This window comes from Propionivibrio soli (genome assembly GCF_025770765.1).
GTDB lineage: Bacteria > Pseudomonadota > Gammaproteobacteria > Burkholderiales > Rhodocyclaceae > Propionivibrio > Propionivibrio soli.
In genome coordinates, this window is the sequence record NZ_JANZKY010000009.1 from 1 (window position 1) to 57,671 (window position 57,671).

At 58.9% G+C, this 57,671-nt stretch carries 54 protein-coding genes (1 of these 54 running past the window's edge); 22 read left to right on the forward strand and 32 right to left on the reverse strand.

Going from position 1 to position 57,671, the window contains the following annotated elements; genetic code table 11:
* The 9 genes from NZ453_RS11635 to NZ453_RS11675 all read left to right on the forward strand — a co-directional run.
* Positions 1-932: DUF2345 domain-containing protein (locus tag NZ453_RS11635; RefSeq protein WP_263770764.1), on the forward strand; the 932-nt coding region annotated here is incomplete at its 5' end.
* 5 nt (positions 933-937) lie between these two features.
* On the forward strand, positions 938-3,274 hold the full coding sequence (locus NZ453_RS11640; RefSeq protein ID WP_263770765.1) for a M23 family metallopeptidase: 2,337 nt from the start codon (positions 938-940) through the stop codon (positions 3,272-3,274).
* On the forward strand, positions 3,271-3,705 hold the full coding sequence (locus tag NZ453_RS11645) for a hypothetical protein (protein WP_263770766.1): 435 nt from the start codon (positions 3,271-3,273) through the stop codon (positions 3,703-3,705). Before NZ453_RS11640 ends, NZ453_RS11645 begins: the two co-directional genes overlap by 4 nt.
* An 80-nt stretch (positions 3,706-3,785) precedes the next feature.
* Positions 3,786-4,247, forward strand: a complete 462-nt coding sequence (locus NZ453_RS11650) for a hypothetical protein (protein WP_263770767.1) — start codon at positions 3,786-3,788, stop codon at positions 4,245-4,247.
* Between the two features lie 410 nt (positions 4,248-4,657).
* Complete coding sequence (locus NZ453_RS11655; RefSeq protein ID WP_263770768.1) at positions 4,658-5,677, forward strand: TRAP transporter substrate-binding protein; 1,020 nt, start codon at positions 4,658-4,660, stop codon at positions 5,675-5,677.
* A 15-nt stretch (positions 5,678-5,692) separates the two neighbouring features.
* Positions 5,693-7,576, forward strand: a complete 1,884-nt coding sequence (locus NZ453_RS11660; RefSeq protein ID WP_263770769.1) for a TRAP transporter large permease — start codon at positions 5,693-5,695, stop codon at positions 7,574-7,576.
* A gap of 76 nt (positions 7,577-7,652) precedes the next feature.
* A complete protein-coding gene (locus NZ453_RS11665) occupies positions 7,653-8,462 on the forward strand; it encodes a beta-keto acid cleavage family enzyme (RefSeq protein ID WP_263770770.1) in 810 nt (269 codons plus the stop codon).
* 12 nt (positions 8,463-8,474) lie between these two features.
* Positions 8,475-8,912 carry a GlcG/HbpS family heme-binding protein gene (locus tag NZ453_RS11670; RefSeq protein ID WP_263770771.1) on the forward strand — a complete coding sequence of 146 codons (438 nt, stop codon included), beginning with the start codon at positions 8,475-8,477 and terminating at the stop codon, positions 8,910-8,912.
* Between the two features lie 9 nt (positions 8,913-8,921).
* Positions 8,922-9,578 carry an aspartate/glutamate racemase family protein gene (locus tag NZ453_RS11675; protein WP_263770772.1) on the forward strand — a complete coding sequence of 219 codons (657 nt, stop codon included), beginning with the start codon at positions 8,922-8,924 and terminating at the stop codon, positions 9,576-9,578.
* Between the two features lie 163 nt (positions 9,579-9,741).
* Here NZ453_RS11675 and NZ453_RS11680 read toward each other — a convergent pair whose 3' ends face one another.
* The 18 genes from NZ453_RS11680 to rsmB form a co-directional block, all read right to left on the reverse strand.
* On the reverse strand, positions 9,742-10,443 hold the full coding sequence (locus tag NZ453_RS11680; protein ID WP_263770773.1) for a FadR/GntR family transcriptional regulator: 702 nt from the start codon (positions 10,441-10,443) through the stop codon (positions 9,742-9,744).
* A 250-nt stretch (positions 10,444-10,693) separates the two neighbouring features.
* The gene (locus tag NZ453_RS11685) at positions 10,694-11,479 is read right to left on the reverse strand and encodes a MetQ/NlpA family ABC transporter substrate-binding protein (RefSeq protein WP_263770775.1); all 786 of its coding nucleotides are present in this window, start codon (positions 11,477-11,479) and stop codon (positions 10,694-10,696) included.
* A gap of 139 nt (positions 11,480-11,618) precedes the next feature.
* Positions 11,619-12,293 (reverse strand): methionine ABC transporter permease, encoded by a 675-nt coding sequence (locus NZ453_RS11690; protein ID WP_263770776.1) that lies wholly within the window; start codon positions 12,291-12,293, stop codon positions 11,619-11,621.
* The gene (locus NZ453_RS11695) at positions 12,290-13,306 is read right to left on the reverse strand and encodes a methionine ABC transporter ATP-binding protein (protein WP_263770777.1); all 1,017 of its coding nucleotides are present in this window, start codon (positions 13,304-13,306) and stop codon (positions 12,290-12,292) included. Before NZ453_RS11695 ends, NZ453_RS11690 begins: the two co-directional genes overlap by 4 nt.
* 612 nt (positions 13,307-13,918) lie before the next feature.
* Positions 13,919-14,044 (reverse strand): hypothetical protein, encoded by a 126-nt coding sequence (locus tag NZ453_RS11700; protein WP_263770778.1) that lies wholly within the window; start codon positions 14,042-14,044, stop codon positions 13,919-13,921.
* Between the two features lie 219 nt (positions 14,045-14,263).
* A complete protein-coding gene (locus NZ453_RS11705) occupies positions 14,264-15,688 on the reverse strand; it encodes a hypothetical protein (RefSeq protein ID WP_263770779.1) in 1,425 nt (474 codons plus the stop codon).
* A 92-nt stretch (positions 15,689-15,780) separates the two neighbouring features.
* Entirely contained in the window at positions 15,781-16,482 is a 702-nt protein-coding gene (locus NZ453_RS11710; protein ID WP_263770780.1) for a DUF2726 domain-containing protein, read from the reverse strand.
* A gap of 211 nt (positions 16,483-16,693) precedes the next feature.
* Positions 16,694-17,581 (reverse strand): MBL fold metallo-hydrolase, encoded by an 888-nt coding sequence (locus NZ453_RS11715; protein WP_263770781.1) that lies wholly within the window; start codon positions 17,579-17,581, stop codon positions 16,694-16,696.
* Entirely contained in the window at positions 17,578-18,036 is a 459-nt protein-coding gene (locus NZ453_RS11720; RefSeq protein WP_263770782.1) for a YeeE/YedE family protein, read from the reverse strand. The genes NZ453_RS11715 and NZ453_RS11720 overlap by 4 nt, the downstream gene beginning before the upstream one ends.
* 7 nt (positions 18,037-18,043) lie before the next feature.
* Entirely contained in the window at positions 18,044-18,475 is a 432-nt protein-coding gene (locus tag NZ453_RS11725) for a YeeE/YedE family protein (RefSeq protein WP_263770783.1), read from the reverse strand.
* Positions 18,472-18,792: an ArsR/SmtB family transcription factor gene (locus tag NZ453_RS11730; protein ID WP_263770784.1), complete on the reverse strand. Its 321-nt coding sequence runs from the start codon at positions 18,790-18,792 to the stop codon at positions 18,472-18,474. The genes NZ453_RS11725 and NZ453_RS11730 overlap by 4 nt, the downstream gene beginning before the upstream one ends.
* A 196-nt stretch (positions 18,793-18,988) precedes the next feature.
* Positions 18,989-19,240 carry a hypothetical protein gene (locus NZ453_RS11735; RefSeq protein WP_263770785.1) on the reverse strand — a complete coding sequence of 84 codons (252 nt, stop codon included), beginning with the start codon at positions 19,238-19,240 and terminating at the stop codon, positions 18,989-18,991.
* A gap of 360 nt (positions 19,241-19,600) precedes the next feature.
* Positions 19,601-21,640, reverse strand: coding sequence for a primosomal protein N' (locus tag NZ453_RS11740; protein ID WP_263770786.1), 2,040 nt, complete (start codon positions 21,638-21,640; stop codon positions 19,601-19,603).
* 333 nt (positions 21,641-21,973) lie between these two features.
* The gene (gene hemE, locus NZ453_RS11745) at positions 21,974-23,035 is read right to left on the reverse strand and encodes a uroporphyrinogen decarboxylase (RefSeq protein WP_263770787.1); all 1,062 of its coding nucleotides are present in this window, start codon (positions 23,033-23,035) and stop codon (positions 21,974-21,976) included.
* Between the two features lie 56 nt (positions 23,036-23,091).
* Positions 23,092-24,369, reverse strand: a complete 1,278-nt coding sequence (locus tag NZ453_RS11750; RefSeq protein ID WP_263770788.1) for a sigma-54-dependent transcriptional regulator — start codon at positions 24,367-24,369, stop codon at positions 23,092-23,094.
* A 2-nt stretch (positions 24,370-24,371) separates the two neighbouring features.
* Entirely contained in the window at positions 24,372-26,519 is a 2,148-nt protein-coding gene (locus tag NZ453_RS11755) for a sensor histidine kinase (protein ID WP_263770789.1), read from the reverse strand.
* Entirely contained in the window at positions 26,516-27,190 is a 675-nt protein-coding gene (locus tag NZ453_RS11760; protein ID WP_263770790.1) for a DUF4390 domain-containing protein, read from the reverse strand. Before NZ453_RS11760 ends, NZ453_RS11755 begins: the two co-directional genes overlap by 4 nt.
* 13 nt (positions 27,191-27,203) lie before the next feature.
* A complete protein-coding gene (gene rsmB / locus NZ453_RS11765; RefSeq protein WP_263770791.1) occupies positions 27,204-28,490 on the reverse strand; it encodes a 16S rRNA (cytosine(967)-C(5))-methyltransferase RsmB in 1,287 nt (428 codons plus the stop codon).
* A gap of 198 nt (positions 28,491-28,688) precedes the next feature.
* On the opposite strand from rsmB, the gene NZ453_RS11770 reads away from it, so the two are divergent.
* Both NZ453_RS11770 and NZ453_RS11775 read left to right on the forward strand, forming a co-directional pair.
* Positions 28,689-29,588: a cation diffusion facilitator family transporter gene (locus tag NZ453_RS11770; protein WP_263770792.1), complete on the forward strand. Its 900-nt coding sequence runs from the start codon at positions 28,689-28,691 to the stop codon at positions 29,586-29,588.
* Positions 29,589-29,613: 25 nt separating this feature from the next.
* The gene (locus NZ453_RS11775) at positions 29,614-30,570 is read left to right on the forward strand and encodes a S1/P1 nuclease (RefSeq protein WP_263770793.1); all 957 of its coding nucleotides are present in this window, start codon (positions 29,614-29,616) and stop codon (positions 30,568-30,570) included.
* On the opposite strand, the gene htpX is transcribed toward NZ453_RS11775, so the two are convergent.
* The 3 genes from htpX to def are packed head-to-tail and all read right to left on the reverse strand — an operon-like array spanning position 30,567 to position 32,905.
* Positions 30,567-31,421, reverse strand: a complete 855-nt coding sequence (htpX, locus tag NZ453_RS11780) for a zinc metalloprotease HtpX (protein WP_263770794.1) — start codon at positions 31,419-31,421, stop codon at positions 30,567-30,569. The genes NZ453_RS11775 and htpX overlap by 4 nt on opposite strands.
* Positions 31,422-31,481: 60 nt before the next feature.
* Entirely contained in the window at positions 31,482-32,405 is a 924-nt protein-coding gene (gene fmt / locus NZ453_RS11785; protein WP_263770796.1) for a methionyl-tRNA formyltransferase, read from the reverse strand.
* Positions 32,402-32,905, reverse strand: a complete 504-nt coding sequence (gene def, locus NZ453_RS11790; RefSeq protein ID WP_263770797.1) for a peptide deformylase — start codon at positions 32,903-32,905, stop codon at positions 32,402-32,404. Before def ends, fmt begins: the two co-directional genes overlap by 4 nt.
* A gap of 204 nt (positions 32,906-33,109) precedes the next feature.
* Between def and NZ453_RS11795 the strand changes: the two genes are divergently transcribed.
* The 3 genes from NZ453_RS11795 (at position 33,110) to NZ453_RS11805 (ending at position 38,091) form a co-directional block, all read left to right on the forward strand.
* Positions 33,110-34,129 (forward strand): LysM peptidoglycan-binding domain-containing protein, encoded by a 1,020-nt coding sequence (locus NZ453_RS11795; protein ID WP_263770798.1) that lies wholly within the window; start codon positions 33,110-33,112, stop codon positions 34,127-34,129.
* A gap of 3 nt (positions 34,130-34,132) precedes the next feature.
* Positions 34,133-35,221: a DNA-processing protein DprA gene (gene dprA, locus NZ453_RS11800; protein WP_263770799.1), complete on the forward strand. Its 1,089-nt coding sequence runs from the start codon at positions 34,133-34,135 to the stop codon at positions 35,219-35,221.
* A 281-nt stretch (positions 35,222-35,502) separates the two neighbouring features.
* Complete coding sequence (locus NZ453_RS11805; protein WP_263770800.1) at positions 35,503-38,091, forward strand: DNA topoisomerase III; 2,589 nt, start codon at positions 35,503-35,505, stop codon at positions 38,089-38,091.
* Positions 38,092-39,277: 1,186 nt separating this feature from the next.
* On the opposite strand, the gene gyrB is transcribed toward NZ453_RS11805, so the two are convergent.
* From gyrB to dnaA, 3 genes are all read right to left on the reverse strand, one after another.
* The gene (gene gyrB / locus NZ453_RS11810; protein WP_263770801.1) at positions 39,278-41,749 is read right to left on the reverse strand and encodes a DNA topoisomerase (ATP-hydrolyzing) subunit B; all 2,472 of its coding nucleotides are present in this window, start codon (positions 41,747-41,749) and stop codon (positions 39,278-39,280) included.
* Positions 41,750-41,806: 57 nt separating this feature from the next.
* On the reverse strand, positions 41,807-42,919 hold the full coding sequence (dnaN, locus tag NZ453_RS11815; protein ID WP_263770802.1) for a DNA polymerase III subunit beta: 1,113 nt from the start codon (positions 42,917-42,919) through the stop codon (positions 41,807-41,809).
* A gap of 215 nt (positions 42,920-43,134) precedes the next feature.
* Positions 43,135-44,544, reverse strand: a complete 1,410-nt coding sequence (gene dnaA, locus NZ453_RS11820; RefSeq protein ID WP_263770977.1) for a chromosomal replication initiator protein DnaA — start codon at positions 44,542-44,544, stop codon at positions 43,135-43,137.
* A gap of 284 nt (positions 44,545-44,828) precedes the next feature.
* Between dnaA and rpmH the strand changes: the two genes are divergently transcribed.
* From rpmH to NZ453_RS11850, 6 genes are read left to right on the forward strand one after another with little or no spacing between them, the layout of a single operon-like run.
* Positions 44,829-44,963 (forward strand): 50S ribosomal protein L34, encoded by a 135-nt coding sequence (gene rpmH / locus NZ453_RS11825; protein ID WP_091932639.1) that lies wholly within the window; start codon positions 44,829-44,831, stop codon positions 44,961-44,963.
* Positions 44,960-45,358: a ribonuclease P protein component gene (gene rnpA, locus NZ453_RS11830; protein ID WP_263770804.1), complete on the forward strand. Its 399-nt coding sequence runs from the start codon at positions 44,960-44,962 to the stop codon at positions 45,356-45,358. Before rpmH ends, rnpA begins: the two co-directional genes overlap by 4 nt.
* A gap of 4 nt (positions 45,359-45,362) precedes the next feature.
* On the forward strand, positions 45,363-45,572 hold the full coding sequence (gene yidD, locus NZ453_RS11835) for a membrane protein insertion efficiency factor YidD (protein WP_263770805.1): 210 nt from the start codon (positions 45,363-45,365) through the stop codon (positions 45,570-45,572).
* Between the two features lie 26 nt (positions 45,573-45,598).
* Positions 45,599-47,293 (forward strand): membrane protein insertase YidC, encoded by a 1,695-nt coding sequence (gene yidC, locus NZ453_RS11840; protein WP_263770806.1) that lies wholly within the window; start codon positions 45,599-45,601, stop codon positions 47,291-47,293.
* A 1-nt stretch (position 47,294) separates the two neighbouring features.
* Positions 47,295-48,647, forward strand: a complete 1,353-nt coding sequence (mnmE, locus tag NZ453_RS11845; protein WP_275983165.1) for a tRNA uridine-5-carboxymethylaminomethyl(34) synthesis GTPase MnmE — start codon at positions 47,295-47,297, stop codon at positions 48,645-48,647.
* Positions 48,648-48,676: 29 nt separating this feature from the next.
* Positions 48,677-49,444 carry a sulfite exporter TauE/SafE family protein gene (locus tag NZ453_RS11850; RefSeq protein ID WP_263770808.1) on the forward strand — a complete coding sequence of 256 codons (768 nt, stop codon included), beginning with the start codon at positions 48,677-48,679 and terminating at the stop codon, positions 49,442-49,444.
* 19 nt (positions 49,445-49,463) lie between these two features.
* Here the strand turns inward: NZ453_RS11850 and NZ453_RS11855 are convergent, their stop codons facing one another.
* The 6 genes from NZ453_RS11855 to rapZ all read right to left on the reverse strand — a co-directional run bounded on the left by NZ453_RS11855 (position 49,464) and on the right by rapZ (position 54,290).
* Complete coding sequence (locus NZ453_RS11855; RefSeq protein WP_263770809.1) at positions 49,464-51,074, reverse strand: methyl-accepting chemotaxis protein; 1,611 nt, start codon at positions 51,072-51,074, stop codon at positions 49,464-49,466.
* Positions 51,075-51,268: 194 nt separating this feature from the next.
* The gene (locus NZ453_RS11860) at positions 51,269-51,910 is read right to left on the reverse strand and encodes an LON peptidase substrate-binding domain-containing protein (protein WP_263770810.1); all 642 of its coding nucleotides are present in this window, start codon (positions 51,908-51,910) and stop codon (positions 51,269-51,271) included.
* The gene (locus tag NZ453_RS11865) at positions 51,907-52,524 is read right to left on the reverse strand and encodes a flavin prenyltransferase UbiX (protein WP_263770811.1); all 618 of its coding nucleotides are present in this window, start codon (positions 52,522-52,524) and stop codon (positions 51,907-51,909) included. The genes NZ453_RS11860 and NZ453_RS11865 overlap by 4 nt, the downstream gene beginning before the upstream one ends.
* Entirely contained in the window at positions 52,524-53,072 is a 549-nt protein-coding gene (locus tag NZ453_RS11870; protein WP_263770812.1) for a Gx transporter family protein, read from the reverse strand. Before NZ453_RS11870 ends, NZ453_RS11865 begins: the two co-directional genes overlap by 1 nt.
* The gene (locus tag NZ453_RS11875) at positions 53,053-53,427 is read right to left on the reverse strand and encodes a NusG domain II-containing protein (RefSeq protein WP_263770813.1); all 375 of its coding nucleotides are present in this window, start codon (positions 53,425-53,427) and stop codon (positions 53,053-53,055) included. Before NZ453_RS11875 ends, NZ453_RS11870 begins: the two co-directional genes overlap by 20 nt.
* Positions 53,427-54,290: an RNase adapter RapZ gene (rapZ, locus tag NZ453_RS11880; RefSeq protein WP_263770978.1), complete on the reverse strand. Its 864-nt coding sequence runs from the start codon at positions 54,288-54,290 to the stop codon at positions 53,427-53,429. Before rapZ ends, NZ453_RS11875 begins: the two co-directional genes overlap by 1 nt.
* Positions 54,291-54,370: 80 nt before the next feature.
* Between rapZ and NZ453_RS11885 the strand changes: the two genes are divergently transcribed.
* Together NZ453_RS11885 and NZ453_RS11890 are read left to right on the forward strand one after the other, a co-directional pair.
* Positions 54,371-55,543: a M20 aminoacylase family protein gene (locus NZ453_RS11885; protein ID WP_263770814.1), complete on the forward strand. Its 1,173-nt coding sequence runs from the start codon at positions 54,371-54,373 to the stop codon at positions 55,541-55,543.
* A 182-nt stretch (positions 55,544-55,725) separates the two neighbouring features.
* Positions 55,726-56,925: a diguanylate cyclase gene (locus tag NZ453_RS11890; RefSeq protein ID WP_263770815.1), complete on the forward strand. Its 1,200-nt coding sequence runs from the start codon at positions 55,726-55,728 to the stop codon at positions 56,923-56,925.
* Between the two features lie 263 nt (positions 56,926-57,188).
* Here NZ453_RS11890 and NZ453_RS11895 read toward each other — a convergent pair whose 3' ends face one another.
* Both NZ453_RS11895 and NZ453_RS11900 read right to left on the reverse strand, forming a co-directional pair.
* Entirely contained in the window at positions 57,189-57,398 is a 210-nt protein-coding gene (locus NZ453_RS11895; protein WP_263770816.1) for a DUF1289 domain-containing protein, read from the reverse strand.
* Positions 57,399-57,447: 49 nt separating this feature from the next.
* On the reverse strand, positions 57,448-57,671 hold the end of the coding sequence (locus NZ453_RS11900; protein WP_263770817.1) for an enoyl-CoA hydratase/isomerase family protein. Its footprint extends 571 nt past the window's final position; 224 of the gene's 795 nt are visible here — the last part of the coding sequence; its start codon lies off the right edge, out of view; it ends in the stop codon at positions 57,448-57,450.

A 57,671-nucleotide genomic window follows, 5' to 3' on the forward strand; every position in this document is an offset into this window, starting at 1 on the left:
AACACGGCAAGACGCAGCTCAACCAGGGGTACCTCATTCACCCGCGCACCGACGGCCAAGGCGCACCGCGCGGCGAAGGCTTTGAACTGCGGACCGACCACCACGGGGCGATCCGGGCCAAGGACGGACTCTTCCTGACCACCGAGGCGCAGACCGGCGCCACCGGTAAGCAGCTCGCGCGCGCGCACGCGCAGAGCCAGCTCGACGCGGCGTACGAACTCACGAAGAGTTTGGCCGACGTTGCCACGAAACAACTCGCGGATACGCTCGAACACGGTCCCGAGACCGTCAGCCCGGACAATGCCCGGGAAGGGAAAACCACCGCCGGGCACTTGAAACACCACGTCGAGGCCCTCAAGGCCTGGGAGGCGGGGAGCAATACCGATAAGGAAGGCAAGACGGCGCACGACGAAGCCGGACGGCAACCGCTGCTGGTGCTCTCGGCGCCGGCGGGGATCGCGGCGCTCACGGGGCAGAACCTCTCGCTCGCCACGGGCACGAACCTTGACTTCACCGCCCAGCGCGATACGAACCAGACGAGCGGCCGGCGTTGGCTCTCCAACGTCGGCCAGCACATGAGTCTCTTTGTGAATGGGGTGAAGGACACCATCGCGATGAAACTCATCGCGGCGCAGGGCAAGGTCCAGGTGCAGGCGCAGCACGGGGAGGTCGAGGTCACGGCGGACAAGGATGTGACGGTCACGTCGTGCAAGGGAAAGATCACGATCGCCGGCAAACAGGAAATCCTGCTCACCTCAGGCGGCGGCTACATCCGGATCAAGGATGGGAACATCGAGATTCATTGCCCCGATACGGTGAGTATGCGAGCGGCCAAGCATCCGTGGACGGGGCCGGCACGGATGGATGTGCCTTATCCGCAGTTTCCGCAATCCGAATTTTCCCGCAAGAAACGCTTCAATTTCTCCGCCTGAAGAACATGCTGATCAGCCCTCCTTTTTTGCCCCCACGCAATGCAGATCAAACGGATGAGGCATGGCTTGAGACGGCCATGACCAGCGTGGCGACGGGCCATATCCCGGGTTGGGGTGACGAGACCATCGCAGGCAGCTACCCGGTCAGCCTCGAGCTTGGTTGGCATGGCGGTAGTCATCTTGTTGCTCCATCTATCGGCAATAACCTCGCCCTTCCTGTACGTGCCATTGCAGATGGTCGAATAGCCTATGTACGCCGCCCGACGGCTCGCACCACAGACGCTTCACCGCTCAACTATGGCGCAACAGCTCAGGGCAATTGCTGGACGAGTGACGGAGTGATACTAATCCGCCACGAAACCGATATTGGCGCCAACGCGCAAGGGCAAGCAACTACGGTCGTCTTCTATTCCCTATACATGCATCTCGAAAGCATTGCCGAAGGAGTGCGTAACAACCGGCCAATCTATCGCAAAGACGAAATCGGCGCGGCTGGGTTTATCTACGGGCAACCCCATCGCATCCATTTTGAAATCTTTTGCGACCACGAGAATCTTCGTCTGCTCACGGGACGTACCGAAGGAGATTTGGCGGTAGACCGGGATGGACGCTGTGATGCGGTATTCGGCGAGTTGTATTTCCGTCTTCCGGCGGGAACGTCGATCTATCCATCCCAGCCGCTTGATAACGATCCAGTTGCACACCACCGTCCGCCCAATCAACCGGTTACCCAGCCTGCCGTACCGCTAGTCGCCACAAGCAGGACGACGGAAGCGCTGATCGTCGGTCTACGCTATGCCTCTGGCGATGGTGTAGCCAACCAGCGGGGCAGCGCTTATCTGACGACCTACCGTGAAGATGGAACGCCTATAGGCGAACCACTCTGCGAGCAAGACGCCGAGTACAACCTCTATACCCGAGCCACGGCAATCAGCACGTCCTATCCGGTGGGCGCCCGTCCGGCGCCGAGCGCGGTGTATGAACTTTTGCGCTTCGGACGTATCCTCGACACGGCGCACGAAACGCTCACTCCGGCTAATGTGCCCCACTGGCGTCGGGTCCGCCACTCGGGGGGCGAGGGCTGGGCGAACCTAAACGCTCCCGATGTCCGCAAATTCAGTGATGCGGATTTCCCGCACTGGAAAGGCTGGCGCTTCGTCGACGATAGTGCCGATCAAGACAGCCGCTGTGATTCACCGACGATCCGGTCGTGGTTTGACAAGAACAAGGATGGCATCGTCGACGCCGCTGAGCCCAGGGAAAGCCTGTGCGACCAAACGATACTGCGCAAACTCGACCACTCCATCTGCCGTTTCCCGACCGAATGGCGCTCCTCAACACTGGACCAGCGCTGGGGTTGGCTCAAGAGCAAATCTCTGGAATGCTCTAACCCATTGAGCGAAGACGATTTCACCGCTTTTAAGGCGCACGCCGAAGCATTGTGCTTCTGGGAACGGGTTCCTGCCCAAAGCCCCCCGTTACCCGACAATCCGTGGCGCTTTCATCCACGCAGATTCATTCAGTTGTTCAGGAGATGCGGATGGCTAAGCCAAAGCGAGTTCGCCCAGTGCTTTCCAAGAAGAACGTTACATCTGGCAAACACGTCATTCCACCCTCAGTCTGTTGGATGGCAAACAGCGAACACTAGGGCAGATAGATGGAAATTGGCCTTTAATAGGACAACAAGAAAATACGGAATCGGAGCAGCGAGAAATCGGCTGACCCATTTTTTTGCTCACGTCATACCAGAGACGGGCTATTTAAGCCAGGTTAAGGAAGGCGCGGGTGAAAACCAACCTTATAGCCCATATTACGGTAGAGGGCTAATACAGCTTACGCGCCTAGACAATTACAGAAAGTACGGGAAGTTCCGCAAGTTTTCAATGGAACCCCCTCCCCCTCAATATCCCAACCTAGGGTGGGATCCAGATGAGCTAATAGCCAGGAGCAATACAGACTATAACGTTGAAAACTGTGCTGACAGTGCAGGGTTTTATGTTGCACAACGAGAAAATATGCTAAGCCACCTAGATGCTGGAGTTGAACAGGAAAATGCAATCATTGCAAGCAAAGACGTCAATGGCTATGTGGCAATAGAAAATCTGAATAGTTTGGATTCAAGGCTTCAATCGGTGATGTATCTAAAAAGTATCTTACTCGACCAACCTTTTCCGGCAACTCCCGAATTATTGAACTTTACATGGAGACGGAATAGCCAAAAAGAGGTAGTAATCGGTTCTAATGGACAACCAGAAATGACGGGAAATCCGCCACACGTCAAAAAGAAGTTTTATCCCACAGAGCATCATTTGAGCATTAACTTTGAACACCAAAAGCCATGATTATAAAAAACAAATATTTTCTTTTTTGTTTGTTGGTTCTCTTCTATGGAAGCACCCGTGCTGACGTTGGCATCGACGTATTGTGTCTTTCGTCAACCGACCCAAAACCTGTCAATATGGAGATGCGCTTCTATTTTGACAAAGATGCTAAATGGATGACGGGATTTGTCAGATATAATTCAAAGAAAGCCATTCCCATTGTTCTTAAAAGCAGTGTGCGCGACGTGACGTCTCCGGATGCACCCATTGAGCACACAGATCTATGGTTAGAGATCGTAGATGGGAAGATCACAGGCGCTTACGAGATCACTATGCAGGGCACACAAATTCCTTCGGCCACCTATGAAAACTACACGAGCAGAAGGAAGTTTTTCTTTCTTCTAAATAACGACATCGAAAGAGCTCCGGCAACCGGGTGCCAGTGGAAATAGTGGACTAAGGGCCACGCCCCAAAGCATAGCTTCACAAAAAAATTGCCAAAGCCAAAAGGGAAAATCGCCCCACCAACATAGTGAACAGTGACTATGAAGGCAATCTGCATATTTTTTTCTTCTTGTCCATCACGGCATATGCCTGTGGTGGCCATGATGTAAAGGAGAAAATGGCTCGCCAACTAATGAAAGATGACGAATTCACAACCTTTGTTTGTGGTGATGAAAAACAGTGTCGTGATAACGTCGAAATCTTTACATCGGCACTAAATTTTAGAGAAAGACCAGCGAACAAAACCAACTCGCTTAAGATATGCCTGGTGGAATCTATCGTGAAGGCCAGAAATGGATATACCGGCATATTCATTAAAGGAGAATCTGGCGCGATCACTTATGAGTTCTCTTTTTTCGGTTCTGGTATCGGCCCGACAAAGAGGTTAATTAATGGATATTTCACATTGGAAGGTCGCGAAATTATTGAAAGTGGCGTTGTGGAAAAAACGACGTTCGAATGGAACGGAAAGCACTACACAAGTAAGTAGCTAATCCGATCGAGGATACTTCGGACCACGAGTCCGAGATGCATAAGCTGAAGACTGCCGCTCAAAGCGAGAGCACGAGGGTCAAAAGAGCGCTCCTTTTATACATGTAGTAGCCCCCGACACGGGGTGTGGTAAGCCTGCCTTCCCCGGCGCTTACTAATGAGTAGATTGCGTTCATTCACGCTTCCCCCACGCCACGCACTCGATAGCTCCGCAAGTAGCTTCACGGAGCCCACTCACAGTCAGTTAACCGACCAAGAAGGCGATCTCCTCAACGCTCCAGGGGTTGACAAGCCGCGCTCAAAGAGCATCTAATTCGATACCACATGTCCGATATGTGACTAATAACAACCGGTCTTATCGGGTGTGCCGCGTGTACGAGAGAATATTCGCAACTTAAAGGGGGGAACATGGCTAGTCTGGCTAGACGGGGCGTGCTGCGCGCGCTCGTTTCAGTTTCGTTGTTGACCGGGATCGGCGCCGCGCCGGTCGCTTCTTACGCCGCACCGGAGTTCGTGTTCAAGTACGGCAACAATCTGCCGGTTACGCATCCGCTCAACGTCCGCGCGAAAGAGGCGGCGGACCGCGTGTTCAAGGAGTCGAACGGACGGCTCCAGATCCAGATTTTCCCGAACAATCAGTTGGGCGGCGATACCGACATGCTGGCGCAAGTGCGCAATGGCGGCATCGACATGTTCACGCCGTCTGCCCTGGTTATTGCGACACTCGTGCCCTCGGCGGCGATCAATGCGGTCGGCTTCGCTTTTGCCGACTACAAGCAGGTCTGGGCAGCGATGGACGGCAAGGTCGGCGAGCACGTTCGTGAGAAGTTCGAGAAGGCGGGGCTGCACGGCTTGGAGCGCATGTGGGACAACGGTTTCCGCCAGGTCACCACGAGCAACAAGCCGATCAATTCGGCACAGGATATGGCGGGCCTCAAGATCCGCGTTCCGGTGAGCCCGCTCAGCGTGTCGATGTTCAAGGCACTCGGGTCGGCGCCGGCCAGCCTGCAGTTCTCCGAAGTCTATCTCGCCCTGCAAACCAAGGTCGTCGACGCTCAGGAGAATCCGTTGGCAATCATCCAAACGGCGAAGATGAACGAGGTTCAGAAGTACTGCTCGCTGACCAACCACATCTGGGACGGCTACTGGTTTGTGATCAACGGCCGCTCGTGGAAGTCGCTGCCGCCGGATCTGCAGAAGATTTTGACCACCTCGTTCAATGAGGCCGGCCTGAAGCAACGTGAAGACATCCGCGCCCTTAACGACTCGCTGCAAAACGAGTTGAAGGCGAAGGGCATGGTGTTCAACACGACGACGCCGGAGACCTTCCGTGAAGCCTTGCGCAAAGCCGGTTTTTACGCCGAATGGCGCCAGAAGTTCGGCGAAGAAGCGTGGACCTTGCTTGAGCAGTACGTCGGCAAGCTGTAACCAAGGGAGCGGGCCATGCAATCGCCTTCCGCAAGTCTGGCACTCGAAACGCCCGAACAGGAAGAGGTCACGGCGCTCAAGCGGGTCGTGACCCCGATCGACAAGTTCTTGGGCTGTAGCGTGGAGCTTGTCGCCGGCACCCTGGTTTTTGCCGAAATTGTCGTTCTGCTTTCGGGCGTCACGTCGCGCTACCTGCTGCACAGCCCGCTCGTCTGGGCCGACGAACTTGCTTCGATTCTGTTCCTCTGGCTCTCGATGCTCGGTGCCGTAGTCGCTTTGCGGCGCAGCGAGCACATGCGGATGACGGCCATCGTCTCCAAGATGTCGGCGAGCAATCGTGCGTTCATGGATACCTTGGCGATCGTGGCTTCGCTGGCTTTCCTGCTGCTGATCTTCGGCCCGGCATGGGAGTACGCCAGCGAGGAAGCAATGATCACGACCCCTGCGCTTGAAATCAGCAACATCTGGCGCGCAATCGCGATCCCGCTCGGTTGCGGGCTGATGGCCGTTACATCGCTTCTCCGCCTGTGCCTCGTAGGAAAACGGATCAACGTCATCACCGCCGCCGTGGGCGTCGTCCTCGTCGTCGCCCTCTTCTACATGGCCGGGCCGTCGCTCAAGTCGCTGGGCAAGACCAACCTGCTCATCTTCTTCGTCGGCGTCGTCGGTGCCAACGTGTTTGCCGGCGTGCCGATCGCGTTCTCGTTTGCGCTCGCGACCTTCGGCTATCTCGGTTTGACGACGCGTACGCCGATGTTGGTGATGGTCGGGCGTCTTGACGAAGGCATGTCGCATCTGGTGCTGCTCGCCGTGCCGCTTTTCGTCTTCCTCGGCCAATTGATCGAGATGACGGGCATGGCGCGGGCGATGGTGCGCTTCCTCGCCAGCATGCTGGGACACGTAAAAGGCGGACTGTCGTACGTACTGATCGGCGCGATGTACCTCGTGTCGGGCATTTCGGGTTCGAAGACGGCCGACCAGGCGGCCGTCGCTCCCGTGCTCTTCCCCGAGATGAAAGCACGCGGCGCGAAAGCGGGCGACCTCGTCGCCCTGCTCTCGATCACCGGTGCGCAGACCGAGACGGTGCCGCCAAGCATCGTCCTGATCACCATCGGTTCGGTCACCGGCGTGTCGATCGCCGCGTTGTTCACCGGCGGCTTGTTGCCGGCGTTCATCGTCGGTATGGCGTTGTGTTTCGTCGTCTGGCGGCGCAATCGATCGGAAGACTTGAGCCAGGTGAAACGGGCAACGAAGAAAGAGATCTTTCAGCTCTTCGTCGTCGCCCTGCCGGCACTGGTTCTACCGTTCCTGATCCGCTTCGCCGTCGTCGGCGGCGTGGCAACGGCGACGGAAGTTTCGACACTCGGCATCGCCTACTCGGTGCTCGCGGGACTACTGCTCTACCGGCAGTTCGACTTCAAGCGCGCCGCGCGCATGCTCGTCGAGACGGCTTCACTTTCGGGCGCCATCATCTTCATCATCGGCGCGGCCACTTCCATGGCGTGGGGCCTTACGCAGTCCGGCTTTTCGCAGGATCTGGCGCATCTGATGAAGCAACTCGGCGGGCAGACGACGTTCATGATCGTTTCGATCTTCGCCTTCATCATTCTCGGCAGCGTCCTCGAAGGCATCCCGGCCATTGTGCTCTTCGGCCCCCTGCTCTTCCCGATCGCCAAGGAGATTGGCGTCAATGAGGTGCACTACGCCATGGTCGTCATTCTCGCCATGGGCGCCGGCCTCTTCTCGCCGCCGTTCGGTGTCGGCTACTACGGCTGCTGCGCGGTGAGCAAGGTCCATCCTGACGAAGGTATCCGCTACATCTGGGGTTACCTGGCGGCCCTGGTGTTCGGCCTGTTCATCGTCGCCTTCGTACCCTGGATCTCTACCGGATTCCTCTGAAAAACCCCGTTTCCTGACCTGAGTCGGTGTGCGTTTCGGCGCCCACCGGCCAGGCCACCACCAAGGACTATGACATATGGGTAAATTGATCATCTCCGTCGCGCCGGTATCGGCGGCGGATACACGCGTCATTCCCGCCGAAGTCGCCATGGAGGCCGTCGCCTCGGCACGGGCCGGCGCCGCGCTGGTGCATCTGCATGTGCGCGACCAAACCGGCAAGCTGACGCCCGACGTCAGCGACTTCGAAGATACGATCAAGCGCATTCGCGCCGGGTCGGACATCATCCTGCAAGCCTCTTCTGGCGGCATTTCCAACATGAACATGGAGCAGCGTTGCGCGCCGCTGCTCAAATGTCCGCTCGTCGAAATGACATCGCTCAACGGCGGCTCGGTGAACCTCGGCGACGCCGTCTATCCCAATTCGCTACCGGACATCCGCTATTGCGCGCAGCTTGCCGTCGAGAAAGCCATCGTTCCCGAATACGAGGTTTTCGAAGTTGGCATGATCAACGCGATCTGCGAGCTGGAGCCAGAACTGAAGCTGTCGCGACCGTTGCTGATCAATACCGTCTTCGGCCATCGCGGCACGATGCCGGCGACGATCGACGCTCTGGTCCACTTCCGCCACTTCATTCCGAAGGGCGCGTTATGGGGCGTGACGCACTTTGGCCGGCGCGACTTCTCCTTCATCGCCGCCGCCGTCGGCATGGGTGCGGATCTGGTGCGCATCGGTTTCGAGGACAGCAAGTTCCTCAACGCCACCGAGCGCGCTGAAAGCAACGTCCAACTCGTCGAAAAACTCGTCGCCATCACGCGCGGCATGGACCGCGAAATCGCCACGCCCGACGAAGCCCGCCAGATTCTCAACATCCGGCCCAAGCGCTGAAAGGAAATCACCATGTTGCACAACCTGAACCAGCGGGCGGCGCGATCCGTGGTCGAGCACGCCCTCAAACTCTCGAACGAAAAGTATGGCGGGCGCGCACTCAGCGTGGCCGTCTGCGATCGCAACGGCTTCCTGCTCGCGTTCGCCCGCACCGACGACGCCAAGGTGCTCAGTATCGAACTGACGCAGCGCAAGGCCTATACGGCGGCGCGCATGGGCGTGCCGACACAATCGTTCCTGCAGCGATTGCAGAAAGAGAACCTGAACATCGCGTACTTCGCCGATGAGAAGTTCTCCGCGATGCCCGGCGGCATGCCGATCTACAACGAAGACAAGCAATTGCTCGGTGCGCTCGCCATTGGCGGCATCTCCGCCGCGGAGGACCAGGAGGCGGCCGAAATTCTCGCGGCCGCGCTCGACGACGGCATGAAGAACAACCAGTTTTGCTGAGGTGAAAAAGTGAAAGCAGCCATATTCCATACGAGTTCGGCCACCCTCGGACTTTTTCAGTCGCTCGCGGCGAAGACCATGCCCGATGTCGAAGTGATGCACATCGTCGAAGACTCGATGATTCGCGAAGTGATGAAGAGCGGCGGACCGACGCCCTCGATCAACGCCCGCATCGCCGGTTACGTGCAGGCGGCGGAACGCGCCGGTTGTTCGGTTTTCATGACCGCCTGTTCGTCGATCGGTGCCAGTGTCGAGCACTGCCAGGACTTGACCTCGATGCCAGTGACCCGCGTCGACGAAGCGATGGTTGAAGAAGCGATCCAGAAAGGTCCGCGCGTCGCCGTGCTCGCGACCGTCGAGACGACGTTGAAGCCGACCCTCGAATACATCGAGCGCAAGGCCAAGCAGTCCGGGAAGGAAATCGTCATTCAGGCCAAGCTGATGTCCGAAGCCTTCAAGGCGCTACTCGACGGGGACAACAAGACGCATGACGCGATCGTCTCTGCCGGCCTCAAGGAAGCAATGGCGTCGGCCGACGTCGTGGTGCTCGCGCAAGCATCGATGGCTCGCGTGATGGTCGGCATGGATGCGCCGACGGTGCCCGTCCTCACGTCGCCGGAAAGAGGCGTCACCCGTTTGAAGGAACGCCTCGACGCGCTCGTCTAGTTCAAGAGTTGGCTCTCGCCCTCTAGGGCAGGTACCGGGTAACCGGAACCTGCCTTTTTTTGAACGCGAGAAGGTGAGGAGACCGCAGGGCGGAGGTGCCGCGAGGGAAAAGCATGAACAACCAGCGAGCGCTTTGCTGCACACGGGCAGCAGCGGCTCGGCGCTAAACGGCGGCGCGCGTTTCCTTCCAGGTGGCGATATGCGCCTTCTCCGCTTCGATGGCGGCCATCTTGTCGCGAGCGGCAATGGCGGCGACAAGCTTGCGATGCGTGGTGAGCGCGCGCGAGCCGTTGATCGTCGGCGCAAAGATATCGACGACGAAGTTGTACATGTTCTCGATCAGGTGGTTGTGCGTGAGCTGCGCCAACGTACGGTGAAACTTGAGGTCGCACGCGTTGAGCACGGCGAGGTCCGTCTCATTGCGCTTCGCTAGGCCCTCATATTCCTCATGCACGGCCTTGAGCTGCGCGATGTCCTCGTCCGATGCGCAGTCGATCACCGTGGTCACGACGCCGATCTCCACCATCTCGCGCAACTGGATGAGTTCGCCCGAGTCCGTGTTGTTGATGATGAGGCTATAGATCAGCGGATCGAAAATCTTCTTGTTCGCCGACGTGGCGATGTAGGTACCGTCACCGTGGATGATCTCGACAATGCCGAATGCATCGAGAATCTTCAACGCCTCGCGTACCGAGCCGCGCCCGATCCCGAGGCTTTCCGCCAGCGCCTGTTCGCTGGGCAGCGGATCGCCGGGCAGGATCTTCTTCTGGATCAGGATGTTCTTGATGCTCTCGATGACCAGGTCGACCGCAGAGACTTTTTTTGTTTTTTCGAAGAGATCGACCGCCTTCTTGACGCGCGCCATCTGATTTCAAGCCCCACACAAACTGTTTATAAAGTTCGACATCGCATGTCTTATATGTCCACCATTGTCGCATCGTTAGCTTTCCGGCGCAAATGCTTCTAAGCGCCAATCCAGCACGGCGTAAGGCTTTGCCATGAGACAGCAAACGGTTCAGAACGCTGTCATGCTAACGCGACAGTCTTGGCGTCAGCTTCGTAGACACAAAAAAGCCTGCACGAAGCAGGCTTTTTTTGATGGAGCAAAACCGGGTTCAGAACGCCGGTACAACCGCTCCCTGATACTTCGTCTCGATGAATTTCTTGACGTCGGGGGTATGCAACGCGGCGATCAGCTTCTTCACTGCGTCGGCGTCCTTGTTGTCCGGGCGCGACACCAGAATATTGGCATACGGCGAATTGGCGTTCTCGATGAACAACGCGTCACGCGTCGGCACCAGCTTCGCTTCCAACGCGTAGTTGGTGTTGATCAACGCGAGGTCGACCTGGTCGAGAACGCGCGGCAGCGTCGCGGCTTCGAGTTCCTTGATCTTGAAGCCCTTCGGGTTTTCCGAAATGTCCTTCACCGTGGAGAGGATGTTCTTCGGGTCCTTGAGCTTGATCAGGCCGTTGTCGGCCAGCAGGATCAGCGCACGGCCTCCGTTCGACGGATCGTTCGGGATCGCGATGGTCGCGCCCTTCGGCAGCTCGGAGGGATTCTTCACTTTCTTGGAATACGCGCCGTACGGCTCGACGTGCACGTTGGCGATCGAAACGAGGTTGGTGCGCTTGTTCTTGTTGAACTCGTCGAGATACGGCTTGTGCTGGAAGAAGTTCACATCGATCTTCTTCTCCCAGACCTGGACGTTCGGCTGCACGTAGTCGGTGAACACCTTCACTTCGAGCGTGACGCCTTCCTTGGCCAGGGCCGGCTTCACGAATTCGAGGATCTCGGCGTGCGGCACGGCGGTCGCGGCAACGGTCAGTTTGGTCTGCGCTTGCGCGCCGAACGAGACGGCCGCCAAGGCGGCGGCGAAGAGAGCGGTAAGGCGAAGTTTCATGGTTTTGTATCCTTTATGAGGTTGGGTCGAGACGTTTCACGCGCGTTCCTTGTGGGCTCGCGGTCAACATCGGAAATCGGTATGCGCGATAGCAAGACAGGCGGTCATTGCGGTTGTCATTGCATTCGTCATTCGGCACTCAGCTACGCGTAAATCGGTGTACCAGCCGGTCACCGAACATCTGCAGCAGTTGCACGAGGATCAGCAGGATGGCGACAGTAACGAACATGACTTCGGTCTGGAACCGCTGATAGCCGAAGCGGATCGCCAGGTCGCCGAGGCCGCCACCACCGATGACGCCCGACATCGCGGCGTATGAGACAAGCGCAATCGCCGTCACCGTCGTCGCGGCGAGCAGGCCGGGAAAGGCTTCCGGCAGCACGGCGCCGAAGACGATCTGGCGCAGCGTCGCGCCCATCGCCTGGCTCGCTTCGATAATGCCGCGGTCAACTTCGCGCAGCACGTTCTCGACAAGCCGCGCGAAGAACGGCGTCGCCCCGACCACCAGCGGCGGAATCGCGCCGACGACGCCGATCGACGTGCCGACGAGCGCCACCGTCACCGGAATCATCAGGATCAGCAGGATCACGAAGGGCATCGAGCGCAACAGGTTCACGAGCAGCGACAGGAAGCTGTACACCTGCTTGTGCGCAAGCAATTGCCGTGGCCCGGTGAGGAACAGCACGATGCCGAGGGGGAGACCGAAGATGATGGTGAACACGAGCGAGCCGCCGACCATCGTCAGCGTCTCTACCGTTGCCGTGCCGATGTCGGCCCAGTCGATGGCCGCAAAGAGTTCGAGGAAAAGGCTCATGATCCGAGCACCTCGCAGTGAATGGATTGTTCGGCGAAGGCCGCTTCGACGCGCTCGACGTCTTCCGCCGAGCCCATCACCTGCACAGTAAGCTGCCCGTACGGCGTGTCCTTGATGCGGCCGATAACGCCTTCGAGAATGCTGAAGCTGACGCCGAGCTTGACCGCGATGCGCTCCAGCACCGGCTGGTAGGTGATCTCGCCGAGGAAGGTCACGCGCAGCAGCAGGCCGGAAAGCCCGAGGGTCGAAGCAAGGTCGGCGCTCTCCTCGTGATGGCTGCTCTCGCGCACCATGGCACGCGTGACCGGGTGCTTCGGATGCAAAAGCACGTCGGTCACCAGCCCGTGTTCGGCGACACGGCCCTTGTCCAGCACGGCCACCCGGTCGCACACGGCGCGGATCACGTCCATCTCGTGCGTGATGAGCACGATCGTCAGCCCGAAGCGCTGATTGATATCGCGCAGCAACCGCAGGATCGCCTGCGTCGTCTGCGGATCAAGCGCCGAGGTCGCCTCGTCGCAGAGCAGAAGTTTCGGATGGTTGGCCAGCGCACGCGCAATGCCAACGCGTTGTTTCTGCCCGCCCGAGAGCTGCGCCGGGTACTTGTCACGATGGTCCTTGAGCTCAACGAGATCGAGCAACTCGTCGACCCGCGCATCCATCTCCGCCTCGGTGTATTTGCCCGTCAGCTTGAGCGGAAAGCGCACGTTGTCCCCGACGGTCTTGGCGCCGAGCAGATTGAAGTGCTGGAAGATCATGCCGGTCGTGCGTCGGTAGGCCAGCAACTCTTCTTTCGAGAACGCGGTAATGTCGCTGCCATCGACCAGAATGCGGCCGGCATCCGGCCGTTCGAGCAGGTTCAGGGTACGGATCAGCGTGCTCTTGCCGGCGCCCGACGCGCCGATGATGCCGAAGACTTCACCTGGTTCGATGCGCAGGTTGATGTCCGAAATGGCGGGGATGGGGTTGCCGTCTACGACGTAGTGCTTGGAGACGCCTTCAATATCAATCACTGGAAGTCCACATTGTTATTCTCGCGGCTCGCTCGTGGCTCTAAAGGAATCTCGCCCACCTGACGAGACGTCCAACCACGACCGTATGCGTTACCATGCACTTTATCACCGCGATTTATAACGAAAAACTAATATTTGACCATATAGATATTTCTCACTGCAATAAGATTGGAATTTGCGGTCGAAGTTATGCCGCGTGTCGCGAGAAATACCAACAGCCGAACGATCAGCCACCCTCCTGTGAGCCACGCCGCATCGTCCACGGGAAACACCCCGCCGCTCGGCCACCGCCGCCAGCGGCGACGAAGCGAGGACAGGGCAAACACCGCCTACCGAAGTCCGATGGAAACCGCGCCTGACGGCATTCGGTTCCTGTGGATACCTCGGGAAGCGATGAGACGAGGAAAACGACCGGGAAAACCTGCCGGGTCGGCGTAGATCGTGAAAGCGATCACGCCGAGGAATGCGTCGGGAGAGACGCCATCCAGCGCTGAGCACCGGATGCGGCGGGGCCAGAAAACGGACCCGCGAAGGTTACAGCCTCAACGGCCCACCAAAGGGCGGCACCGCTTTATTGCCTGAAACAACTGCGCGAAACCGAAACCAGCGAGCTTAGCGGTAATCGTGTTCCGGCTGTTCCTTACCCATCGGCAGATCGAAGTGGATCGCCAGGATGCGCGGGGCCAGGACAAGCGCGACGAGGAACGCAACCAAACCAAATTGAGCCAACATGTTCATGACATCTACCTTTCTTTCACTATACAAAACGAACTTTCACTACACGAAACGAAGTGTAGCGAAGCACGAGGGAAAGGTCTGTTGAAGGTTTGAGTGGGTTACGTATCAGAGTGTGACGAGGTGCCGTGAACGGCTCTTATGACCTCTATGGCGCGCCAAACAAGATGAATCGGGGCACTGGGTCGTAGCAATTGCTCTCGCGTGAGTGCTATGCAGAGGCTATCGGACGCTAGCACTGGCCCGGTCCTGAGCATCTATCAGCCAAATGCACGGCTCTGTCTGTTTTCGGTTTGACCTTTCTGCCTGAAGGGTTAGCCACTTTTTACCGAGCTTCCCAACATCAATGACCACATAGTGAGAACCGTCTGCATCTTCCGCAGAAACATATGTCGGTAACTGAATATCATGACCATGCTGTATGTTGTTTTTGGACAGCTTCAATTCGACGAGTATCTTCGGATGCGCCCCTTTTGAGAACTTGAAATCGACCGGGCCATTTCCGGTATCTGCTTCGGGTACCACGTCAAGATTATTTGCAATGCAATATGCATAAGAAACTGCGAAAAAGAGTCTTTGTGCTGTCTTTTCTGTTTTTCGGGAATCGGAGTCATGTAGTACCCGCCAAAGGTCTCGTTTCTCCATTAGGAATTGGAATTGTTCAATTATTGCAATAACGATACGGTTCAACTCTGCGTAAGATAACTCGCTGGCAGCGCTGATTAGCTTAGGATAGTTTCCGGCGATTTCATAAGCTAGGTCGGACCATATGAGATACCCACGTTCATCGGCTATCTGGTCATACGAGTCCGAATGAATTTCAGTCAAACGGGCGATTAAATCGTTAGCATATTTTGGGTCTTTTAGTAGCGCATTCAGTACTTCGTGTTTTTGTTCTTTGTTAACTTTCTCCCAAAGGATGCCAATCTGCCCGTTAATACCGTTGCGCAGCGCGTCATTGTGGGCCGCAGCCTCCCATATTTCCTCGATGCTCGATGCTATTGGGAGGTCTCGAAGAATATCCCGCGGGAGCAGCAATATCGAAGTGCGGCGCTTCTGACAAGGATTGACTGGCAAAAAGTAGTCGTTCTCCTGAAGAGAAAACTCTTCAACAGGAACACCCAAAGAATCGCAGATACGCTCCGTATAGGCAGCGATATCTGGGAGTGAAATATTGGTGATCATGTCGCTGATGCGATCAGGACCAATGCCTTCTGAAAATAGCCCAATCAATAGAAACAGCCTTGGGTCATTAACGCCAACCTTGATTATGTCGCTCGCGCGACTAAGCAAATCGGCGGTCAGTTGGTTTCCCCATCCACTTCCGTGGATTGATCCGCCTCCATACCCCAAACAGGTTCCAGGCACTTCATGGAATTGGAGAAGTCTGCTAGCCGCATCCCATGCAATATCGCCGGGCCTTTGCGAGGCCTTCAATAGTTTGTATAGGTCAGAGAAATACTGGCTGGAACGACTCGCTGCACCTTGAGATATTTCAGGAGAATTCGAATGCCCGAGTAATATTGGGTCAATGAAAAGTGGCGTGTCCGCTTCAAGTATCGGATCAAAGGCTCCGAGAGTCTGCAAATCCTTCGGATTGACCCTGAAGTAGCGGGAGAATCTTAGGGGGGACTTTATCTTTGCCATTTGAATCCTCTAGTCGCATCTACTGCGAAGCGGAACAACGGACTTACGAAGTGGACTGACATTCCCGTTCAGGTAACACGGGGGTGCAAATTCTAGAAAACCGCCTGAACCTCCCTACAGTTCGGAAAATTCGGACACCCCCAAAACTCTTTCCCGACATTCTCCCCGCCCTTGGCCACGCGCTTGACCATCTCGGTCGAGCAGCGAGGACAAATCGGTGCCTTGGCACCTTCGCCCACCTCAGCGGCGTAGGGAGAAACTTGCACCATGCCCTTGATCGGCGGGTTGTCCGTTTCACCTTTTCTGGTGATCGCGGTGGCGATCCTGGCCGCTACGTCAGAGGCGGAGTAGGCGTGCTGCGCGTCGAACATGACGAGCGGCAGGCCCGCGCCGCGGCAGGCTTCGGCCAGGAATTCGTCGCGCTCTCTCCGCTGCTTGCGCTGGTGGGATTTGTCGTTGAGCTCGATGGCGCACACCATGGTTAGGTCGTCGGGGCGGCAAAGGACGAAATCGACGTGCTTGGCGATGATGCGGTTCTTGGCGGCGCGGTAGGCTTCGCCGCGCAGGCCGCGCTGCATGGTCAGCACGTCGGCGAGGCGAACTTTGCCGAAGATGCGGAAGTCCTTGCCGACGGCGAGGTCGAGCACGCCGAGGAAGGAACGTTCGGCCGGGGAGAATAGTGCGGGTTGCTTGGCGTACGGCGGCGGGGTTCCGGCGCCCGTGCCTCGCCGTTGCTTGGCAACGACGAGCGCAAAGAGAACGATCAGCGCCAGCAGCGCTCCCACCCACGCCATTTCCCGTTTTCCTTATTCTTGCCAGGGGAATATGTGACGGAGGCTACGCCGTTTGTGTGGGCGGCTCAAGAAACGGCAGCCAGACGCGGCGTTTGACGATGCCGAAGTGTTGCAAATTGGATGCGTCCCCGGGCAACGAGCGGCGTGAGCCCGTGCCGGGTACGTTGCCATCGGCCTGGGAAGCCGCGGGAGACTCCCTGCGGAACGGGCGTTACAGCGCGTTAAGCGGGATTTTCAGGTAGCGCGTGCCGTTGGCTTCCGGTTCCGGGAGGTGGCCGGCGCGCATGTTGACCTGCACCGAGGGCAGGATCAGCACGGGCATATCGAGCGTGGCGTCGCGCTTTTGCCGCATGGCGACGAAGTCGTCTTCGCTCACGCCGTCGTGCACATGAACGTTGGCGGCGCGCTGCTCGGCGACGGTGGTGACGAAGCGCGGTTCGCGCCCGCCAGGCGAGTAGTCGTGGCACATGTAGAGCCGGGTGTCGGGCGGCAGGTCGAGCAAGCGCTTGATCGAGCGGTACATCGTGCGCGCGTCGCCGCCGGGGAAGTCGCAACGCGCCGTGCCGTAGTCAGGCATGAAGAGGGTGTCGCCGACGAAGGCCGCGGTCTCGCCGCTGGCCTCGCTCACCACGTAGGTCATGCACGCGGGAGTGTGCCCGGGCGTATGCAGCGCGCGAGCCTGGAGCGAGCCGATCGTGAAGGTCTCGCCGTCTTCAAACAGGTGGTCGAAGGGGCGGCCGTCGGTCGCGAAGTCGGCCCCGGCGTTGAACAGCTTGCCGAAGAACTTCTGCACGGCCGTGATGTGCGACCCGACGGCGATCTTCCCGCCGAGCTCGGCCTTGAGGTGGGGCGCGGCCGAGAGGTGGTCGGCATGCACGTGCGTTTCGAGCAGCCACTCGACGCTGGCGCCGAGTTCGCGCACGCGGGCGATCAGGCGGTCGGCGGATTTGGTGCTGGTGCGGCCCGCCTTCGGGTCGTAGTCGAGCACGCTGTCGACGATCGCGGCTTTCTTCGTCTGCCGGTCGAGGACGATGTAACTGAACGTGCTGGTGGCGGAATCGAAGAACTCTTCAATCTGCAGGGCGGACGGCTGGGTCATGACGGGCTCCTCCCTGGCTGATGAAAGACGATCGGTGTCTTGCTCTTGCGACGCTCGAGGATTTCGAACAGCGCCATCCCCGCCAGCATGGCGACGACGAAGATAACGCCTTGCGGCAACCCGCGGCCGAGGAGGACGAGCGCCGGTCCGGGGCAGATGCCAGCTAATCCCCAACCGACGCCGAAGGTGAGGCCGCCAAGCACGAGCCGGCGGTCGATCTGCCGCGCGGCTGGCATCTGCATTGGCAGTCCGAGGAATGACACGGTACGCCGCTTGGCGATGCCGAAGGCGACGAGGCCGACGGCAATGGCACCGCCCATGACGAGCGCCAGCGACGGGTCCCAGGCGCCCCCGAGGTCAAGGAAACCGAGCACCTTCGCCGGGTCGGTCATTCCCGAAACGATGAGGCCGAAGCCGAAGACGAGGCCAGAAAGCAATGCGAAGAGGATGTTCATGATGGACTCAGGCGAACAGGTGACGAACGACAAAGACAGTGGCGAAGCCGGCGGCCATGAAGGCTCCGGTCGCGACCAGCGAGCGCGGTGACAGACGCGACAGGCCGCACACGCCGTGGCCGCTGGTGCAGCCGGCGCCGTAACGGGTGCCGATGCCGACTAGCAGGCCGGCCACAATGAGCGTTCCTGTTCCCGCGTCGATGCGAGACACCGGAAGCGGCGCGACGGTTGCAAACACCCACGGCGCGGCGAGCAGGCCGAGCACGAAGGCGACGCGCCACGCGATATCGCCGCCCTTCGGGCGTAGCAAGCCACCGACGATGCCGCTGATGCCGGCGATGCGGCCGGAAAATAGCGCGAAAATCGCCGCCGCCAGGCCGATCAGCAAGCCGCCGGCCAGCGCGCTATAGGGGGTGAAACCCGCCCAGTCGATGGTCATTTGCGGCCTCCGCAGTAAAGCGTATAGAGTTTTTCGAGGATCACGAGCACGTTCGGGTCGGCGATGGAATAGAAGATCTGCTTGCCGGCGCGCCGGGTGCTCACCAGTTCTTCCTGCCGCAACACGCCGAGCTGCTGCGACAGCGTCGGCTGCAGGATGCCGAGCAATTCTTCGAGTTCGCCGACCGAGCGCTCGCCCTGGCTCAACTGACACAGCAGCAACAGCCGATCGGGGTTGGCGAGCGCGCGCAACAGGCCCGTCGCCTCCGCCGCCGCCTTGCGCATACGTTCAATGTCGAGTTTCGGGGTTTCGCTCATGTGCGCACCTTAAAATTAAACATCACTAATATATATAATTGTATATTGTTTTAGTGGGTGGGGTGCTCACAAAGTTCCCGTTACTGAAGCGATTTGTTCTGCTGCGCGCGGGCTTTAAGAGCGCAGTTCGTTTACGCCGAAAACGGGGGACGCGGGAGTTCCGTGTCAGACGGTGCGAGTCCAGTCCGTCGCTCAGTTACAGCCCGAGTTCTTCACCTTCTTGGCGGAAGACGGCATCGGCCCCGCTTTCCTCCGACAGCGGAGGCCAATCGACTTCGGTAGCGAGGGCGAGTTCCTCGGCGGGGCGTGCGTCCGTTTTCAGGGACAGGACGACGGGCAGGTCGCATTCAGGGCAGACGCGATACTCGGCGGCGGCGTTCGCCGCGGTTTCGAAACGGTGTGCTTCCACGGGGCTGTGGCAATTGGGGCAAAGAATCCGCGCAGGCATGGCCGGTTCTCCTGATACTGTATGGATGTACAGTATAGCAGGTGACGCTCCTGAGGCTTCCCATCCATCCTTCTGACAGAGCTCAAACGGTGGCTGATCTAGCGGCGGCAGCGGCCCCCTGCCGGCCTCCTCTTTTCAGCGGAGATGCAACAACTCGGGGCCTGGGCCGGCTCTGCAAAAGCAGTGACGGATACGTGGGTGCGAGGCGCCGTATCGCGACTCTTTGTCCCCGTGTCGGACGAGGTTTTGGACCTCGCATTCCCTCGGCTGCTTCGCAAAGGCCGACCTCCTCATCCCTAACCACGGTAAAAAACGTCATCTGGACGCACGCGAAAAGACCGGTCCACGACTGGCCGCACTTCAGAATTCCAGCGGATCGACTTCGAGGTGCCAGCGCAGGCGCGAGGGTGATTTGATCGTATCCAGCACTTCCCGCCATTCGCCGAGAAAGAGCTGGAGCGCGCGCCGCGACGGCGATTCGACGAGCAGTTGGGCACGCTCCAGGTTGGCGAGGCGGGCAAGGCGCATCGGTACCGGGTCGTAGAGCATCGTATCCGGGTGGTTGGCGATTCCCGGCCAAGCCCGTGCGGTTTTTAGGTAGGCGAGGGCGTCGGCCATTTGCGGCGCCTCGGCCCGCAGCATCGCCTGATACGCGTACGGCGGAAAGCCGGCCTGTCGGCGTTCGTCGAGCTGCTGCGCAGCAAACGCCGGGTAATCGTGGCGCACCAGCGCGGCATATAGCGGATGTTCGGGAAACTGCGTCTGGATCAGCACTTCCCCGGGGAGCTCTGCGCGGCCGGCCCGCCCCGACACCTGCATCAACTGCGCGAAGAGCCGCTCGGGTGCCCGCCAGTCGGCGGCAAAAAGCGCCGAGTCGGCCCCGAGCACGCCGACGAGCGTGAGTTTCGGGAAATCGTGCCCCTTGGCGAGCATCTGCGTACCGACGAGGATATCCGCTCCGCCGCCGTGGATCTGTTCGAGCAGGGCTTCCCATTGCTTGCGGCTGCGTGCCGAATCCCGATCGACGCGCAGGACGCGGGCGGCCGGGAAGCGCTCGGCAAGGACTTCTTCGATCCGCTGCGTGCCGCGCCCAAAGGGCTGGATATCCTGATTGCCGCAGGTCGGGCAGGTTTTGGGCACCGGCCGCTCGTATCCGCAGTGATGGCAACGCAGGCGCCGATCGGCGAGATGCAGCACGAGGTTGGCCGCACAACGCGGGCAATGCGAGATCCAGCCGCAGGCGGTGCACGTCAGCACGGGAGCGTAGCCGCGCCGATTGAGAAAAACGAGGCTCTGTTCGCCGCGCGCGAGACGCTTTTCGATGCCGGCGAAGATGGCGCCGGAGATGCCGTTCTGCAGTTTTTCCAGGCGGGTATCGATGCGCTGGATCGTCGGCAGGCGAGCGTTGGATACCGCACGTTCGCGCAGCGTCAGCAAAGCGTAGCGGGCCGGGGTACGCGCATCGGTCGCGTTGGCCCAGCTTTCCAGCGACGGGGTGGCAGAGCCGAGGACGATCGGGATGCCGCGCTCGCGCGCCCGGAAAACTGCCACGTCGCGCGCCGAGTAGCGCATGCCGTCCTGCTGTTTGAACGAGGGATCGTGTTCTTCGTCGACGATGATCAGGGCGAGGTCCGGCATCGGCGTGAATACCGCCAGGCGGGTGCCGAGCACGATGTGCGCCGTGCCGTCGAGTGCGGAGCGCCAGTTGCGCGCGCGCTTCGCTTCGGTCAGTTCGCTGTGCAGACTCACCAGGCCGGCGGCCGGAAAACGCGCGGCGACGCGTTCCTCGAGTTGTGGCGTGAGATTGATTTCGGGGACCAGCAGCAAGGCTTGGCCCCCCGCCTGCAGCGTACGTTCGATCAGGCGCAAATAGACTTCCGTCTTGCCGCTGCCCGTGACGCCGTGCAGCAGGTGCGCCGAAAACCCCTCGCCGGCCTCCGCGATTCTGGCAAGCGCCGCTTCCTGCTCCGCCGTAAGGGTAGGTGGTATTTGCGCCGGACTCGGCTTGGCAGAGCGCTTGGGCTCGCGCGGCTTCGGCGGATCGACGCGGCGTAGCGCCGCCGGGAGCGTCGATAACATGACCTCGCCGAGCGGGGCGTGGTAATACCCCGAGCAGAACTCGCACAGGCGGAACCAGTCAGCCGGCAACGGCGGCAGATCCCGGCGTACCGCGGTCAGGGGTTTGAGCTGCGCGTCCGGCAGATCGCTGCCGGCCGGGAGATCGACGAGGATGCCCAGCCGCGCGCGCGTTCCGAAGGGGACGTCAACGCGGCGGCCGATATCGCCCGCGTCGACCTCCTCACTGTCGGGAATTTCGTAATCGAACAAGCGATAGAGCGGCACATCGAGAGCGACGCGCGCGATCCGGCGACGAGGAAGGCCGGCGTTAGGCGCGCTCATCGGAGCCATCCCGCCAATTGGTCAGGCCGCTTAGCTTCGATACTTCGCGCGAGTTCTCCAAAAACCGCGTAAGTGATTGCGCGGCCAGGGCTTTCCATTGTTGTGCACAATTTCTGTGGATAAATCTGTGGGTGAAACGCTTGCAAAACTCGGAAACCCTCGCTCCACCGAGCTTCCAGACGCTTTGCCAAAAATTTGAGCGGGTGTTTTCCCTATACAAATCAGTCACTTAATAATAAGTGACTGATTATGAAAGGACTTGTAACTTTTTGTGACAGGAGGCCTATTTCTGTGCATAAGTCAAGTTGAATGTGGACCAGCAGTCATCTTTTTTTACGATTTTTTGCTGTACTCATGGACAGTACGAACCAGCACATCCACGCTCTCCGGGGGCGTGTGCTGCGAAATGCCGTGTCCGAGGTTGAAGACGTGGCCTGTACTCCCCGGACCGAAGCTGTCGAGCACCCGCTTCGTTTCCGCGGCAATCGACTCCGGCGGCGCGAAGAGCACGGCCGGGTCGAGATTCCCCTGCAACGCCACTCGCTCGCCGACGCGGCGGCGCGCTTCGCCGATATCGATCGTCCAATCAAGGCCAATACCGTCGCAGCCAATGTCCGCGATCGACTCCAGCCACAAGCCGCCGCCTTTCGTGAAAACGATCGAGGGCACGCGTTCGCCGTCGTGCTCACGGATCAAGTTAGCGACGATCCGCTGCATGTAGGGCAGCGAAAACTCCCGATAGGCGGCGGCCGACAGGGCGCCGCCCCAGGAATCGAAGATCATCACAGCCTGCGCGCCCGACTCGATCTGCGCGTTCAGGTAGGCCGTGACGGCCTCGGCGGTGACGGCGAGGATGCGATGCAGCAAGTCCGGACGGGTGTAGAGCATCGTCTTGACGTGCCGGAATTCGCTGCTCGACGCCCCTTCGATCATGTAGCAGGTCAGGGTGAACGGGCTGCCGGCAAAACCGATCAGCGGCACCGAATTGGCCAGCGCGCGCCGGATCTCGGCAACGCCGTCGGTCACGTACCGGAGGTGGTCGTAAGGCTCCGGCACGGCCAGATCGCGAATCACCCACTCCTCGCGCAACGGGCGTTCGAAGCGAGGTCCTTCGCCCTCCTCGAAGTACAGGCCGAGACCCATCGCGTCCGGAACCGTGAGGATATCCGAAAACAGGATCGCCGCATCGAGATCGTAGCGGGCCAGCGGCTGCAACGTCACTTCGCAAGCCAGCGAAGGGTTCTTACATAGCTGGAGGAAGCTCCCCGCGCGACGGCGCGTTTCGCAGTACTCCGGCAGGTAGCGCCCGGCCTGACGCATCAGCCAGACCGGCGTACGGTCCGTCGGCTCTTTGAGCAGGGCACGCAGGAAAGTGTCGTTGGTCGGTCGCGTCACGAGGACTCCGCAGCAAAGATTGAAGGAGAGTTTTTCGCCGTCAGGGGCATCGCGGGCTACTGGCCCTTGTCGACCGATTCGGCTTCTTCCATGCGTCGCCCGGGATTAAGGCCAAGCTGTTTGAGCTTGCGATAGAGGTGGGTGCGCTCAAGGCCCGTACGATCCGCGACTCGCGTCATATTGCCACCTTCGCATTTCAGGTGGTGTTCGAAATACAAGCGCTCAAACGCTTCCCGCGCATCGCGCAGCGGCTGGTTGAACAAGGGCAGGGCAGGCGCGGCGGCGGGCGGCGGGCCGCCATCGCGCAGCAGCAGGCTTTCGACGTCCTCGACGGTGATTTCTTCTTCCAGTGCCGAGAGTGCAAGGTTCTTCACCGCCGCCAGCAACTCGCTCCACTCCCCCTGCCAATGGTGCAGGCGCAGTGCGTTCAAGGCCGCAGTTGAGAAATAGCGCGAAGGAACGCCGTTGCGCTCGACGAGGTGGGTCAGGACCAGCGACGCGATTTCCGGTACGTCGTCAGTGTGGCTGGAGAGCTGCGGCAACGAAACCCAAACTTCGCCGAGGCGAGCAACCAGTGTTGGCTCCCATCCCGACTCCACGAGGTCGGACAAGGGGCGCGGGGTGGCGGCGATCAATTGCAGGTTGTACTTTTCGAGCCGTTCGAGGGCGTAGGCAAGGTTTTTCTGCTGCAGCTTGGTGATCAGCATCAAGTCGCCGATGAACAAGATGCCGCCGGCCGCGTTCTCCAACATCTCCTGCGTCAACGGAGCACTCGAAATCGAGAGGTCGAGCCATGGCGTCTTCGGCGTATGCAAGGTACGCGCGCAGATTTCAGCGATGCTCCCCGCCGCACTCTTGAGCAGCAGAACCGACGTCTTGGCGGCGGTCTGCTCGAGCCGCTTCTTCAGGTCGCGCAGCAGCGGCGACCGTGAGAAGGCGTCGAGCGTCAATGGCGGCTTCTGCGGTGCGACTTCATGCTTGAGTGCCTTCTTGACCGTGGTCAGAAGTTTTTGCAGGGCGATGGGTTTTTCGAGGAAGTCGATCGCACCGACCCTAGTGGCTTCCACCGCGGAGTCGATCGTGCCATGACCCGACATCATCACCACCGGCATCGTGAGCAGGCCGGCGGCCGACCATTCCTTGAGCAGCGAGATACCGTCGATGTCCGGCATCCAGATGTCGAGGAGCACGAGATCCGGTCGCTTTTCATTGCGCGCCACGCGGGCCGCGGCCGCATCTTCGGCAAGCGTTACCGAGTGCCCTTCGTCGGTGAGGATCTCGGAAAGCAGCTCCCGGATGCCCATTTCGTCGTCGACGACCAATATTTGCGCCATGATCAGTTCTCTTCGGATATTTCGGTGGTGCTCGGGCTCAACACGGGCGCCAGGGGCAGCCGGATGCTGACCTCGGCACCGCGTTGTCCACGGTTTCGGATACGGATACTGCCTTGATGCTCGTCCACGATCTTCTTGACGATCGCAAGTCCCAGCCCGGTTCCCCTCACCTTCGTGGTGACGTAGGGTTCGAAGACGCGGGCAATGATCTCGGGCGGGAAGCCGGGGCCTCCGTCGATCACGGCTAGCTCAGCCTGTCCGTCAACCAGGCGCGTCGCAATGCCGATCTCCGGGTCTGCAGTTTCTTCCTGCGCATCTTCGGCATTGCGCAGCAGATTATGGATGATCTGCCGCATTTGCGTCGCATCGCCGAGGACCGGCGGCAGATCCGCCGCGAGACCGACGTCGATGCGGGCCAGCGAGGTTTCGTACAGGCCGAGCACCTCGCGAATCAGCGCATTGAGGTCGAGGACGGCAAGTTCCGGCGCCGGCATGCGCGCGTAGTCGGAGAACTCGTTGACCATGCGCTTCATCGCCTGCACCTGATTGATGATCGTTTGCGTCGCGCGGTTCAACATTTCAGCGTCATTGCCGGCCAGCTTGTCGGCGAACTTCACCTGCAGCCGTTCCGCGGACAACTGGATCGGCGTCAACGGATTCTTGATCTCGTGCGCCAGTCGCCGCGCCACTTCGCCCCAAGCGGCGCTGCGTTGGGCGGCGACAAGCCGCGTGACGTCGTCGAAAACCGCCACATAGCCGCCATTGACGCCCGGCGGCAGTTCGGTGCCGCGCAGCAACAAGATCTGAGGTGCTCCGCCTGGACGGTCGAGCTGGATCTGCCGCTGCCACTCCTTGCCCGGGTTCTCTTCGAATGCCTGACGTATCTCGTGGCCGAGCGCCTGTTCGGTTGGCCAGGCTTCGGGTGGCTGGCCGAGCAGGCACGACAGGTCGTCGTCGAGGATGGTCTGCGCGCCTTGGTTGGCCGTGCGAAGAGCGAAGCTCCGATCGAACACGAGAACGCCGGCGGAGAGATTGGCAAGGATCGACTCGAGATAGGCGCGTGCCGACTCGAGTTCCGCCCGGTGACGTTCGGTGTCGCGACGCGCTTCGTCGAGCTGGCGCGTCATGCGATTGAACGATTGCGTCAGCACGCCGAGTTCATCTCGGCTATAGATCGCCTGACGCGGCGTGAAGTCGCCCGCCGCGACGGCCTGTGTGCCTTCGGCAAGAATCGACAGCGGCGCCGACAGCCGACGCGCCAACACAAAAGCCACGGCGATGGCGGTGAAGAGAGCCAGCAAGACGGTCAGGGTCAAAGTCATCGCGTAGATGCGGGTCAGGCCCTCGCGGCCGAGCGAGAGTTCCTGGTAATCGCGATAGACGTTCTGAACGCGGTCGGCGTTCATCGCCAAATTGGAGGGCACCGGCTGCGTGAGTTGCAGGATGCGCGTATCCATGCCGAGGCCGACCGGTGCGACGGGAACGAGCACGCGCAGGATGAGCCCGGTTTCGCCGGCGCTCTCGATTTCGCGATATCCGCGTCCCAGTCTGGCTTGACGCAGTTGGTCGAGCGAGGGCGGCACCGGCAGGAAGTTCGACAAGTCGCTCGTTGCCGTGGCCAGAAGTTCGCCGCTCGTCGTAAACAACGCCAGATACTGAACGCCCGACTGTTCGCGCAAGCGGCTGAGGGCAAGACGGCGCTGCGCCTCGGATTGTTCGGCCAGGTCGAACGCCATGCTGCGTCCCTTTTCGCCCAGGTCGTCAAGCAGCGAATCGAGAGCGCTACGCCCGAGATTGAGTCCGGATTCGAGTGCTTTTTCTACACGCACGTCGAACCATGTCTCGATGCTCTTGGTCACGAACTGCACCGAAACGGCGTAGATCAGCACGCCGGGTAGAACCGCCATGACGCCGAACATCAGCATCAGGCGCAACTTCAGCCGCGAGCCGAAGACCTGCAGGCGATACTCCTGCCACAGCGCGCGCACCTGCCACACGATGAGCGCGAAAAGCGAAAGCGCCACGAAGGCATTGAGACCGAGGAGCCACCGGTAATGGCTTGCGAACAATGCGGTATTGGCACTCGCCGAGGCGAGCAAAAAGAGCAGGATGCCGCCAAAGGAGGCCGCGACGATGATCAGCGTCCTCATTTGCGCTCCGTGGCCGCGGGTGCGGGAATCGGGTTGGGTGCGGCAGACGGCGCCGCGGAAGTCCCCGAAGCCGACGAGGAAGAGGAGGAAGGGGGAGAAGAGGGTGAGGCCGGCACGTGCGACGTTTCCTCCGGGGCGAAATCCCAGCGTCGCCAGTCGGATGCCAGATTCCAGTCCTTATTGGCGAGCGCGGTGACCTGGAATGTCTTTGGCATTTGGCTTAGATCGAGGCGCATCCGCACGCCCGCTTGGTAGTCGTGATCGGCGTTCACTTCGCCTTTTTCGAGAACCTGCCAGTGGCGTAGACGGGAGATGAGGCCGAGCGCCTCATCGAGCGATGGGAAGCTCTGGTGCAACGCGCCGGTGGAGACGCGGTACTGGCGCGTCAGCGCGTGATACGAGATCTGATAAGTCCGCGAGCGCCGGATCACGTGCTCGTCGAGCCAATACCAACGCGAACGGTTGAGTTCGAACTCCACCGTGAAGTACAACGGCACCCCCTTGGCAACCGTCTCTTCGAGGCGTCGATTGAAGTTGATGTTGAAATCCACCGCCAAACTGTAGCCGTCATCATTCGCTGTAAGTTGCGGGTTGCGCACACTGATGTCCGCGGCGCAAACCACCTGGGCCGCAAGCAACAGGAATAGGCCAGCCAGCAAACGCCCTGACATGCGAATCAACGAATCAGGCAGATTTGCGCAGCAATGCATAGTAGAAACCGTCGTTGTCTTCCTGCGGAATCAATTGCTCTGCAAAGATGCACTCGGCCCCCGGCTGCCGCACGAGAAAGGCGTCTACCTGGGCCGAGTTTTCTTCCGGGAATACCGAACAGGTCGCATAGAGCAAGCGGCCCCCCGGCTTGAGGAGTGGCCATAGCGTGTCGAGAATCTCCGCCTGCACCTGCGCGAAACGCCGGATATCGCTTTCGCGCCGCAACCACTTGATGTCAGGATGGCGCCGCACGACACCGCTCGCCGAACACGGTACGTCGGCCAGAATGGCGTCGAAAGGAACACCATCCCACCACACGCCGGTTTTGCGACAATCGGCGGCGCGGATTTCGGCCTTCAGCCCCAAGCGATCAAGGGTCGCGGCAATGCGCCGTGTGCGGCCGGCATCGACGTCCAGCGCGAGGACGTCGAGGTCCGCCAATTCGAGAAGATGCGCGGTCTTCCCTCCCGGCGCGGCGCAGGCGTCAAGCACGCGCGCGCCGGGTATAGGGGAGAGCAGTTCGGCGGCCCGTTGCGCCCCGGCATCCTGCACGGAGACCAGGCCGTCGGGGAACCCGGGCAATGCATCGACGGGCACGGCTCGTTCGAGGATGATCCCGTGTCGGCCAACGACCTTCCCGGCAAGGTCGACCGCTTTGAGCTTGGCGACGTATTCCTCCACCGACGTGCGCCGCGCATTGACGCGTAAGGTCATCGGAGGCTGCGAATTGCCGGCGGCGACGATCGACGACCAAGTGTCGCGATAAGCTCGCCGCAGCTTGGCGAGCCACCAGCGCGGGTGCTGGTGGGTGGCCTCGTCGTCCTTCGCCACGGCAGCGAGGAGTGCATCCCTTTGGCGCAAATAGTTGCGCAGGACGCCATTGACGACGCCCTTGAAGACGCCGCCCGACAGTTCGCCGGTAGCAATGACGGCTTGATCCACCACTGTGGCGCTCGCGTCAGGGCGTGTTTCAAGCCGATACAACGCCGCCAGCAGCAAGGCATGCGTCTCGGCATGTGTCAGGGGTTTGGCCATCAATCGACCGAGTATGAATTCACCCCAACCGTAGCGGCGCAAGACGCCATAGGCGACATCCTGAGCCGCCGCGCGCGCGCCGGACGGCTCGTCAGCAAGCATCGACAGCGCCTCACTCAGGCTTCTGCCTGCATGCACCGCGGCAATGATCCGAGCCGCTAGCAGCAAGCTCCAGCCGAGGGAATCGCGAGCGAGTGTCTTGGAAGGCGGAGCGGCCTCAGCCATAGGCTTTGCCTTACGCCCGTCTTTAACCGCACCCGGGATACGCCGCACACGGGCTCGCCCGAGCGGGGAGGGTGACGATGGAGACGGCGGCGAAGAGGGTGAGGAAGGTGACGAGGCCAAGTCGTTTCTCGCGTTCAGCATTCGGAGCACCAGTTTAGCATGATGACAACTGAGGTCTCCGCTGCCCATAATAGGACGATGAGCACTCCATCTCTCAAGCGTTATGCCTGGCTCTCGATCAGCGCCGCCCTGGCCACCATCTTTCTGAAAGGTGCGGCCTGGTGGATGACGGGCTCGGTCGGGCTGCTTTCCGACGCGCTCGAGTCGCTCGTCAACCTCGCCGGCGCGATGATGGCGTTGGCGATGTTGACCGTCGCCGAACTACCGGCCGACGAGCGGCACGCTTACGGGCACGGCAAGGCCGAGTATTTTTCCAGCGGCTTCGAAGGCCTGCTGATTCTCCTTGCCGCTGTGGGCATCGGAGCGGCGGCGATCGAGCGCCTGCTGCACCCGCAACCGCTGCAGCAGATCGGCGTCGGCCTGCTCGTTTCGGGAGTGGCGTCGACCGTCAATTTGCTGACGGCGCGCGTACTCCTCCGCGCGGGGCGGGAACACCGGTCGTTGACCTTGGAAGCGGACGCACACCATCTCCTCACCGATGTGTGGACCTCGGTTGGCGTCATCGCGGGCGTAGGAGCGGTTAAGGCAACAGGCTGGCTTTGGCTCGACCCGGTCCTCGCACTCCTGGTGGCGATCAACATTGTGTGGACGGGCTGGAAGCTCATCTACCGCTCGACGGGCGGTCTGATGGACATTGCCTTGCCGGCCGAAGAGAACGCGCTCGTGCAAGCCGTTCTTGATCGTTACCGCGCGCAAGGAATTGATTTTCACGCCCTGCGCACTCGGGAATCGGGTGCGCGCCGGTTTGTCGAAGTGCACGTTCTCGTTCCCGGAGAGTGGACCATCCAGCAAGGGCACGATCTGGTGGAACGGGTCGAAGGAGAGATCCGGCACGCTTTGCCTCAATCGACCGTTTCCACGCATCTTGAACCGCTCAATGACCCCGCTTCGCACGAAGACATCACGCTCGATCGTTAAGAATTCTGCAAATTGCTCCCGTTTCGTGGGATGGGCGACGGCACTGCTTGCGCTCGTCGGAACCGCCGCCCCGAATAGTGCGTCCGCCTGGAATGCGGCCGGACATCGGCTGGTGGCTTGTATCGCCTGGGATCAGATGCGACCCGAGACTCGCGTCGCGGCGGCCGATCTGCTACGGGGTCATCCCGATTTCGCGCGTTGGCAAAAGCGGGCGGGCGAGGACAGCGGCGATCGCGGGGTGTTTATTGAGGTCTCCACGTGGGCCGACGAGATCCGCAAGGACCGACGGTTCTTTTCCCGGGGAAGCGAAGAGCCGACACCTACCCTTGAAGGCTTTCCAGACATGGAACGGCACGGGGACTGGCATTACGTCAACCGTCCACTGGACGTGTCCAGTCCGGCCATTGGAAACGTCGGGACCATCGATCGGCAACTGGTCGCTTTGCGAAAGACGTTAGGTTCGCCAGGCACCTCCATGCTCGAACGACGCTATTCCTTGCCGTGGCTCATCCATCTCGTCGGTGATGCCCACCAGCCCCTGCACGCCAGTGCTCGCGTCGGAGCCGACGGTCGGGTGGACAAACTGGGCAACGGTTTTATGGTCAACAACCCTTTCAATTCACGCAAGCCACTGACCACTTTGCACGCGTTCTGGGACGACCTGCCGGGACCACCGTGGCTGCGAGGAGAACGGCTCGATACACTCTGCCGCGAACTGGCAGCGGAGTACGCGCCTCCTTCAAAGTCGACGAGCAGCGAGTGGATCGACGAGAGCTGGCGGCTCGCACGGGACCATGCGTATCCGCAAAGCAATGACGCCGTACCGGTCATCGACGAGGCGTTCTACGCCGCAAGCCGGAAGATTGCTGACCGACGTGTGGCAGAGGCCGGGTATCGTCTCGCCGACGTATTGAACCAGACGCTGGTTCCCGGCGGTACGTCCACCGAGCGGTCCGACCGGATACGAGGTAGAGCGCCTTAACGGACGCCGACAGCCATCGCGCGCAGGCGCTCCACGCGTTCCTCAGTCGCCGGGTGCGTGCTGAAGAGTCCCGCGATGCCGCCACCTGACAGCGGGTTGAGGATCATCATCTGTGCGGTCGCCGGATGCGCCTCCGCGGTCGGCATCGGGATGCCTTTTGCATAAGCGTCGATCTTCGTCAGCGCATCGGCCAGGGCGTTTGGATCGCCGCTGATTTCGGCGCCGCCTCGGTCCGCCTCAAACTCGCGCGCACGCGAAATCGCCATCTGGATCAAGGCCGCCGCCAAAGGTGCGAGGAGGGCAACAGCCAGCCCGGCGATCGGATTCGCCGGCCGGCCTTCCGAATCGCGGCCGCCGAAGAACATCGCGAAGTTCGCGAGTGCGGAGATCGCGCCCGCCATCGTCGCCGAGATCGTCGAAATCAGGATGTCGCGGTGTTTCACGTGCGCCAATTCGTGCGCCATCACACCGCGAATCTCCCGCTCGGACAGCAAACGCAGAATCCCCGTGGTCGCGGCAACCGCCGCATGTTCGGGATTACGGCCGGTGGCGAAGGCATTCGGCTGCGCCTCGTCGATGAGGTAGACGCGCGGCATCGGCAACCCGGCGCGGTGCGCGAGATCACGGATCGTCGCGTAGAACTGCGGCGCCGAGCTCTCGTCCACTTCGCGTGCGTTGTACATCTTGAGCACCATTGTGTCCGAGAACCAATAAGCGAAAACGTTCATCACGCCGCCCAAAACCAGCGCCATGATCATGCCCGACGCACCGCCGATATATGAACCAATGACGCCGAAGAGCGCCATGATCGCGGCCATGAGCAGGGTAGTTTTCAGCCAGTTGCCAAACATCGTCTCATTCTCCGAGTCACGATAAGTAATGGCCCATAAATGGGTGGTATTCGCCAGATTTCAAGCGGCTAGATCGAAGGATGTTCCGACCGAAAGTGGCGTTCCGGCGAGCAATTGGTCGGCGCTCAAGCGGCGACCGCCCGCCTTCTGGAGTTCGAGCAGGCGCAACGCATTTTGCCCGCAGCCAACCACGATGCCATGCTTGTCGGCGGCAAGAATGCGTCCTGGTTCACCCTCCGTTGGGACGCATTCTGCACGCCACACCTTGACTGAATGGCCATCGAACGATGCCAGCGCACCCGGGAAAGGATTGAAAGCCCGCACACGGCGCTCCACCTCAGCAGCCGGCAGGCGCCAGTCGAGCCGCGCTTCCGCTTTTTCGATCTTCGCCGCATAGGTCACCCCGGACTCTGGCTGAGGACGAGCGGTGATCGGCAGCTCGGCCAGCGTGCCAACGACGAGGCGCGCCCCCAACTCGGCTAGCTTGTCGTGCACGGTGCCCGCGGTGTCGTCCCCGGCGATCGGGATGGCGTGCGAACGCAAGACCGGGCCGGTATCGAGGCCGGCCTCCATCTGCATGATGCACACGCCGGTCTCGGCGTCGCCAGCCAGGATCGCGCGTTGAATCGGCGCCGCCCCGCGCCAGCGCGGTAACAAGGAAGCGTGGATATTCAGGCAGCCAAGCCGCGGAATGTCGAGAACCGCCTGCGGCAAAATCAGTCCGTACGCGGCAACAACCATAACCTCCGGTACCACATCGCGGATTCTGTTCTGCGCTTCCAGGTCGCGTAAACTGTTCGGTTGAAACACTTCGATTCCCGCCGCGAGCGCCTGACGTTTCACCGGCGAAGGCTGTAACGACATTCCGCGCCCGGCGGGACGATCAGGCTGGGTGAGGACCAGCGAGATTTCGTGTCCGGCGTCGAGAAGGGCTCTTAACGCGCTAGCGGCAAACTCCGGGGTTCCTGCGAAAACGAGCCTCATGCGGTTATTCGCGCCTGTTTCGCCATCTTGGCCTTGATGCGCAACTGTTTCAAAGGCGAGAGATGCTCGACGAAGACGCGCCCCATCAAGTGGTCCATTTCGTGTTGTAGACAAACCGCCAATAGTCCTTCGGCTGCAATCGTCTGCTGCTGCCCTTCCAGATCAAGATAGCGGACAACAACCCGTTCGGCACGTTCGACCTTGTCGTATATACCGGGCACAGACAGGCAGCCTTCTTCGCCGACCTGAAGTCCTTCGCTTTCGATCAGCTCTGGATTAATCACCACGAGCAGTTCGTCGCGGGTTTCCGATGCGTCGATGACAATCAACCGCTTATGGACATTCACCTGAGTAGCCGCAAGTCCGATTCCCGGCGCCTCATACATCGTTTCCGCCATGTCACGCGCCAGCTGGCGAATGCCGTCGTCAATTTTCTCCACCGGTGCGGCAATTGTTTTGAGGCGCGGATCAGGATAACGGAGTATTGGTAATAACGGCATAAAAAGCTTGATCCAAGAAGTAATTACGTGCAGAATCTAATGCAACATCTTGAAGAACGGTGCAATAATTGCACCATATAAACGATGTTCACGGCGGGGGCGTGGTGTGAGATTGCGGCGGAGTACAAGGACTCGTAACGATTCCGGCCCTGAGTCTTGCAGACATTCTCTAACGTTACCGACCGCTCGCATGAGGATAACACGATGATCCGCACAATGTCCGCGCTCATTCTCGCCGCAGTCACGACTCTCTGCAGCGCCGCCGAGCAACCCATTCAACTGGCCGATAGTGCGCCGACGCGTTATACGGTCGTCCCCGGCGATACGCTGTGGGGAATTGCCGCCAAGTTCCTCAAGGAGCCTTGGCGCTGGCCAGAAATCTGGCGCATGAACCAGACGCAGATCAAGAATCCTCACAAGATATACCCGGGCGAAACCGTACTCCTTGATCGCGACGCGAATGGCAACCCATTGCTGCGCGTTTCCAACATCCGCTTGCACCCACAGATTTACTCAGAGCAAAACACTACGGCGATTCCGCCGATTCCGCCGAACGTCATCGAGCCTTTCATCTCTGCACCGCTGATCGTCGAAGTTAACGAACTCGATACGGCGCCACGAATCGTAGCTACCGCTCAGGACCGCGTCTTCCTTGGTAGCGGCGACACCGCCTATGTCGACGACGCCGACCCGGCGCAAAAGCAGTGGCAAATTTACCGTAACGGAAAGCCTCTGTTGGACCCGGAAGACCCGAAACAGGTTCTCGGCTACGAGGCGTTTTACCTGGGCACGGCAACTCAGGTTCGGCCTGGACAGCCCGCTACTTTCGAGATCGTTACGGCTAAGCAAGAGATAGGGCGGGGAGACCGTTTGGTCCCTGCGGCTCGCCCCGCACTGGTGGAGTACGTTCCCCACAAGCCGGACTTTCGCGTAGACGGGCGTGTTATTTCCGTGTACGGCGGAGTAGGCACTGGCGGCAGTGGTTCCATTGTGTCCCTCAACCGCGGTTCGAAGGACGGCCTCGAAATAGGACATGTGCTGGCGTTGGAGCGTAACCGGGCAGTTGTGCAGCGAGACGAGCAGGACAAGAAAGTGACCGTTCAAATTCCGTCCGAACGTTTCGGATTAGCGTTTGTGTTCCGCACCTTCGAACGGATTTCGTACGCGCTCGTGGTCCAGTCGCAGGGTACGCTGGAAGTTAACGATTTCGTTCGCACGCCTTAAGCCGTGAGCGTCGGCGACTCGCTTTCGAGTTGGCTGCGACTTACGCTCACTCCGGGCATCGGGGGCGAAACACAACGTAAGCTCCTGGCAGCTTTCGGTCTGCCGGAAGCGGTATTCAGCGCGGGAAGAAGCGCACTGCGTGGTGTCGTCGGAGACAAAGCAGCTGATGCGCTTCTCGATGCGGAAAACCGGGCGAGCGTAGAGAATGCCTTGGCATGGGCCGAGGGCGGCGAGCAGTACATCCTTACCTTAGCGGATGCCGAGTACCCGCAGACGCTGCTTGAGATTCCTGATCCGCCAAGCCTGCTCTATGTTCGCGGCCGCAAGGAACTATTGAACCGGCCGACCTTGGCCATCGTCGGCAGTCGAAATCCAACCGCACAGGGTGTGCATAACGCGGAACGGTTCGCGCAGAGTTTTGCGGAATCCGGCTTCGTCATTGCCAGTGGCCTGGCGCTCGGCATCGACGCGGCTGCTCACCGCGGAGCCCTGGCGGCGGGCGGCGACACGATAGCGTTCATAGGCACTGGAATCGACCGTGTTTACCCGGCTAGAAATAAAGAGCTGGCGGTCGAGATCGGAAGCCGTGGTGCCATTGTTTCCGAGTTTCCATTGGGAACACCCGTCATGGCGGCAAATTTTCCACGGCGCAACAGGCTGATTTCAGGCGTTGCGCGTGGGGTTCTGGTCGTCGAAGCCGCGGTGGACAGCGGCTCCCTGATTACTGCCCGCCTTGCGGGAGAGCAAGGCAGGGAAGTCTTTGCCATTCCGGGATCGATTCATTCGCCGCAGGCACGCGGTTGTCACAAGCTGATCAAACAAGGCGCGAAGCTCGTCGAATCCGCGGCTGATGTTCTAGAAGAACTGAATTGGTCGCAGGCAGCAAACGAAGCGTCCCACCGCCCTAGTGATAGCTTGGCGGAAGAGGACGGAGATCTACTTGCTCTTCTCGGCTTCGACCCTTGTGGAGTCGACGAACTCGCCCTACGAGCCGGCTTGGCTGCCGATGCCGTTTCAGTGGCCCTTCTTCACCTCGAACTCGATGGACGAGTCGCGGCATTGCCTGGGGGTTACTACCAACGGGTTCGGTAGCCAGGGATCAGCGCTTGGTTCGTGCGCAGCCTAAGTGCTCCGTTCGGTCACGTTACCAACAATTGCAGCTGTCCCTCAGATGTGATGTAAGCCGTTGCGGCCTTCCTCATTAATCAGATGCCATTGGATCGAAGGAAAAACGGCTGGTCCTCAGACGGGATCATAATCTACCGTTGCTTGCCAAGCTCTGTACACTGCTCTTATTATGCCCCGCAACATAACCGGCAACTGAGAGTCCGTTGTCATTTTGAAATGCCGTATTCCGCGAGCGCGCTATTCCTATGAGCAAGAAGCTGATCATTGCCGAGAAACCTTCCGTCGCGGCGGACGTCGCGCGAGCGCTTGGCGGATTTACGAAGCATGACGACTACTTCGAAAGCGATGACGCCATCATTTGTTCGGCGGTCGGACACCTGCTCGAACTAGCTTGTCCTGAGGAGTACGAGGTCAAGCGCGGAAAATGGTCTTTTGCACATCTTCCCGTGATACCGCCGCATTTCGACCTGCGTCCAATCGAAAAGACGGAGTCACGTCTGAAGCTGCTAACCCGCTTAATTAAACGCAAGGATGTAACGAGCTTAGTTAATGCGTGCGATGCGGGCCGCGAGGGTGAATTAATCTTCAACTATATCGTGCAGCACGCCCGTAGTTCCAAACCCGTAGAGCGCCTATGGCTGCAGTCCATGACGCAGCAGGCCATCAAGGAAGGATTTGCTCGCCTTCGGGCGGGTGAGGAAATGCGTGGGCTCGCCGACGCAGCGGTGTGTCGCTCGGAATCCGATTGGCTCGTGGGAATCAACGGTACGCGGGCCATGACGGCTTTCAATTCCAAAACCGGCGGTTTTCATTTGACCACCGTCGGACGAGTACAGACGCCGACCCTCGCACTGATGGTAGAGCGTGAGGAGAAAATCCGGCGATTTCGGCCGCGCGCGTATTGGGAGTTGGAGGGCGTGTTCCGCTGCGCGGCGGGCGAGTACAGAGGGAAATGGTTCGACGAGAATTTCGCCAAAGGAAAGGGCGAAGAAGACGAACATCTACGGGCCGAGCGACTTTGGAATGAAGAACGGGCCAAGGCTCTGCAGGCCAAGTGCCAAGGGCAAATCGGAGAGGTCTCGGAAGAGGCCAAGCCGTCTACCCAGATGTCCCCGCTTCTCTACGACCTCACCAGCCTGCAACGTGAGGCAAACAGCCGGTTTGGCTTCTCGGCACGCGCTACGCTTGGCCTGGCCCAAGCTTTATACGAGAAGCACAAGGTCTTGACCTATCCTCGTACTGACGCTCGAGCACTACCGGAAGACTATATTGGCACAGTTAAGGAAACCCTCCGCATGCTCACAGGGGAGGGCGTGGGCAAGGGCCACGACGAGACGTTACTCGCCCGGTTTTCTCCTTTCGCGCACCAGATATTGGCTCGCAATTGGGTCATGCCAAACAAACGCGTATTTAACAACGCAAAAATCTCTGACCACTTCGCGATCATACCGACCTTGCAAGCCCCAAAACACCTGTCTGAGCCGGAGCAGAAGCTTTACGACATGGTGGTCAAGCGCTTCCTTGGCGTTTTCTATCCTGCGGCCGAGTACATGGTAACAACGCGGATCACGCGCGTTGAGGGCGAGCCGTTCAAGACCGAAGGACGCGTTCTAGTCAATCCTGGATGGCTTGCCGTGTATGGGCGAGAAGGCCAGGAAGGGGATGAAGGAAATTTGGTGGCGGTAAAGGCGGGCGAGAAGGTTCCGGTGGAAGAAGTCATTGTCAACGCCCAAGAGACCCGGCCGCCAGCGCGCTACTCGGAAGCGACGCTCCTTTCCGCGATGGAAGGTGCAGGGAAGATGGTGGACGACGAGGAACTACGCGCGGCCATGGCTGATCGAGGCCTCGGCACGCCGGCGACCCGCGCTCAGATCATCGAAAACCTGATTGGTGAGCAGTACCTTCACCGCGAAGGTAGAGAGCTTCAGCCGACGGCGAAGGCCTTCACGCTCATGACGCTGTTGAACGGTCTCGGCATCCCGGAACTTACCTCGCCGGAGCTTACGGGAGAGTGGGAACACAAACTCGCACGAATGGAAAAGGGCGAACTCTCCAGGCATGAGTTCATGAAGGAAATTGCGGCAATGACGCAACACATCGTTGACCGCGCAAAGACTTACGACAGCGATACGATTCCAGGGGACTTTGGCGAGTTGTCTGCACCGTGTCCCGTGTGCGGAGGAAAGCTCAAAGAGACATACAAAAAATTTCAGTGTCAGTCATGCGAGTTTTCCTTATGGAAGATCGTCGCCGGTCGGCAATACGAGCCAAAGGAAGTTGAGGAACTGGTAACGAAGCGCTCGGTCGGGCCGTTGACCGGCTTCCGAAATAAGATGGGAAGACCGTTCAATGCCGTCGTACGCCTAAACGCCGAGAACGTTCCCGAGTTCGATTTTGGTCAAAGCGGAAGCGGCGAAGACGGTGGTGCAGAGCATGTGGACTTCGGTGACCAACAGTCGCTGGGACCCTGCCCAAAATGCGGTTCTCGCGTTTTTTCTCATGGGATGGCGTACGTCTGCGAGAAAGCAGTCGGCCCGGAGCGGACCTGTGACTTTCGATCGGGGAAGGTAATCCTTCAACAGCCTGTTGAAGAAGCCCAAATGAAAAAGCTGCTCGAAACGGGGCGGACCGACCTTCTTAAGGGTTTTGTCTCAGCGCGCACTAAGCGTAAGTTTTCCGCGTTTTTGGTGCGTGGAGGGGATGGGAAAGTCGGTTTTGAATTCGAGAAGCGAGAGGCCAAGGCTTCTTCTGGAAAAAAGTCTCAAACGACCGACAAAGAGAGTAAAACCTCGCCTGCGGAGGTTAAGAAGAACAATCGCCGCAAGGTGGTTTGACATACTTCTCTATCCGAGACATGGGATTGAGGGCGCCGGATTGTTTCACGTGAAACTTCTTTAGGTCTCGGGCGACCTCGGTCTCAAATCAATTTCTTCCGCTTTGCTACAAGCTCCCACGGCTTGCGTAGCTTCCGCTTGATCCAATCTCACAATATGAAGACGGATAGTACTGGACGACGATACCTAAGGCCGCGCAGGACGTTTCTCCACTTGCGCTAACTTGTGATCGTTGAAGCAGAGTCTTGTGCTCCCGCACTCTCCGGCGCGACATCGAGGATAAGCGTTCGGCCGTTAGCTGCAGAACGGGTAGGGTGGCGTGCCAGCCAAAGAGTTGTGCCCGCAGCCGGCTTTTCTAACGCGTCGCGCTGCACCGGTACTGACCCTCGCCAAAGAATTTCGCAAACCCCAGCCTACAGCTGACAGGACCAACGGGGTTGATGGCTGTGGATGATACGGCTCACGAAGCGGTTGCCGTCGTTCCATAACGAGTGATCGGCGGCGATCTGCTGACCCGGATGCGGGATCGGCTGTAGATCGAGCGCGGGCTATCCCGAGTGATTCAGACCGACCATGGCAAGGAATTCGGGGCGCCATGCTGACCTGGCGCATCAGCGGGGGCATACAACTGCGGCAAATCCAACCCGGGAAACCGACTCAGAATGCCTACCTTGAACGAATCCTTACGCGATGAATGTAGGAACGAACACTAGTTTGTCGGTCTGAAACACGTCAAAACGATCATTAAGGCGTGGCGCCACCCAAGAGATTCCGTGGGCCGTTCGTTGTTGTATTCCTGGGCTTTGACCCGGCCGCTTATGCCCGGTAGCCCCTCGAGGCAAACACGGTGTGATCAGCTGCCAGACTCCAATCCAAACCACTACGCAAAGATAGGAGACATCGCAAGGGCCGGAGGTGCAGGAAAGGCGTCGGACCAATGAGCTTCCTCTTATGGCATCGAACTCAAGAAATCCACTCGAGCAAACCGAGCCACAATGCGTGACGACCGCCACAATGGCAACGCTTCTAGTCCACAGTGCTCGACAAGTCGTCGGCGAAGGAATTGTAATGCGCCACCGCAGCGCTAACCGTCGACTAGAAAGCCGGCAACGGTCGCACGATGAGAGCTTCAGCGTACTGCTCTACCAAACGCACGTCCGTTTCAGTCACCCGAAGACATGACCGGCTATACGTCTATGTTCCTCGCCGCCAGAGCATTCGATTCAATGAAGTTCCGCCGAGGTTCAACGAGTTCACCCATCAGCATCGTGAAGATCTCGTCAGCGCCGATCGCGTCTTCGATCTGAACGCGTAACAACCTGCGGACTTTCGGGTCCATCGTCGTTTCCCATAGCTGCTCGGGATTCATTTCGCCAAGCCCTTTGTACCGCTGCTTGGTGACACCTCGCTCGACTTCGCTGAGTAACCAGTGAATCGTCTCCGCAAAACTACCCACCGGCTGCTTCTTGTCTCCCCTCGAAACACTTGCACCAGGGCCAAAGAGACCAGCCAATGTTTCGGCTGTCTTCCTAAGCTGTGCGTAATCCCCACTTACCAACAAATCTTCGTCAATCGTGCCTACTTTCACGTTTCCGTGATGAATGGTTTCAAGTCGGAGCTGCCAACGCTCATGGCTCACGTCGTAGTTCGCGTAGACCTGCGTGTCGATCTTCCCCGCAATGGCCCTCAGTAAGGACGCTTCACTCGCCTTGGCCGCCGCCTCGTCGGATAAGTCAATCGTGAGATTGGAATCGATCAAAGTGTGCAGGACACGAGGTTCAATAAGATGGGAAAGGCGGTTGATGACCGCCTCTGCTAGCAAGTACTCACGGGCCAATTCCGCAAGAGCTGAACCGGATATTGGCGCGACCCCAGTCCTCGGTACCAACTGAGCCTCCTCTAGGGCTAGTGTTAGCAAGAATTGGTTGAGCGCTTGATCGTCCTTTAGGTAGCGCTCGGTCTTTCCGTGTTTCACCTTGTATAGCGGAGGCTGCGCGATGTAAATATGGCCCCCTTCGACCAACTCAGGCATTTGCCGATAAAAGAAAGTCAGCAAGAGTGTACGGATATGCGCGCCGTCGACGTCCGCGTCAGTCATGATGATGAGCCGGTGATACCGCAGTTTCTCCGGTTTATATTCGTCTTTACCTATGCCCGTACCCAGTGCCGTGATTAACGTTGCAATCTCCTGGGACGAAATCAGCTTGTCAAAGCGCGCTTTTTCAACGTTGAGAATCTTGCCGCGAAGGGGAAGAATCGCTTGAAATTTTCTGTCACGCCCCTGCTTGGCCGACCCACCGGCCGAATCACCCTCGACGAGGTAGAGCTCGCACAACGCGGGGTCTTTCTCCTGACAGTCGGCAAGCTTTCCCGGTAATCCGACGCCGTCCAGCAATCCTTTTCGCCGCGTCATCTCGCGGGCCCTCCGCGCAGCATCCCTTGCTCGCGCGGCTTCCACAATCTTTCCAGTGATTACTTTTGCGTCTAACGGACGTTCTTCAAGAAACTCTGTCAGGCGAGCAGCTACAACTTCTTCGACTGCTGGCCGAGCTTCCGATGAGACCAACTTCATCTTTGTTTGCGACGCAAACTTCGGGTCCGGCATTTTCACCGACAAAACGCACGCGAGTCCTTCGCGCATGTCGTCTCCGGTGATATCGACCTTCGCCTTCTTGGCAATTTCGTGCTCGTCGATGTATTTGTTAAGTACCCGAGTCATCGCCGCACGAAGTCCCGTTAAGTGCGTTCCCCCATCGGCTTGCGGGATATTATTCGTAAAGCAAAGTACCTGTTCTGCGTAACTGTCGTTCCACTGCATCGCAACTTCAACGGAAATCGTTCCGTTGACGGTGACTGAGTCGCCAGCTGAGCAGAAGATATTGGGATGAAGGACGGTTTTTGACCGATTGATATACTCGACAAAGCCCTTCACGCCACCTAGGAAGGCGAAATTCTCATCTTTCCCAGAGCGTTGATCGACCAAACGGATCTTGACTCCGTTATTCAAGAACGAAAGCTCGCGAAGCCGCTTGGCGATCACCTCATAATGGAATTCAACTTGCCCGAAGATTTCCTCATCCGCCAGAAAGTGCACCTCAGTGCCGCGTTTCTCGGTATCACCGACAATCTTTACCGGCGAAACCTCAACGCCGTTCTGAACTTCGATAATCCGGTTCGCAACTGCCCCTCGGCTGAACTCGAGGACGTGTTTCTTCCCATCCCGACGAATGACGAGCCGAAGCCATTTAGATAAGGCGTTAACGCACGACACCCCAACCCCGTGCAAGCCACCTGAGACTTTGTAAGAGTTTTGGTTGAACTTTCCGCCAGCGTGGAGAACGCACATGACGATCTCGGCGGCCGAACGCTTGGGTTCGTGCTTATCGTCGAACTTGACTCCTGTTGGAATGCCGCGGCCGTTATCACTCACCGAGATTGAATTGTCGGCATGAATCGTAACGACAATTTCATCGCAATACCCCGCTAACGCTTCATCAATAGCGTTATCCACCACTTCGAAAACCATGTGGTGCAAGCCCGTACCGTCTGAAGTATCTCCAATGTACATGCCGGGGCGTTTGCGTACCGCTTCCAATCCCTCGAGCTGCTGGATGCTCGATTCGTCGTACGCTGGTTGTTGTTCGTTCGCTTGATTCATCTTTTACCTACAAAGTGTTTCACGTGAAACGTCGTTAGTTCGCCAGAACTTATCTATCTAGATACGCATCGGCATAACGACATATTTGAAGCTGTCATTTCCTGGCAGTCTGAACAGCGCGCTCGAATTGGCATCGTTGAACCCCCATTCGACTGTTTCTCCCGCCGTATTATTGAGGACATCGAGCAAATACCCCACGTTAAACCCGACGTCGATCGGATCGCCGTTGTACTCGACCTCCAGTTCCTCCTGCGCTTCTTCCTGTTCTGCGTTTGCCGCCGTAATCTTCAAGCTACCCGGGCTGAGTACCAACCGGACTCCCCGAAACTTCTCGTTCGTCAAAATCGCAGCGCGCAGCATCGACTGAAGCAAGGCCGTTCTCTCAAGAACCACAGAACTCTTCAATGTGGCTGGAATAACACGCTCATAGTCGGGAAACTTGCCATCAATAAGTTTCGATACTAGATCTATGCTTCCAAACCGGAACCGAATCTGGTTCGCTCCAAACTCGACGGTTAGTGGTTCCTCACTGTCATTCAGTAGCCTATTCAACTCTACGATTGTTTTGCGCGGCACGATGAACTCGCGTCTTCCTCCCTCAATCTCAGAGCCCAACGCCATGCTTGCATAAGCCAAACGGTGCCCATCCGTAGCAACTGCTCGCAATTCACTTCCGTCCACAAGTAACAACAATCCATTGAGGTAATAACGGACATCTTGAGCCGCCATAGCGAATTGCGTCTGCGCTAGCAACCGTTTGAAACTGCGCTGTGTGACGTCGAGCCGCTCGACGTCACCATCCGCCATGGCCATTCGAGGAAAATCGTCCGCCGGCAAAGTTTGAAGACTGAACCGGCTCTTGCCAGCTCTTACCTGAAGCCGTTTCTCATCCAGTGCCAGAGAAATCTCAGATCCTTCGGGAAGGCTGCGCAGAATGTCCTGTAACTTTTTTGCAGCTACAGTCACAGCGCCATCTGCATCCCCGCTGGCCCCAAGCGTCGACGTCGTAATCTGGATCTCGATGTCGGTTGCCAACAACGTAAGTTGCTCGCCCCGCTTCTCGAGCAGTACGTTCGAGAGAATCGGCAGAGTGTGTCTTTTTTCCACGATCCCCGAAACAGACTGCAACGGTGCAAGAAGCACATCGCGCTGGGTTTTAATAAGAATCATATTTATATAAATCCTATAAAGATAATCTCAAAGACAACTCTGTGGATATCCAAAAATTACCTAATAAACTCAATATGTTATGTGGACTTTTTGCTTCTGTAAAACGTCGGTATGGCTGTGTGGATAAAAAAGAACAAAATTTGATTGGCTGCTAACTCGAGTGGTTATCCAAGGTTTACACACACCTTTCAAGCCTCTTTATCCAAACTACGCGGTTACCCTTTAAGGACTTGTAGTAGCACGTGAACGTCGTGATTCAACTCGTTGTCCTTATTTCTCAGTGTTTCGATAGTTCTGACAGCGTGTAGAACGGTGGTGTGGTCGCGACCACCAAAGGCCTCTCCGATCGCTGGATAACTTTGAGACGTGAGATTCTTCGCCAACCACATTGCGACTTGACGGGGCCGGGCGATTTGCCGAGTGCGCTTCTTCGAGTACAGGTCTGCGACTTTGATCTTGAAGTAATCGGCGACTGTCTTCTGGATGTTTTCGACCGTTATCTGCCGGTTAACGGCCCCGATCAAGTCTTTGAGCGAGGCTTTCGCAAGTTCCAGATCGATTTTCTGGCCATGGAATGACGCGTAAGCAAGGACTTTTTTGAGCGCTCCTTCGAGTTCGCGCACGTTGGATCGAAGGTGTTTCGCGATATAAAAGGCGACTTCATCGTCCAGATCAACGTTCTCAGCCTCAGCCTTCTTTTTCAGGATTGCCACTCGCATTTCGATCTCGGGCGGTTCGATCTGCACCGTAAGGCCCCAGTCGAAACGAGTGATGAGGCGGTCTTCCAGACCCGAAATGTCCTTCGGATAGGTATCGCAACTGATCACGATCTGCTTCTTTGCTTCAATCAATGCATTGAAGACAAAGAAGAATTCTTCTTGCGTCCGGTTCTTACCGTTAAAGAATTGAACGTCGTCGAGGAGTAGAACGTCGAGCGATCGATAGTAGCGCTTGAACGCGTCAAACGACTTCGTCTGGTAGGCTCTGACAACATCGGAGTAGTAATCCTCCGCATGCACGTAGCGGACGATCTTCGTAGCGTTCTGCTCGAGAATGCGATTCCCTATGGCGTGGATGAGGTGGGTTTTTCCTAACCCCGCTCCACCATAAATGAACATCGGATTGTATGCCGCACCTCCCGGATTCTCCGAGACCTGGACCGAAGCAGCGCGCGCAAGATCGTTAGCCTTACCAACAATAAGGTTCTCGAACGTGAAACTTGGGATCAGACGCGTCTTTTCGTAGTTCGAACGGGTGCTGTCGAGCGGCCGTTCCAGCAGAATGGGCGCTATATCGGGAGCCGCCTTGCTGACGAAGCCGTTTGGCCTCTTTTCGGGAACAGCCACCGGTCTTGTTGCGTCACTGATGGGTCGGGCTTTCCCGTCACCAAGCGTCAATGAAACGCGGATCGGAGAGGAAAAGAAGGCACTGCCCAATTCTTCAATGCGGCTCAGATAGCGTTCCTTGACCCATTTCAGAATGAAACCGTTCGGGGCAACAAGGCGCAAACCGTTGGCGAAGTCTTCTTCACCCTCGAGCCGTAGTGGCCTAATCCACGTATTGAATTGCTGAGGCGGGAGTTCCTGTTCGAACTGGCTCAGACAAGATATCCAAAAGCTACTCATTGCTCGATCAATACGTCTTCCGAAATGCGCGGCTGGAAAGCATTGACGAGCATTTCCAGAATCCGCCTCTGTTGTTGGCCATGCACGGGAGTTCTGCCAGGAACAGCGCTTGCGTCTGCTCGTTTCTAGTGCTCTTTCACATGCGGCGAACACTGAAGATTGTCGATTTTAACCCGACCAGAGAAAGTTATCCACAGGTTGGAAGAAAATATGGACTTGACAATGCTTTGTAAACCAATGTCTAATTGCGCGTTTACTTCGCAACGACTCGGGGAATCAACAAAATGAAACGCACCTATCAGCCGTCTGTTGTCCGTCGCAAGCGTACGCACGGTTTCCTTGTACGTATGGCTACACGTGGCGGTCGTGCCGTTATCCGGGCCCGTCGCGCCAAAGGTCGGCACCGTTTGGCGGTTTGAACGCTTCCAAGCCTTCAGAGGGAGGGCAAACCCATCGTTCGGCCGCCTTCCAAAAATGCTATCGACTCACAAAAACGGATGATTTTTCATCCGTTTTTGGTTTCAGGAGGGCGATCAAGGGTCGCTATTTCCTGTTACATTACCGCATCCAGGAAACCAGCGAAGCAGTTGGTGCGCGGTTAGGTCTGGTTGTCGGTAAACGGCTCCTTCGTCGCTCCGTCGACCGGAACCTCATCAAACGTTTGGCGCGTGAGCAATTTCGCGCGATACGCTGTATATTGCCGCCCCGGGATATCGTTCTCCGCTTGGCGGCAAAACCGGAGTCCTTAGACAAACGGGCTTTGGCTGACGAGATCCGCAGGCTCCTGAGCAAAATGGTCCAGCCCGGACGATAATCAGATGAAATACCTGATCCTAGCCTCGGTACGAATATACAAATATGTGGTCAGTCCCCTGCTGGGTCCCCGTTGCCGATTCTTTCCCAGTTGCTCCGACTACGCCATCGAGGCCGTACGGAAGTATGGAGCACTGAAAGGCGCCGGGTTGGCGGCAAAGCGTATTGGCCGTTGCCACCCTTGGAATGCCGGCGGCTTCGATCCCGTTCCCTAAAAAACCACTCTTAATGTAGGCCGTTAATGGATAACAGACGCCTGATTCTTCTCGCTGTCTTCTTCTTCTCACTGGTGATGCTGTGGGATGCATGGCAGCGATATCACAATCCTCCGCCCCCGGTGACCGCAACCACTACGACTACGGCCCCGTCGACCGCCAACGGGGTTCCTACTCCAGCTCCTTCGGCGCAGGCCCCTACTGCTCCTGCCGTACCCCCTGCGCTGACCGCGCCAACCGCGGTGAAAGGGGAGGTTGTCGAAGTCAAGACGGACCTATTTACCGCTTCGGTGTCGGCTGTCGGCGGCGATGTTGTAGCGCTTGAACTCAACAACTACAAGGGAGTCGTCGATCAGAGCAAGAACTTCTTCCTGTTTGAGCCGAAGCATCAATATGCGGCGCAGAGTGGGTTGATCGGGGAAGGCCTGCCTAACCACAAGACGGTCTTTTCGGTTGCTCCTGGTACACACGAGCTTGGTCCTGACGCCAAGACGGTGCAACTGCGGCTCGAAGCACCTTCGCCCGATGGCGTAAAGGTCGCCAAGGTCTTTACATTTGCCCGCGGCAGCTACCTGATCAACGTTACTTACGAGATCCAGAACGGCAGCCAGAAAGAAATAGCTGCGCATGCCTATTACCAAATACAGCGCGATACGCAAGCGCCTGAAGGCGAAAGCCGGATGGTGAGCACCTTCACGGGTCCTGCGCTGTACACGGAAGAGAACAAGTATCAGAAGATCACCTTCTCGGACATTGAAAAGGGGAAAGCCAAATTCACCAATAAGGCCAACGATGGCTGGATGGGCATGGTCCAGCATTACTTCGTGTCCGCATGGGTTCCCGAGGAAAAACTGCCCCGCGAGTATTACGTGCGCAAACTCGACGGTGCCAATACGACAATCGCCGCCGGTTTGATCGTGCCCACCCCGACCGTGGCACCGGGAGCGAAGGCCACGCAGTCGGTGTCGCTTTACGCCGGACCCCAAATCCAGTCGAACCTCAAGCAATTGGCCAAGCCGGCTGCCGAAGGCGGCATCGGAGCGGAGGGTCTCCCCCTTGTTGTCGACTACGGTTGGTTAACGATCGTGGCGGCACCGATATTCTGGTGCCTCGATCTCATTCACAAAGTGGTTGGTAACTGGGGTTGGGCGATCGTCGTCCTGACCATCGGCATCAAGGCATTGTTCTTCCCGCTTTCGGCTGCCAGCTACAAGTCGATGGCCAAGATGAAAGCGATCACGCCCCGCCTCACGGCATTGCGCGAGCGTTGTGGGGATGACAAACAGAAGCTGAACATGGAGATGATGAATCTCTATCGGACGGAAAAGATCAATCCGCTCGGCGGTTGTTTACCGATCGTCGTGCAGATACCGGTCTTTATCGCGCTTTATTGGGCGTTGCTTGGTGCCGTCGAAATGCGCGGTGCGCCGTGGATCCTGTGGATTCACGACCTCTCGTCGCAAGACCCGTACTACGTCTTGCCGATCATCATGATGGCGACGATGCTCCTGCAAACCAGGCTGAATCCTACTCCGCCGGATCCGATCCAGGCCAAGATCACGATGATCATGCCCTTCGTTTTCGGTTTCATGTTCTTCTTCTTCCCGGCGGGGCTGGTGCTCTACTGGGTCGTCAATAACGTGCTGTCGATTGCCCAACAGTGGCAGATCACGCGCATGATAGAACGCGGTGGAAAAGCAGCCAACGACGCCAAAGCCTGATTTGAAGAGACCCGTCGTGGCGGTGGCAGAGACAATTGCTGCCGTCGCCACGGCACCCGGACGAGCGGGTATCGGTATCGTCCGGGTTTCGGGCCAACACCTGATCGATTTGGCCGTCGCGCTCGGTGGCAAGACGCCCAAGCCTCGGCAAGCAACGCTGGCCGATTTCCGCGATGCTGCCGGGGAGATCATCGACAGCGGGCTGCTCCTGCATTTTCCCGCTCCGCATTCGTTTACCGGCGATGATGTTCTCGAGATTCAGGCACACGGCGGCCCGGTCGTCCTGCAAATGCTACTCGCACGCTGCCTTGACCTCGGTGCCCGCCTGGCCGAACCGGGAGAATTCACGCGTCGGGCCTTTCTCAATGGCAAGCTGGATCTTGCACAGGCGGAAGCTGTTATTGACCTGATCGACGCGTCCACCGTCGCGGCCGCTCGTAGCGCCGTACGTTCGCTGAAAGGTGCGTTTTCAAGCGAGATCCATCCCTTGGTCGCCGAGCTCATCGAGCTGCGGGCTTTGGTCGAGGCGACGCTGGATTTTCCGGACGAAGAAGTCGACTTTCTTGAGGCGGCCGATGCGTTCGGACGTCTCGATCGATTGCAGGGAAGACTCGAAGCCCTCCTCGACCGTGCGCAGCAAGGGAAACTGCTGCAAGCGGGGTTACACGTCGTTCTCGCCGGCCAACCGAACGTCGGAAAATCGAGCTTGCTCAACGCACTCGCGGGTGACGACGTCGCTATCGTCACTCCGGTCGCTGGAACGACCCGCGATGTGGTGCGCAGCAGCCTCCAAATAGGAGGCGTCCCCCTCCACATCATCGATACGGCTGGCCTGCGCGCCACCGACGATGAGATCGAGAGGATCGGCATCGAGCGCACTTGGCGCGAAATTGACAACGCTGACGTTGTTGTCCTGATCGTTGATGCGCGCACAGGGGTAAGTGACGCCGAACGCGAGATACTGGCCCGTCTGCCGGCGCACCTCGCCCGTATTACCGTATTCAACAAGGTCGACCTGACGGGCCGTAAGTCGGAACGCCACGATGAAAGTGGCGGTGTAGCGATCTCGCTTTCGGCAAAAAACCGCGAGGGAATTGGTCTGTTGCGCGACGAACTTCTGAGGGTTGCCGGCTGGCACCCTGCAGAGGACGTTTTCATCGCGCGCGAACGCCATTTGCGTGCGCTGCTCGCTGCTCGTACCCACCTTAACGAAGCGCGGGCACGGCTACCACAACTCGAACTCTTTGCCGAAGAATTGCGATTGGCGCAGACGGCGCTTTCAGCTATAACTGGCGAATTTTCGGCTGATGACTTGCTCGGAGAGATCTTCGGGCGCTTCTGTATTGGCAAATGAACGCCATCTTTCTCCCGCGCTAGTATTTCGTGTCCATCGACCTGACTCATCTGACCATCCTCGCTCTTGGCGCATTGTTCGCCGGCTTCATCGATTCTGTCGTCGGCGGCGGTGGGCTGATCCAAGTCCCCGCGCTTTTCGGTACGCTCCCGCGGGAAGTGCCGGCAACCCTGTTCGGAACCAACAAGATTGCCAGCGTCTTCGGTACCACCAATGCGGCGATCCGATACGCTCGGCGCGTCAAGATGCCGTGGGGGACGACGTTGCCGGCTGCCATCGCGGCATTCGTCAGTGCCTATCTGGGAGCCATGTCGGTCGCCTGGCTGCCGCGCGACATGCTGCGCCCGATGATTCTTATCCTGCTTATCGGCGCGGCCGTCTACACGTTCTGGCGCAAGGATTTTGGCAGCATCCACCGTCCGCACCATGCCGGGCGGTGCGAGTTCATTTACGCGCTCGCCGTCGGTGGAGCAATGGGCTTTTACGACGGCTTCTTCGGGCCAGGAACCGGTAGCTTCTTGATCTTCCTGTTCGTGCGCTACTTCGGATTTGACTTCCTGCACGCGTCGGCAGCGTCAAAGGTGGTGAATGTGGCGACGAATTTGGCGGCGATCGCTTACTTCGTACCCAACGGCTACTATCTGCCGCTCGCGGCAGTGATCATGGCCATCGCCAATATCGGTGGCTCGATGATCGGCACGCACCTCGCGCTCCGGCACGGCAGCGGATTCGTGCGCCAGGTATTTCTCATCGTCGTCGGCGCACTGATCCTCAAATTTGCCTGGGACACCTTTTAGGAACGGCGCTGACCGCCAGTCAGGCCGGAAGTCGGAAGACCTCGACGCTTTTCTCCAGGCTTTTCGCCAGGTCATTAACCTCGCGTGTCGACGTGACGGCTTCCTGCATTGCGCGCATGTTGTCCTGGGACGATATCGAGATCGACTCCACGCGCTGGGCGATTTGGGTGCTCACCGTGCTCTGCTCCTTGATCGAGTGCGACATGTCGTGCACTGTGCGTAGGACGTTTTCGGAAGACTCGAGGATTTCCTGCATCACGGACCCGGCGTCGTTCGCGAGTTCCTTGCCATGAACAACGTTGTTCACGCTGGTCATCATATGGGACGACGCTGCGCCGATTCCTCGCCTTACCTTGTCGATCGTCTCTGAGATTTCCTTCGTGGACAACGTCGTTCGTTCAGCGAGCTTTCTCACTTCGTCGGCGACGACGGCAAAACCTCGCCCCGTCTCTCCGGCTCGGGCGGCTTCGATCGCCGCGTTCAAGGCGAGGAGGTTGGTCTGGTCGGCGATGTCGCGGATCGTATCGACGACCACAGTGATGCGATCCGATTCGTGCCCGAGTTGCTCGACGACGCCAGCCGCTTCGTGGACCGTATCGTGGATCGCGTTCATCTCCTGCACGACGTTGCCGATCGCCTGTGCCCCTTGTTTCGCCTTTTCGCCAGAGGCAGCGGTCATTGATGTCGTTTCGACACTCAGGTCAGCGACTAAGCTGATCGAGGTGGTGAGTTCTTCGACTCCGGCCGAGATTTCTGACAGATTGTCGGACTGATGTTGAATACGGCCGGCGACTGCGTTACCGTTCTCCGTCATTTTCTCGGATGCCTGGGCAAGACGCATGGAATTCTCTCGGATTAGGCCCACCGCCGAGATGAGATGCTGCTGCATTTCGCGCATTGAAGCGAGTACGCTCCCCGCAAACCGTGTCTCGATCCGCCCGGCAAGATTGCCGCTGGCCACGGTCTGCGCAATTCCGGCGACTTCCGCTGGATCGGCGCCCAGGCTACGATCGATCCGGCGCAAAAAGAGCGACAAGCTGACAGCCGCGATGCAGGCGCCGATGACGGTCAACACCAGCGCGAGACTGATGGTGCGGCTGATGTACGTGCTGCTGGCCGCGCGCTCGGCTTCCATGTCTCCGTGCGCTGCTTTGACCTGCTCCAGAATAACTCCCCGAATTTCCCGCCATAGCGGAATCTCTTCCTTATTCAGCAGTTCGATGGTCGCTGGTACGTCGGATTGCGCCATCTCGCCGGCTTTCTGGATGAGAGCCTTGCGACGCTCGTGCATGGAGACGATCTTGCCCACCGCGTCGGCTGACTGGCTGCGGGTTGGAGGCAAGGCCTTTGCTTGCGTGAGCGCCGCGTCGAAGTCTTCGAGGCCTTTGTTGAGATTGGTGTAACCCGTCTTGTTCTTCGGGTCGAGAACGACGCCTCGTAATGACGAAGATGTTTGTAGCCCGCTCGCATAAAGGTTCACGTACGCCAACTCGACGGCGATCTCATGATTGATCAACTGGTCGGTATGGCGTGCAGACGAGGAGAGGCCGTAGAGTGAGAATCCGAGCGCGGCAAACAGAACTACGAAAGCGCTGCCGACGATCAAGAGCAGATGTTGTTTTAATGTCATGGTTGTCCCCTTGTCGAATTATTGGCGAGGCCAGCGAGACAACAAGCGATTCATTGCCTCTTTCTTCTTGGCGATGGCGTGTGGCCTGATATTACCGTAAGGATAGGCCGCTTTCGCCGTACGAGCCATAGGCTTTCCGGCCAGCAGGTCAGGCCGGTGTATACGCCGGTTCATTCTTGGGGACAGCTAACGCGTTACTGCACGAGGTGGTGCTGCGCGAGGTAAGTGTGGATGATCTCGAGGCGAGATATGGGGTCGTCGAGTTCAAGCAGCTTTTGCTTGGCGAGCGGCTGGACGGGCAGAATCTCGATAAGGCGGTAGCCCACCCAGGAGGCGTCGCCGAAATGGTGTGGCAGTGCAACCTTTTCCGGCCCGAGTTCGGCGATCACCCTGCGTAATAGGGGCAGCACTCCTTGGTGTTCGGCCGGCAGCGGGGTCGATTCGGCTTGCGCAAACAATTCCACTTGCGCCGTCAGCAACCCGCTTGCTTGTGCCGAATGGGAAACGATGCGAAAGCGGCGGCCGCCACGGAGCTTGAGCATCAGAATGCCGAGTTGCGGCATGTCGCCGCTCTCGATATGCGCCAACGTCCCGACGCGGTGCGGAATAGCGACTTCGCCGACCTCTTTGCCACTTTCGATCAGGCAAACTCCGAAAGGTGAATTCGACCGCATGCACGCCGCTGCCATATCGAGATAGCGTTGCTCAAATACCTTCAGCGAAAGCAGCCCGTCCGGCATCAAGACCGTACCGAGCGGGAATAGTGGGACATCAAGGCGTTCCGGCTCCGGAGACGCCTCGGCGTCGGTCTTGCGCAGGAAGCTTAACCAACTCACGCACCATCTCCCGGCTCGCCCCAACGTTGCATCAGCGTGTGCGGCACGCCGATCTGGTCCAGTATGCGCGCGACGACGAAATCGACCAGATCGCTGACATCTTGTGGATGATGATAGAAACCCGGATTGGGCGGCAAGATCACAGCGCCAGCGCGCGACAGGCGCAGCATGTTTTCCAAGTGGATCGCTGACAAAGGCGTTTCTCGCGGGACAAGGATGAGCTTGCGGCTCTCCTTGAGTACGACGTCCGCCGCGCGTTCGATCAGGTTGCTTGCAAGTCCCTGCGCGATGGCGGCCAAGGTTCCCATGGTACAAGGACACACCACCATGGCGTCCGGGGGGTTCGAGCCGCTGGCGACGGGGGCGAACCATTCTTCCCGCCCATAAACTTCGAGGATTCCAGGCAAGGCCTTGAAGCGGGCGCGGAAAAACGCCTCGGTTTCCTTCGCCCGTCCGGGCAAATCCAGGGCCATTTCCTGCTTCGCCACCACCTGCGCGACTTGCGAGTACAGCAACTGCACATGGCAGCCCGCCGCCAGCAGGCTTTCCAGGAGCCGTACGCCGTACGGCATCCCGGAGGCGCCGGTAAAGGCGAGACAGATAGTTTGGGGCATCAGCGAACTCGATTATCGGGTGGAAGGCTTTGGGCGGCTCGTTCATCGAGCAGTCGGGTGGCGATCAGACCATTGATGATACCGAAAGCCAACGCGGCGGCGGCGAAAAAAGGCACCAGATAGAACAGCCCATTGTGCGGAATCAACCAGAGGCGGGCGAGCAGCACCTGTCCCCCGATGTGGGCAAATGCCGCCAGGATGCTCCAACTCACGGGCCCGAACCAACGTTTGGGAAGACGTACGGCACCGCCCAGCACGATCAGGCTGAACGCCGCTCCGGTCAGGCTCATGAAAAATCCTGGCGAAAGGAACTGGCCAAGCAGCAGACCGCCCGCAATCACCCGCAGCCCGCTGACCCATGCCGCCGTGCCCCACCCATAACGTGCGAGCACGATCAAGGTCACGATATTGGCGAGGCCGGGTTTGACGCCGGGGAGGGGAAGTGGAATCGCCGCATCGATCAGCGCCAGGCCAATGGCCGCGGCAGTGAGCTGCGCGATGCGATGGTCCTCGGCCGTCGTTCGCAGTTCAATAACTGAGCGAATCATAGGGCTCCTTGCCCCCCGCGATCTGGACGCTGACTTGGTTTGGCGCGCAGATGGCGATTTCGCCGGCACGTTCTAGCCAACCCTGGCGCACGCAATACTGGTGCTCACCCGGGTCGGACACCACGCGTACCCGCCGTTTGTCTACGGCGATCGTCGTTACTCCGAGCGGTCCCCGGACCTCGATGCGCCGGTTACGGGACAAATCGAGTTCGGCAAAAATTTCGCCATGCAGGCGGACTACAGCCTTGTCAGCCGCGCCGCTCTGCCAAGCGAGTGGCACCGAAGCCACGCACGCTACCGTCCCGAGCGCGGCCACCAGCCAGTCGCCCGGGCGGATCAGTGCCAGCCAGCGCATTACGGTGTGCCGGGGAGAACCGGTGCCAGTTCCCGGTGCCGCACGAGTACGCGCGCGCGATCTCGAAACTCGCGACCCAGCCATTCCGCAAAATAGACCGAGCGGTGTTGGCCGCCCGTACACCCGATGCCGACCGTGAGATAGCTGCGGTTGTCGCGCAGATAGCAGGGCAGCCAGTTGGCGATGAAGCGGGCGATGTCGTCGCGCATGCGGATGACCTCGGCTTCCGCCTCGAGGAAAGCGATGACCGGTGCGTCACGGCCCGTGAGATCGCGCAGCGCCGGCTCGTAATGCGGATTGGGAAGGCAGCGCACGTCGAAAACGAGTTCCGCGTCGAGCGGAAGTCCGTGCTTGAAACCGAACGATTCGAAGAAGAGTGTCAGCGTCTGATTGCCATCGGGGGCTGTGATGAACTGACGCACCCATTCACGCAGCGCGTTCGGTTTCAGGTCGCTGGTGTCGATGTGGTGCCCGAGCTCAGCGACGCGCGCCAGGCGCAGCCGTTCTTCGGCGATCGCTTCGGTGAGGGTCTTTTGGTCGTCCGCGAGCGGATGCCGACGACGCGTTTCCGAGAAGCGCTTGCGTAGCGTTTCCGTCTTCGAATCGAGAAATAGAAACTGCAATTCGAGGTCCGTGGCGCGCAAAGCCGCAAGCTGTTGCGGCAGCATGGCGATGCTGTCGCCGCCGCGGATATCGATGGCCACCGCCACCTTGTCGTAGCCACGCAGGCCCAAATGATCGACGAGCGGTTGCAACAACGGCGAAGGCAGGTTGTCCACACAGTAGTACGCCGCGTCTTCAAGTACGTTGAGTGCGATCGACTTGCCGGAGCCGGAAAGGCCGCTGATGATCACGATATGCATGCGTTGCAGCATAGCGGATCGATTCCTCCGGCGGCAAGCGGCGCTGGCATAATCGAATCTTCAGCTATCCGACCGATCTTATGAACCTCCTCGACCTACCGTTCTTGGCGGATCTGACCGCGCTGCGGCGCGACATCCACGCGCACCCGGAACTTGCCTTCGGCGAAGTGCGCACGTCCGATCTCGTGGCGCGTGAACTTGCTGCGTACGGCCTCGAAGTGCACCGCGGATTGGCGAAAACCGGGGTCGTCGGCATCCTTCGTTGGGGAAGCGGCAAACGCGCCGTCGGCTTGCGTGCCGACATGGATGCCCTGCCGCTGCTGGAAAAGAACAGCTTTCCCCATCACTCGCAGCACGAGGGCAAGATGCATGGCTGTGGCCACGACGGGCACACGGCCATGCTGCTGGGAGCTGCACGATACCTTGGCCAGCATCACGACGAGTTCGACCTCGACGGTACGCTTTACTTCATCTTCCAGCCGGCAGAAGAATCCGAGGGTGGCGCGGCAGTGATGATCGAGGACGGTCTTTTCTCCCTCTTTCCGATGGACAGCGTATTCGGCCTGCACAACTGGCCGGGCATTCCGGCCGGTGAGATTGCGGTCATGCCCGGGCCGGTCATGGCGGGGACCTGCGCACTGCAAATCTCGGTGTCCGGACACGGTTGCCACGCTGCGATGCCTAACCTCGGTGTCGACACGATGCTCACCGCCAGTCACCTCGTGCTCGCGTTGCAGTCCGTCGTCGCGCGCAACGTCCATCCCTGCGAATCGGCCGTGGTGAGCGTGACGCAGATTCACGGCGGCGAAGCGCTCAATGTCATTCCGGACGACGCGGTGCTGCGCGGGACGATTCGCACTTTCAAGCCAGACGTACAGGAGACTGTCGAGCGATCCATTGAGCGGATTTGTGCCGGCGTGGCGAGCGCGTTCGGCGCGCAAATCAATGTTGTGTTCGACCAGCGTTATCCGCCGACCGTGAACAGTACGGTAGAAACCGAGCTCTGCCGTCAGGTTGCGACGAACGTATTCGGTGAGAGCCGCGTGCGCACGAACGACCTGCCGTCGATGGGTGCCGAAGATTTCGCCTACATGCTGCAAGAGAAACCAGGCTGCTACGTCTGGCTCGGCAATGGAGCCGGAAGCGGCGGCTGCTCACTGCACAATCCGCATTACGACTTCAACGACGACATTCTTCCACTCGGTGTCAGTTACTGGGTGACCCTCGCGCAAAGCGCACTCGCGTCCCAATGAATACTCATTGACGAAAGATTCCAATCTTTCGTCATGAAGTCGCCCGCACGCGGATGCCATTCGAACGCGATCGACTACACAAAGCGATTCATCTGAATTAAAGTGGTGAGTGCTTGTAATAGCCCACCGGCAAGGGGAGGCTCGGGGCCGTTCCCGGTACGGTGTCATTAAGGAATAGGGAGATGGCTCGCCGAATTCTTGTGATCGACGGTTCGCGCGTCGTGCGCGCGACGTTGACCAAGCATCTGAAGGATGACTTCGAGATTCTTCAGGAAGCGGACGGAGAATCCGCGTGGCAGACCTTGATGCTCGACGCCAATATCGCCGCCGTCATATCCGGTCTGCATACGCCGCGCCTTGAAGCCGCGGATCTTCTGCAGCGGCTGCGGACGAGTGCCGTGCGGCGTTTGCGTTCGATTCCGTTCATTCTCATCGTCTCCGATGTCGATAACCTGACGCCGCAGGAAGCGGAAGGCTCTAAAGGCGTCGCGGCCTTTATCACCAAGTCGATGCAGAAGTCGGCGATGATCGACTGCCTGAACTCGGTGCTTGGGCCAGAGGATGCCAAACGCGAACCGAAGGAAGCGCGCGAGCGGTCCGGGAAGGCGGGGGAGACTCCTGTTTCTCCCGAAACCCAGATCGTTCTTGAGACGGCCCGATTCCGCTCGGTGCTTTCCGCGCTCAGATTCGCCGAGAAACAGCATGAAGATACCTGTGCGCTCGTTTTCGGTATCGACAACCGAGAAGCCTTGATAGAACGTTTCGGCGAAGACATCGCCGGCATGATTGCCTCCCGTTTCGCGAGCCTTCTGCTATCCAAGGTCAGCCCGCGCGATCTGATTGGGCGCTGCCGCGGAGAACGGCTGGCGATCATTTCCTACGGCGTTGACCTGAAGCAGGGCGTCGCTTTCGGACGGCGCGTATGCAAGAGCCTCGCCGCAGGCCAGATCGCGATTCGCGGCGAAAAGGTTACGTTGACGGCAAGCGTCGGCGTTGCGAGCACTTCTGACGATGGGGTTGGCAACGGCCAGGAATTATTCACCCTTGCCGATCGCCGGCTCGACCAAGCGCTGGCCTGCGGAGGCAACAACGTCTCCGCCGAGTACAAGCCGAACTGTCCGCTGCATGCGCACAACCGGAATGCGCGCCAATTGATCGAAGTACTCGAAGCCTTGGGCGGCGAGGGCCTGCGCGAGTTGCCCGACATACCGCAACATATCGGTGACGTGGGTTTGGCCATCCTGCCGCTGCTGGAAGTCATGGACCGTGAACTTCGTCTCGGGCTGCCTTTGGCAAACATCAGGGTCCGGCTTGAGCAGCGAGCGACGAGTGAATCGTCGACCGCTACAACGACGCTCGCGCCAGGCTACCTGCGGGAATAACCGAGCGCCCGATTCCCCTGCGTGGTCGTTGCCTGACGGACATGTCGATTTTCAATCGGGATTCGGCAGAGGCTCCCTCAGCAAGAAGGGCTCAATCGAATCACTACGCCAATCAATGACGACGGGCGTGGGCGAGGTTGCCACAGCCGGCCCCGGCGCCGCAGGCAAAGGTGCAGGATAGGTTGGGCGGCCGCAGCCGATGCAACAGCCGGAATCGTCATCGATCCGGCAAATGCCCGCACAGACGTAAAGGTCATCGTCGTTCATGGCTTCGGGTCCGGGACGTCGATCTTACGGCGAGCAACGGCGGCTAGGATTTCCAGCCGTTCTTCGTTGGTCGCCTGCCCCCAGATCGTGATTTCGTCTAGCGTCCGCAGGCAGCCGCGGCACATGCCGCTCGCTGCGTCGATAGCACACAAGTTGGTACATGGCGAAGCCACCTGCTCACCCGCCTCGCGCGCTCTGAATCCCATCACCCGGCTTTTTCTCCATTAATCAAGCGTATTGCGTGAGACAAGTGCGCTACGCGCCGGTTCGAACCCAGCTCGGTTTGCGTTTTTCAAGGAACGCGGCCACGCCTTCCTTACCTTCGGCGGTCGACCGCACATGCACGATGCTGCGCACGGTTTCATCGATGGTCGACTCGTCGATCGGTTGCCCGGCCACGGCTCGCAGCAAGGCCTTGCATTCCGACTGCGCACCGGGGGAGTTCTTCAGCAGGTTCTCGACGACTTCGCCGACAGCGT

Coding starts and splice junctions, on each gene's coding strand:
- NZ453_RS11640 (WP_263770765.1), top strand. CDS start 938: ATGCTGATCAGCCCTCCTTTTTTGCCCCCACGCAATGCAGATCAAACG.
- NZ453_RS11645 (WP_263770766.1), top strand. CDS start 3,271: ATGATTATAAAAAACAAATATTTTCTTTTTTGTTTGTTGGTTCTCTTC.
- NZ453_RS11655 (WP_263770768.1), top strand. CDS start 4,658: ATGGCTAGTCTGGCTAGACGGGGCGTGCTGCGCGCGCTCGTTTCAGTT.
- NZ453_RS11660 (WP_263770769.1), top strand. CDS start 5,693: ATGCAATCGCCTTCCGCAAGTCTGGCACTCGAAACGCCCGAACAGGAA.
- NZ453_RS11665 (WP_263770770.1), top strand. CDS start 7,653: ATGGGTAAATTGATCATCTCCGTCGCGCCGGTATCGGCGGCGGATACA.
- NZ453_RS11670 (WP_263770771.1), top strand. CDS start 8,475: ATGTTGCACAACCTGAACCAGCGGGCGGCGCGATCCGTGGTCGAGCAC.
- NZ453_RS11680 (WP_263770773.1), bottom strand. CDS start 10,443: ATGGCGCGCGTCAAGAAGGCGGTCGATCTCTTCGAAAAAACAAAAAAA.
- NZ453_RS11685 (WP_263770775.1), bottom strand. CDS start 11,479: ATGAAACTTCGCCTTACCGCTCTCTTCGCCGCCGCCTTGGCGGCCGTC.
- NZ453_RS11690 (WP_263770776.1), bottom strand. CDS start 12,293: ATGAGCCTTTTCCTCGAACTCTTTGCGGCCATCGACTGGGCCGACATC.
- NZ453_RS11700 (WP_263770778.1), bottom strand. CDS start 14,044: ATGAACATGTTGGCTCAATTTGGTTTGGTTGCGTTCCTCGTCGCGCTT.
- NZ453_RS11705 (WP_263770779.1), bottom strand. CDS start 15,688: ATGGCAAAGATAAAGTCCCCCCTAAGATTCTCCCGCTACTTCAGGGTC.
- NZ453_RS11710 (WP_263770780.1), bottom strand. CDS start 16,482: ATGGCGTGGGTGGGAGCGCTGCTGGCGCTGATCGTTCTCTTTGCGCTC.
- NZ453_RS11715 (WP_263770781.1), bottom strand. CDS start 17,581: ATGACCCAGCCGTCCGCCCTGCAGATTGAAGAGTTCTTCGATTCCGCC.
- NZ453_RS11720 (WP_263770782.1), bottom strand. CDS start 18,036: ATGAACATCCTCTTCGCATTGCTTTCTGGCCTCGTCTTCGGCTTCGGC.
- NZ453_RS11725 (WP_263770783.1), bottom strand. CDS start 18,475: ATGACCATCGACTGGGCGGGTTTCACCCCCTATAGCGCGCTGGCCGGC.
- NZ453_RS11730 (WP_263770784.1), bottom strand. CDS start 18,792: ATGAGCGAAACCCCGAAACTCGACATTGAACGTATGCGCAAGGCGGCG.
- NZ453_RS11735 (WP_263770785.1), bottom strand. CDS start 19,240: ATGCCTGCGCGGATTCTTTGCCCCAATTGCCACAGCCCCGTGGAAGCA.
- NZ453_RS11740 (WP_263770786.1), bottom strand. CDS start 21,640: ATGAGCGCGCCTAACGCCGGCCTTCCTCGTCGCCGGATCGCGCGCGTC.
- NZ453_RS11750 (WP_263770788.1), bottom strand. CDS start 24,369: ATGGCGCAAATATTGGTCGTCGACGACGAAATGGGCATCCGGGAGCTG.
- NZ453_RS11755 (WP_263770789.1), bottom strand. CDS start 26,519: ATGAGGACGCTGATCATCGTCGCGGCCTCCTTTGGCGGCATCCTGCTC.
- NZ453_RS11760 (WP_263770790.1), bottom strand. CDS start 27,190: ATGTCAGGGCGTTTGCTGGCTGGCCTATTCCTGTTGCTTGCGGCCCAG.
- rsmB (WP_263770791.1), bottom strand. CDS start 28,490: ATGGCTGAGGCCGCTCCGCCTTCCAAGACACTCGCTCGCGATTCCCTC.
- NZ453_RS11770 (WP_263770792.1), top strand. CDS start 28,689: ATGAGCACTCCATCTCTCAAGCGTTATGCCTGGCTCTCGATCAGCGCC.
- htpX (WP_263770794.1), bottom strand. CDS start 31,421: ATGTTTGGCAACTGGCTGAAAACTACCCTGCTCATGGCCGCGATCATG.
- fmt (WP_263770796.1), bottom strand. CDS start 32,405: ATGAGGCTCGTTTTCGCAGGAACCCCGGAGTTTGCCGCTAGCGCGTTA.
- def (WP_263770797.1), bottom strand. CDS start 32,905: ATGCCGTTATTACCAATACTCCGTTATCCTGATCCGCGCCTCAAAACA.
- NZ453_RS11795 (WP_263770798.1), top strand. CDS start 33,110: ATGATCCGCACAATGTCCGCGCTCATTCTCGCCGCAGTCACGACTCTC.
- NZ453_RS11805 (WP_263770800.1), top strand. CDS start 35,503: ATGAGCAAGAAGCTGATCATTGCCGAGAAACCTTCCGTCGCGGCGGAC.
- gyrB (WP_263770801.1), bottom strand. CDS start 41,749: ATGAATCAAGCGAACGAACAACAACCAGCGTACGACGAATCGAGCATC.
- dnaN (WP_263770802.1), bottom strand. CDS start 42,919: ATGATTCTTATTAAAACCCAGCGCGATGTGCTTCTTGCACCGTTGCAG.
- dnaA (WP_263770977.1), bottom strand. CDS start 44,544: ATGAGTAGCTTTTGGATATCTTGTCTGAGCCAGTTCGAACAGGAACTC.
- rpmH (WP_091932639.1), top strand. CDS start 44,829: ATGAAACGCACCTATCAGCCGTCTGTTGTCCGTCGCAAGCGTACGCAC.
- yidD (WP_263770805.1), top strand. CDS start 45,363: ATGAAATACCTGATCCTAGCCTCGGTACGAATATACAAATATGTGGTC.
- yidC (WP_263770806.1), top strand. CDS start 45,599: ATGGATAACAGACGCCTGATTCTTCTCGCTGTCTTCTTCTTCTCACTG.
- NZ453_RS11855 (WP_263770809.1), bottom strand. CDS start 51,074: ATGACATTAAAACAACATCTGCTCTTGATCGTCGGCAGCGCTTTCGTA.
- NZ453_RS11865 (WP_263770811.1), bottom strand. CDS start 52,524: ATGCCCCAAACTATCTGTCTCGCCTTTACCGGCGCCTCCGGGATGCCG.
- NZ453_RS11870 (WP_263770812.1), bottom strand. CDS start 53,072: ATGATTCGCTCAGTTATTGAACTGCGAACGACGGCCGAGGACCATCGC.
- NZ453_RS11875 (WP_263770813.1), bottom strand. CDS start 53,427: ATGCGCTGGCTGGCACTGATCCGCCCGGGCGACTGGCTGGTGGCCGCG.
- rapZ (WP_263770978.1), bottom strand. CDS start 54,290: ATGCATATCGTGATCATCAGCGGCCTTTCCGGCTCCGGCAAGTCGATC.
- NZ453_RS11885 (WP_263770814.1), top strand. CDS start 54,371: ATGAACCTCCTCGACCTACCGTTCTTGGCGGATCTGACCGCGCTGCGG.
- NZ453_RS11890 (WP_263770815.1), top strand. CDS start 55,726: ATGGCTCGCCGAATTCTTGTGATCGACGGTTCGCGCGTCGTGCGCGCG.
- NZ453_RS11895 (WP_263770816.1), bottom strand. CDS start 57,398: ATGGGATTCAGAGCGCGCGAGGCGGGTGAGCAGGTGGCTTCGCCATGT.